Here is a 57,671-nt window from a genome sequence, read left to right as displayed (position 1 = left end):
CATGCTCATCTTCGCGGCTTTCGCTCATGGCCAGTCGCAGTGCAGCAGCGGCCACCCGTTTGCTTCCCGGATTGCCTCCCATGCTCCGTCCTCCCGTCCTACCTTGTGTTCCTTCGGGCATGCTCATTATACCCCTCCTGCCGGCAGATTGACAAGTTTTGCAGCGGCCCGCCCAGCCACATACCCCATGGACCAAGCCGCTTGTAAGTTAAATCCGCCTGTATAGCCGTCTACATCGACCACTTCGCCGGCAAAAAAGAGACCGGGCACCCGTTTACTTGCCATCGTCTTCGGGTCGATTTCCTTGATGTCAACACCGCCAGCTGTTACGATCGCCTCACTCATGGGACGATGACCGATGACGGTGACAGTCATACCTGTGAGCGTCTCCAGCAGCTGATGCCGTTCCTGGCGGGTGATCTGGTGGACAAACTTATCCTCATCGATTTTGGAAAGCCGGATCACCACCGGGATCAACGATTTCGGCAGCAAGTCTCCCAAGGCATTTTTATATTGCTTCCGCAGGTACTCATGAAAATCCCGCTGAATCCGTGCGTCCAACTGTTCCGGCGTCAATGCCGGCTTTAAGTTGATTTTTATGGTCAGGGGCTCTCGCTCTTTGCCGCTTTTCTCCCAGTAATTGGTCGCTTTTTTACTCAAGCTTAACACAATCGGGCCGGAGAGGCCAAAGTGGGTGAACAGCATTTCCCCAAACTCTTCGCCTAGTTTCTTCCCTCTCGGATCCCACAAGGTCACCCGGACATTTTTGAGCGCCAGCCCTTGCAGCTCCTTTACCCAATCTTCCTGGGCGATCAAGGGAACCAAAGAAGGTCGAAGCGTCGTCACATGAAGGCCCAAATCAGCAGCCATCCGGTAGCCGTCACCGGTGCTCCCTGTCCCCGGGTAGGTGCTTCCCCCGGTGGCGATGATGACGGCCCGGCCGGGAATCTTCGTTCCCTGTCCCGTCCGTACCCCTGCCACCTGTCCGTCCTCATCCAGCTCGACGGCAGTAACAGAAACACCGGTCTGCACATCCACCTTGAGCCGTTTCATCTCCCGGGCCATGGCGTCAACCACATCGGCGGCCCGGTCACTTTCGGGAAAGACCCGATTGCCCCGCTCCACCTTCAGCGGCAGCCTCAGTTCCTCTTCAAAAAAACGCATCGTCTGCCGGTGGTCAAATGCTCGCAAGGCGCCATAGAGGAAACGGCCGTTGCCGGGGAGATTGGCGATGATCTCTTCCACATCATTGGCGGCGTTCGTCACATTGCAGCGTCCCTTGCCGGTGATCATCAGCTTTCTGCCAAGCTGATCTTTTTTCTCCAAAAGCAAAACGGGAGCCCCGGCTCTGGCCCCCATGATGGCTGCCGTCAACCCGGCAGCCCCTCCCCCAACAACAATGATCCGCGACTTGTCCAGGATCGTCACACTCCAATTACCAGGGTTGTTCCTTATTACCGTGCCGTCATGCGCCGTTCCAACTGCTGTTGAATGCGACGCTGTTCCTCATTGATTCGATAAATAAACCGTTCCACTTCAAAAGGATGCAAAAAGAGTTGGTCCGGTTCCAGTATTTCCACTTTACGAAATTCTTCACGCATGGAAAAGCGCGTTAAATCTTCAAGGCTGTCCGCACCGACCGTCAAAATCACCGGTGCAAAGGCCACTTCCCGGCCTGTTTCCTCATCTAGTAACACGTATACATCGGCGCCTAGATCGATATCTTCCACCTGGATCCCTTGAATGGGCACATTGCGAAGCAGGGATACATACTGATCACGAATTTCTTCGGCCTGTTTCTCCAGATCCGGTGAACCAAAAAAAAGTCTATTTTTTCGAAAGGGAGTGCGAAAATCTAGACGGACTCGAGCCCGGATGGCCGAGCGTCTCCAATCGTCTCCCATTAGTCCGTTCCCCAACGTTGTCTCCTCCAACCTCCAGCAGGATTTTCTACAATATTCGAGGCGAAGGATCATTATTCCTTTTTTTCGGCCATTTCCCCATATCGCGTAGCACACAGGTAGCCAGATAAGCCTGGTGAAGGGCCAGTACCGCACCCACCCCTTCTCCGTACTGCAGATCAAAGGCGAGGAGCGGCTTGAGTTGCAGAAAGTCGACGATCTTCTGCTGGCCCCTTTCTTTCGACCAGTGGCTGAGCAACAGATAATCACGAATGCCGGGATCGAGAAAAAAAGCGCACAAGGCAGCCGTACAGGTGACAAAACCATCTAATATAGCTGGAAGGCGCAGGCGAGCCGCTTCTAAAATCGCACCGGTCAGGGCAGCGATCTCTAATCCTCCCACCATCGACAGGACTTCCACCGCATCACCGGTCGGGGGATCGTGCCGACACAAGGCCTGCGCGACGACGCGCCTTTTTCGCTCCATAGCGTTGTCGGAGACGCCGGAACCGTGCCCAACGACCTCTTCGGGAGGCAATTGCAACAAAGCCGCTGTGATAGCGCTGCAGGAGGTGGTGTTGCCGATACCGATTTCCCCCAGTGCTAAGGCTTGGACCCCTTCTTCTGCCGCCTGTCTCACCAGGTTCGCCCCTGTTTGTAGGGCTAAAAGGACCTCTTCCCGCTTCATGGCCCGGCCTTTGAGAAAATTCTTCGTCCCCGCTGCAATCTTCAAAGAGATCCATTGGGCCGCCGCTTTTCCCAGTTGGTAACCGGGAACAGTCGTTCCAGCAGCGTGGCAATCGCGATGACAGTTTTCCTTCAGGCCCACATCGATCAAATAAACTTCGGTGGCTGTTTCCCGCCCCAATACGGATGTACCAGACTGGCCGTGTAAAAAGGCTTCCACGATAGACCGGGTCATCCCTTCGGGATAGGCACTGACCCCTTCTTCGGCAACGCCGTGCTCAGCTACCATGATCAGCACCCGGCGGCGATTTAAGCAAGGAACTTCCTGGCTCGTTATCCCCGCCAAGTGGACCACAAAACTCTCTAAAGACCCCAGCCCTCTGGACGGCTTGATCAAACCATCCCAGCGCCGCTGGGCCGCTTCCATGGCCTCTTGGTCCAGAGGACCGATGGGATCAGTATTCAATGCCTCTCCGGCTGGCGACACCGATTTGGTAGGGGTGCTTAATCTCCTTCATTTCGGTGACCAAGTGGGCCCGTTCTACGATTTCCGGCGGCACATTGCGGCCGGTGACGATCAGTTCTACCTTTTCCGGTTTGAGATCGAGAAGTTCCAATGCTTGCTCAATCGTCACCAGTTCGAAGTATAGCGCGTTCGATAGTTCATCAAGGATGACCAGATCATAGTCAGCGCTCGTGATGACTTGCCGCGATTTTTCGAGAGCCATGGCTGCCATCTTTTTGTCTTGCTCGGTGGCTGCCCCTTTGCGCACGAAGCAATGGCCGCAACCGACGCACTGCATTTCTCCTTGGCGGATGAGGGGATCATGGGTGCAATTGCGTCCGTACTGGGCCAACTGGATATCGGGGGACAGACGCTGGATCGTAGCCAGTTCACCGTAATAGGAACTGCCCTTCATAAATTGAACGATAAACACCTTAAACCCATGCCCGATAGCCCGTAAGGCTAAGCCGAGGGAAGCCGTTGTTTTACCCTTTGCGTTTCCTGTGTACACCTGAATGAGGCCTTTTTCCAAAACCGGTCTTGTCACCTTCATTCCCTCCGTCCATTTTCCTGCCCGGAACTGAACTCAGACCCTTTGCAGCAGGCCCGGCAGGTTTGGAAAGCTTATTTTTTTCAGCCGCTTTTCCCGGCGCTTTTATCGCTTCTTTTCTTTTGATTTCTGCTTGCTTTTTGTTCCCTTTTGCGATTCCGGCTGCCCCTTGCAGTGCCCGTACTTCCTGCGGTTTCAACGGGCGGTAGGCACCGGGCTTCAGCCCGCTGATCGTCAAGGGACCAAAAGAAACACGAGTCAAGTGAACAACCGGATAACCGACGGCGTCTCCCATGCGCCGGACTTGCCGGTTCCGTCCTTCATGGATGGTCAGTTCGATCCAGGTGGCGCCACCCTCCCGATCGAGCACCTTCACCTTCGCCGGTGCCGTCAAACCATCTTCTAACATAACCCCTTCGGCAAAGGCTTTGATCACCGGATCGGGAACGTTCCCCCGCATCCGGGCATGATAGGTCTTTTCCACACCGTACTTCGGATGAGTCAGCCGATAAGCCAACTCTCCGTCGTTCGTCAATAAGAGCAGTCCCTCTGTATCCTGATCCAGCCGCCCCACCGGATAAATGCGGGCAGGAACATCTTTTAACAAGTCGATGACGGTCGGCCGGCCCTCAGGATCTTTCCGGGTCGTCACGAAACCCCTCGGTTTATACAAGAGAAAATATTGGTGCCGCTCCCGAACGGTCAGGGGCTTTCCATCCACTTGAATCACATCTTTGCCCTCTTCCACACGAAGGCCTAACTCCGTGACGACGGTACCATTGACTTGCACCCGGCCTGCCCGGATCCAGTCTTCCGCTTCCCGCCGAGAGGCTAAACCGTGAGCAGCCAGCACTTTTTGCAATCGTTCTGCGGTCGTTGTCGATAACACCTCTTTCATGAATCTCTACCGCAATAGTTTTTCCTTTCCAATCTCACTATACCATGTTCGCCTCAATCCGCAAACAAAAGGACCTGCCGGCGTCATCTGCTCGACAGATCCACGAATGTATATTGAATACAATCAAACATAGATGTACTCCTTTTTGGTAAAGAAAGTGTACAGTCTATGGAATTTACGCGTAGTAGCGTTTTTTCATTTTAATGTCGCTCAGGGGATCGGTCTTGTACGCTTTGTATTTGGCACCACCGTCAGCAGGAATGACTTCCATCATATCGTAAGCATACTCACCAGGCATATTGTCAATCTTGATCAACAGTATCTTGCTGCCGTCATCCTCAAAGATAACATCGGAGACGGTCCCCGACTTAGCATTATAGGTCATCACGCGATCACCTGTCTGAAACGCAGGGGACGTAGCCATCGTTTACTGCACCCCTTTTTCAAAAAATGGTTTTTTTCAGAATTGACAGTCAACTCTCTTGAAACGTATGATACCACAATCCTGTTGTGAGGAAAAGCACTTTTTGACACTTTATTAAAATCAGCCGAAAAAAAGTCTGCAAAAATAGACAGATGCCAGAAAACTTGTCACGTCCGCTAACAACCCGGTAAACAGACTGTACCGGTACTGGCGCACGCCGACAGCCCCAAAATAGATCGTCAACACAAAAAAGGTCGTATCTGTCGTCCCTTGCATGACGGACGCCAGACGACCTAGAAAAGAATCCGGTCCATGCGTTTGAATGAGTTCGGTGGCCACCCCTAAAGCACCGCTGCCCGACAAGGGGCGCATCACCGCCAGCGGTAAGATTTCCCCAGGAATGCCTAAAAAATCGGTGAGCGGACTGATGGCGTTCATGACCATGTCCATGGCGCCTGTTTCCCGGAATATACCGATAGCCACCAGCATCGCCACCAGGTAGGGAATCAGCTTTACAGCAATCGTGAAGCCTTCCTCCGCCCCAGCGACAAAGGCGTCATAGACTTTTACCCTCTTCAACGCACCAGCGATCAAGATAACGGCAAAGAGCATGGGAACGGTCCACTGGGACAATGTATTGAAGATTGACATCGTCAACCCCTCCGTCGTTGAAAATAGGTCCGCAGCAGCCAATCGGCAGTCAAAGCCACCGACATGCCTACCGTTGTCGCCAAGATCGTCGGCACGACGATCTCTGTTGGATTGGCCGAGTTTGCAGCCACCCGGACGCTGATGATCGTCGCCGGAACGATGGTGATGCAAGATGTATTCATCGCCAAAAAGGTGCACATGGCGGCGGAGGCTTCGGGACGGTTACGGTTCAACTCCTGCATCGCCTGCATCGCTTTCATCCCAAATGGGGTCGCCGCACTGCCAAGACCTAAAACATTGGCGCTTAAGTTCATCAAAATGTGTCCCAAGGCCGGGTGATTCGCCGGAATGGAGGGAAAAAGCCGCTCCATGAAGGGACGGGCAAGGCGGGCGACGACACGAATCAATCCGGCTTCCTGGGCGATGCGCATGATGCCCAGCCACAGAGACATGGCCCCGATAAGACCGAGGGCGACTTCGACAGCCATTTCCGCTCCTTTGAGAGCGCCGTCGGTCACTTTCTGAATATCACCATGGGACGCCGCGATACCGATACCTCCCAGCAAGAAGAAAAGCCAGATCACATTCATCGACGAATCCCCCCTAAACGGTACAACTTATGAGGGGGGAAAGATAGGCTAGACCAAATCACGCTCAGGAAAAAATGTTAATAATTGGCAGGAAAATGAATATTCACTGAGAATAAGTACACTATATGGGGGAAAATCCTCGAGGTACATCATGCCGTGGAGGTACACATAGAATGTTTCAAACACCTGATCGAAAAGAAGGCCCTAGCCGCGATTCTCCTTCCACTGATAAGGGCAAGCCGTCCAAATTTCGCCGTTGGCTCCAGGTCGTCGCCGTCATCACCTTATTCATTTTGCTCGTAGGAATCGGAACTCTTACCTATTTCTTAAATGACTGTCCAGAATTGAATGCCGAAACGCTTGGCTCTCTCGAAGCGACTTCCTTTGTCTACGACAAAGACGGTGAGCTCATTACGGTACTCCATGGAGAACAAAACCGTATCCCCATATCCCTTGATTCCATACCTCTAATGATGCAAAATGCCATGCTGGCGGCAGAAGACCTTCGATTTTACGATCACCAAGGGGTGGACTTTCGCGCTATTTTGCGGGCCCTGGTGACCAACTTTCAAGACGGGCGCTATTCCCAAGGGGCCAGCACGATCACCCAGCAGCTCGTCAAGAACACCTTCTTGTCCACGGAAAAAACGATTAAACGTAAAATCCAGGAAGCTTTTTTGGCCTACCGGTTGGAATCGCGCTTCAGCAAACATCAGATATTGGAGTTATATCTCAACCGCATCTATTTCGGCCACAGCGCCTATGGTGTGCAAGCAGCAGCCCAGACCTATTTCGGAAAAGACGCATCCATGCTTAACCTAGCCGAGGCAGCCATGATCGCCTCGATCCCTCGGCGGCCGGGCTACTACTCGCCGATCACGAATCCTGACGCCGTGTTGGAACGACGCAATCTTATCTTAAGCATCATGAGCAAAAACAATATGATATCGACAGCCCAAGCGGAAGAGGCGAAGAAAGAGGCCCTCCCCCATCAGATTCACGGTGTCACCCAAGGCCGGTACCCTTATGGCGCTTTTGTCGACTACGTCATCAATGAGCTCTCAAACCACGGCTACAGCGAAGATCAGGTCTTCCGAGGCGGTTTGAAGATATACACCTCTCTCGATCGGAAGGTCCAACAGCGCATTGAAGATGTCATGAACGACGATTCCAATTATCCGCCGGGACCTTCTGACCAGCCCGTTCAGGCCAGTGTGGCCATCATCGACCATAAGACCGGCGAGATCAAGGGACTCGGTGGAGGACGCAACTACGACGGAAGGCGCAGTTTTAACCGAGCGACACAACTTCGCCGCCAACCCGGTTCTGCCCTAAAACCGATCGTCGTCTATGGACCGGCTATGGAGGCAGGCTATACGCCTGACGATATTCTCGTCGATGCCCCCATCGACTTTGATGGTTACTCTCCGGGGAACTATGATAACCGCTACCGAGGTCCTGTGACCATCCGGGAGGCCGTCGCCTATTCCTTAAACGTGCCGGCAGTCTATCTCTTTAAGTTGATGGGGATGGAAAAAGGAATCCAGTTCGCCAAGAATGTGGGCCTGCCGCTGACAGATCAAGATCGTTACCTTTCCCTCGCTCTAGGTGGAATGACCCAAGGCGTTTCCCCCTTGCAGATGGCTGGGGCCTACACACCCTTATCCAATATGGGTACTTATGTAGAGCCTCACGCCGTCACCCTAGTGATCGACGCTCAAGGAAAGGAACTCCCCATCGAGTACAAGACCAGTCAAGTAATGAGCAGCAGCGCCGCCTATCGAACGACTCAGATGCTCGTATCGACGGTTCAATCGGGAACCGGTTACCGCGCTCAGATGCGCCATCCCGTCGCCGGAAAGACCGGTACGACAGAACTTCCGCCGACCCCCGAATTTAAGAACCTAAAAGGGAATAAAGACGCCTGGTTCGTCGGCTATACGCCGAAGTACACTTGTGCCGTCTGGATGGGATACGACAAGACGGACAATAGCCACTATTTAAAACAAATCTATGGAGGCTCTTATCCAGCGCAGATGTTCCGCGAGATCATGAACGATGCCTTGCAGAACGAAGCGGTCGAAGCGTTCCATCAACCAGAGGACTATGAGGTGGCCCGGGCGGCAAAGTTCATCGGTCCGAAAAATTATGATTGGTCGCCCAGACATCGAGAGTCTCCCGGACCTCCATCGATGGAACCGGCTCATCCGGAAGGAGCTACCGAGGTCATCACGCCCTCTACCGGTGATGAGCCTGATCGCCAGACGCCTTTGGTCGATTCAGAGAAATCGGCGAAAGATAAACCAGTCAAAAAGGTGCCCGAGACGACGATCGATGTTCCTCCCGTCGTGACGACACCCTCTCAAGACGGGAACAGCCGATCCATCAAGGAACCCGATACGTCGGGAAAGGCACAGACGACGAACCACCCACCCGTCACACCGGAACCGGATACCGGACCAAAAGGGTAAGCGAAAGCCCCCTGAGAAACATCTCGGGGGGCTCATTTATGTGGGGGATAATTCAACTCAATAAGGTATCAGAAAAGTAGTTGTTCAAGGAACACGTTCGCTCAATGCCTTTTTCGCTCGTGGAGTTTTTCTTCAACTTTCTCCTCGTCACATTCACTTGTCTCTTCCGACATATCGCCTCTGTCGGCAACCAAATCACGAATCTTATCCATCACCTGAGGGGCCAAATCGATCAGACGTTCCGCTACGGCATTGCCGTCAACAGGCAGCAAGCGAACATTTCCCTCATGGACGACTAAGAATGCAACCGGTTGAACGGAAACACCGGCGCCGCTGCCGCCGCCAAAAGGAAGCCCTGTATCAGAAGCACTTTGCGGTTGACCTTTACTTTCGGAAAACTCGGAACCGCCCACGGCGAAGCCGCAGGCTACGCGGCTGACGGGGATGATCAGGCTGCCGTCGGGTGCCTGGACGGCGTCGCCCACCACCGTATTGACGTCGACCATCTCTTTGAGACTCTCCATGGCCGTCCGCATCAGCGCCTCGATAGGATGATTCATTCCGACCTTCACCTTCTTTTGTGAACATTCCTGGTATGATCCCAGCACGCCATAGTCCAACAATGATAATATGACCGGGGCGCATTGTGACTATGCAATCGAGGAATACATCGATACGCTTGCCTCCGTAGAAAGGAACTACATTCACTCTCGGCAAGGCGTCAGGATCTTTCACAAAACGGTAAAGGCGAGCAAGCAGCGTGTATTTTAACGACCATAAACCACCAGACAATAATGCCGTTTCAAGCGCATCTGCTGCACCGACCCGCGTCACCCATTGGAGTTTATGGATTTGAAAATTATCTAAATTTACATCGATGACTCGTAAAAAACGACGGAATTTAGGAAAGAGGGATTTTGCTTGGGCGATAAGTTTTATCAGGCTTTCGCGGCGGGTCTGCTCTTTTTTTTGATATTTGAATCTGTATAACAATTTTGGTTTGAGCTTTTTCGTCGATAGAGAAACCTTGGGAAGGCGAAAAAGAGTCCACCAGTGTCCGAGAAATAACCAGGACAAGGTGAATTCATCTTTTTCGCCTTCTCTTTTATAGGTAACCTGCAAGGTAAAGGGCATGCGTACCAAAAGATACGCCAGCATAAGTAGGATTCCCCCGACTGGGAGGATCCATTTCAAAAGATTCATCATGGTGGAGGCTATCCCTCACTTCGGAAGGATAGCATACCCAGGGTTAGCCTAAATTATCCATAGAACCCTGCTGTCGGCTGTAAGCCTTGACGGTCATACGTCTGATAGTGGGCTGTACACTGTTAAAAAATTATCCCTGTTACTGAAATGGAAGTAATCAGCCCCTAATCCGCTTTAACACTTCAGCTACGGCTGTATCCCGCAGCGCTAGGGCTTGTTCGATAAGTCGATCTCGACGAGCCGCTGATTCGGCGACAAAGGTTTCGTCTTTAATCGCAGGAAGGTTGATGTCTACATTCAGCAAAGCGCCTTTTAAAGCAGCCTCCGCTAAATAAGCGCCAACACCCACATCGGAGATGGCCATTTTGTTGCCGACAACGGCCAGTTCCACTGCCGACGCCAACGCTTCCAAACAGGTTTCACCAATAGTCAAAGGCACATTGGTGGCATTTTTAGCCGCTACTTGCATCGCTTGGGCACGGGCAGCCTTCTGTTCTTCCGTATCTTTAGGCATCTTGAACACGGCCATATAGGCGTCAAAAGCTTCTATGTCCGCACGGACTAAACTCTCCAGGCGGCTTAAAATCCCTTGCAGCTTTTGAAGCTGCTCTTGTACCTGCGGTTCTACCTCTTTGAACTTCTCTTTTCCTGTCGTCAGGTTACCCACCATAGCGACCATGGCTGCCCCGAAAGACGCGGCGATGGCCGAAACGGAGCCGCCTCCCGGCGTCGGCGATGACGATGCCGATTGGGTTATGACTTCTCGCAAGGAAAGATCGAAAATATCACTCATGTTTTTCATCCCTCGTTCATTATTGTTAGCTATAAAAAAGGGCGGGCCTGCTTAGGCCAACCCTTTTTGCATCTTAAGTCCTTGAATCACGTTCCGGAAGAGCAACACTGTCGTGCAAGCGCCGACTCCGCCGGGTACCGGCGAAATGAACGACGCCACTTCTGCTACGTCGGCGGTGCAAACGTCTCCGACAATGGAACCGTCGGGCCCTTCATTGATGCCCGCGTCGATGACGATCGCTCCCGGAGCGACCATATCTCTTGTGACTAGGCCAGCTTTACCGGCTGCTGCGATGATGATCTCGGCACGCCTCGTCTCTCCGGCAAGATCCTTCGTGCGGGTATGGCAAACGGTCACTGTGGCGTTGCGGCGAAGCAGCAAGAAGATGAGCGGTTTGCCAACGGTCTCGCCCCGTCCGACGATGGCCACTCGCTTGCCGCTGATTTCCACACCGGACCGCTCCAACAGCTCAATACAGCTCAAGGGAGTAGCCGGAACAAGTCCCCGTTGACCGGCCATGACGTAACCCCGGTTGAGCGGATGAACCCCATCGACATCCTTTAAGGGATGAACTGCCTCCATGACTTTCTCTTTCGAGATGTGCTTGGGAAGGGGCAGTTCCACCAAGATGCCGTGGATCTGCTCATCGCCATTTAACCGCTCAATCAACTGGAGCACTTCCGCCTCAGCCGTATCGCTGGGAAGGGTAAATAACTCAAATTCGATGCCCACATTGGCTGCGGCTTTCTCTTTGGAACGGGCGTAGACGACCGATGCCGGATCGTCTCCGACCAACACCACGGCCAGTTTTGGCTGAAAGCCTCTATCCCGCAACGATTGGACTTCTGTTTTTAGTTCGGCTCGAAGCTGGGCGGCAATGGACTTGCCGTCGATATACTGAGCTCCCATGTGTCTGGTTTTGCCACCCTTCTTAAAATCGATAGTGTCTATAACCTAACCTGTTTCATCAAATATTCCTCGACAGCCCGCTCAAAAGCTTCCGGCTCCACGTACATGGGCCAGTGGTTGCCGGGGACCCGGCGAACCTCCAGATTTTTCAGATACCTTATGTACGGCTTCATCTGAAACTCGGCCCGGTTGACGCCTTTTTCCGGCTGGACAAATAAAGTGGGCACATGAATCGGCTCAGTCAAACCGGCCACTCGCATGACGTCGTCGAAAATCTGATTCCGTGCCGGCACGACGAATTTACTGCCCCAGCGCCCGTCAGGCTTTTGTTCCATTCCCGCCTTGAAGACCATCTCTTGGAAAGGACTCCAGCCTTCGTACTGCCGCAAGGTCCGTGCTTTTGCCTCGGCCTCGGCATAATCGGCAAAAGGCCCCATCCCCTTCAGGCTGTCAAGGACCCGGAAAAGGATCGGAAAGCTCAACTTCATGACGGCAGGCATCTTGATGATAAAAATAGGATCGACCAGAATCATGCTCCGGAAGCGCTGAGGATTTTCCCGTGCCCAGATCGGCGCCAGTTTTCCCGTCCAGGAGTGACCGAGGATATGGGCCGTTGACCATCCCAGATGGTCCATGAGCCGTTCCAGATCGAGAATCACCTCAGCAAAGGTGTAGCCTTGCTTCGGCTTATCGCTTTCGCCGTGTCCGCGCATATCGGGGGCCACAATGTGAAAGCGATCGGCTAGACGATCGGCTAGGCGACTCCACATCAAGGCATGATCGCCAAGACCATGCATCAATAATAATGGCTCCTGACCTTGTCCTTTCCATTCTAGATAAGAAAGGCGAATTCCAGGCAGCGATACCGATTGACGTACTGGCTGCATCGACATCAAGCCTCCGGTTCAGATTCGGACAAGGCGGCAGTCCCGGCAGATTCGTGGCTGTCACCGTCCGGCTCAGGTTCCCGCTCCACCAGCGGCAGCAGATCTTGTACAAAAACCTCTTCGAGTCGAGGCAGTTCTTCCATGCCGCGCAGGCCAAAATGGCGTAAAAAATGTTCCGTAGTCCCATAGAGGATAGGACGGCCTAGCGCGTCTTTTCGCCCGACCTCCTGTATGAGACCTTTACCGAGCAGCGTCGCCAACGAGCGTTCCGATTTGACGCCGCGTATCTGCTCCACCTCCAGCCGAGTGACCGGCTGGTTGTAAGCGATAATGGCGAGCGTCTCCAGGGCCGCTGTCGACAGGCCTTGCTGGGGAGCACGCAACAACCGCTCGATATAAGGTGCAAAATCCGGTCGAGTGGAAAGGCGAAAACCTCCGGCTACCTCTTCCAACTGCCAGCCCCGGCCTTGTTCAGTATATTCCACGGTCAGGTCGTTCAGCAGCGTTCGGACCTCCTCTGCGGACAAACCCGTCACTTCTGCCAGGGTATCTAGGGGAACGGGATCGCTGGAGACAAAGAGCAATGCTTCTAAGACCCGATCCATCTGCCCGGTAAAGAGAGCTGTTTGCGTCACAAAACTGGCACCTCAATCAGATAAATCTCACCCAAGGGGGATCGTTGAATAGCCCGGATCTTTTTCATGCGCACCAGTTCCAGTACAGCCAGAAAGGTGACGATGACCTCGCCTGTACGCCGTCGTTCGTCGAAGATCGATGAAAAGACGACAGGATCATCTTTGGGACGGGTGATGATGAATTCGAGCAGTTCCTGCATGCGCGCTTGAATCGAAATCTCTTCCCGGGGGATATCGGCGACGGGCTCTTCCTTCTCCTGCCGATTCAGCACCTTCCGGAGCGCAGCCAAGATATCGCCCAGCATAACCCCCTCAAGGGGATTTTCCTCCTGAAAGAGGTGAGCCATGGTGGAAGGATCGACGACTCGGCCGTAGACAGCGATCTGTTCCACTTCCCGGCTCCGCAGCAGTTCCGCTACCGCTTTATACTTGCGGTACTCTAGCAGCTTGTCCACCAGTTCTTGCCGCGGATCCTCCCCTGCCTCTTCTCCATCATCATCGACAGGCGCTTTCGGCGGTTTAGGCAGGAGCATTCTCGCCTTGATGGCGAGCAGTTGAGCAGCCATCAATAAAAAGGAACTGGTCACTTCCAGATCGATCTCTTCCATCTGTCTCAAATAGGCCAGGTATTCAGCCGTAATTTGAGCGATGGGGATATCATAGATGTTCACCTTGTTCTTTTCGATCAGGTGAACCAACAAATCAAAGGGCCCCTCAAAGACGGGGAGATTTACCTGATAGGCCGTCACCGCTGACCCAGCCTTAGTCATATCCGATGACATGGCGGGCTAGTCCAGAACCCCTTTAACGCCCATGGCCTCCCGGACGAGGCTCATCGTCTCAGAAGCGCGGGCACGGGCTTTGCGAGAACCTTCAGCCAAAACCTCATCGACGATGCCGGGCTTGGCCAGCAGTTGGTCCCGGCGCTCCCGAATGGGGCCTAATACAGCTTCCAACTTAGCAGCCAGCCGCTGCTTACAGGCGACACAACCGATATCGGCCTTGCGGCAATCGCTGGCGATGCCTTCCACTTCCACGTCGTTGTAGATCTTGTGGTAGGTATGGACGACACAGACATCGGGATTGCCCAGATCGGTCTTGCGTACCCGGCCCGGATCGGTGATCATGAGCCGTACTTTTTCCTTGATCTCTTCTGGCGACGCCGTCAAGGAGATATCGTTCCCATAGGATTTGCTCATCTTGCGGTTATCGACACCGGGAAGCAGGGGAACTTCCGATAAGAGCACTTGCGGTTCCGGGAAGACTTCCTTCTGATACATGAAGTTGAACCGGCGAGCCACTTCCCGGCTGATTTCCACGTGGGGGATCTGGTCTTGCCCTACCGGCACATGGGTAGCCAGGTAGAGCAGGATATCGGCCGACATCAGCAAGGGGTAGCCGAGGAAACCGTACATATTGATCTCTTTGCCCTGCAGGCCGAACTGCTGGATTTGATCCTTATATGTCGGGCACCGCTCTAACCAGCTGACCGGGGTCATCATGGAAAAGAGCAGATGCAATTCGGCATGTTCCTTTACCTGCGACTGCACCATGATATCGCATTTTTCCGGATCTAAACCGGCCGACAGCCAGTCTAAGGCAATCTCCCGGATCCGCTGCTGCAGGGACTGCACATCCTCAAAGGAGGTTGTCAAGGCATGCCAGTCGACGACACCGAAGACACAGTCATATTCCTCTTGCAAGCGGACCCAGTTTTCTAACACACTCAGATGACCGATGTGCAACCGCCCCGTCGGGCGCATGCCGCTAAAGATTTTCCCTTTCTTCATGGTGAAACTCCTCTCTCTTCTCCTCAGCTTTGAACGTTAAAAAATCAGCTTTCCGATGGCGCTTCCCACCGGCAGGATAATCGCATAAAGCGTGTCATATATCGGCATAAGCAAAAACCGGGACAGCGATGGGAAAAAGACGATCAGTAACAGGATGAGCGAACCATACTGCTCTAAGGAATAAAGCCACCCGGAGTAGCGATAGGGAAGCAATCCGTAGAGAATCTTCGAACCGTCGAGCGGCGGAATGGGCAGGATGTTGAACGCCGCTAACCCTACATTGATCATCAGCAGACTCTGCAGGATCGGCCGCAATTCCGGTTGGTTCCAGAAACCGATGAGCAAGATGACCGACAGGATAGCCAGTAAAACATTCATCAGCGGTCCGGCGAGGGATACGAGCATCATGCCCCGCTTGCGGTCCCCCTTAAAATTGGCAGGGTTTACATGGACCGGTTTGGCCCAGCCAAAAGGGCCGAAGACAAGCATAATCGTCCCCAAAATGTCCAGGTGGGCCAAGGGGTTGATCGTCAACCGGCCCTCCCAGCGGGGCGTCGGATCGCCCAGCCAAACAGCTACACGGGCGTGAGCGTACTCGTGAAGGGCCAGGGCGATGAGAATCGCCGGCGCCCTGGCTATCAAGTCGGTGAGACTGAAGTCGAACATCGCTACCTCCTTTATTCTCGCCAAACCGGCTCTTCCTGGGCGATCAGCTTCTGGACAAAAGCTTTCTCCGCCTCCCTATCGGGTAACCGGCCATCTAAAGAGGCTTCGCGAAGGCGCGTTAAAATTTGCGCGTACTTCGGCCCCGGCGGTATCCCCATCGCTTTCAAGTCATTGCCGTTTAAGATGGGCTTTGACTGCTCAATCGTCTGCCAAGCTTCGGCTAGACGCAGCGTTTCCTCCACCGAGTAACCGGCCCGAAGCGCAAGCAGCGACTCCCAGGACCAGCCTTGCAGGATTGATTCCAAGTTGCTTAAGGAAGAACTGCCGCGTAACCAGGCCTGCAGTTCTTGGGATGTAGACGACCCCGATTGTTGAATGCGCAGGAGCAATTCCCGCATGGATGCTTTCAGCGGATAATGGTCCACTACAAATCGGACGCCATCGGCGGACAAACGCCGGTTAAGGGCGAAGAAAAAGACGATCCACCGTTCTTTCGGACTAGGCAGACCCTGGGCTGCTAATGACTTCAGCAAAGTGGGGATCGCTGACACTTCCACTTCTAGCCAAGCCGTCCACTCAAGCCCCGGTAGTAGATATTCCCAGATTCCCAACTCGGTCATCCGTCGTAGTGCCGGAGCCGGATTTTCTTCACTCAGGATTAAAATGAGTTCATCAAACATACGTTCATAGGAGACTTCGCGGATCATGTGCCGGGCGATCGCTTCCCGGGCAAAACCCAAGGTCTGCGGTTCAATCGAGAACCGGTACCGCTGTTCAAAGCGAATCGCCCGCAGAATACGTGTCGGGTCTTCGACAAAGCTGAGGTTGTATAAGACTCGGATCAGACCTTGCTCCAAATCCTTGCGACCCATGAAAAAGTCGACCAGCTCGCCGAAGCGGTCGCGGTTTAAGCATAGGGCCAGCGCGTTGACGGTGAAGTCCCGCCGGTAAAGATCCTGCCGTAGGTCTGACGCTTCCACCTGAGGCAAAGCTGCCGGGTACTGATAAAATTCCCGACGGGCTGTAGCCACATCGATTTTATGATCGCCGAAACGGATGTTGGCCGTGCCGAACTTCTCGTGAACCCGGAGCCGGCCTTTTAAAAACCGGGCTAAGGTTGTGGCGAAGCGGATGCCATCGCCTTCGACGACCAGATCGATATCGAGGTTGCTGACTCCGAGGAGCAGGTCCCGAACGAACCCACCGACGACGTAAATCTGAATACCTTCATCGTCTGCCAGACGGCCGATGTCTTCAAAAAGATTGAGGAGCACTGCTGGCAGGCGTTGACGCATCAAACCGGTCAGTTGGCGCTGTTGCGGTGCTGTCAAAGCCTCGCCAGAGCGTTGAAAATTCGTCCAATAGCGAAGCGGAGCCTCCCCGTGCAAGGTACGGAGCACGTCAGTACGGGAGACGATGCCGACGAGCTTCCCCTCTTCCATCACCGGCAAACGGCCGATATTGTGTTCGATGAGCAGACGTTGAATCTCCCGCATCGGCGTATCGGGCGACACCGTGATCACATTGCGAGACATGAATCCCTTAACGGGCGCATGGCGCAGTCCGTGGATGAATGCCTTATCCAAGTCTCGCCGGCTGACGACGCCGACCAGTTGAGCTCCATCCACGACAGGCAGCCCCGTATGACCGTAGCGCAGCATGACTTTGCCCGCATCTTCGATGACCGTGTTCGAAGTCACCGTCTTCACAGGGGAACTCATGATTTCCCGTGCCCCGGGCTGGGGACGGATTGAACTATACAAGGTATCGACGATTTTCCCCATAATGGACTCAGCGTTGCCGCCTTTGACTGTCGCTGCCGCAGCGGCGCCGTGACCGCCGCCGCCAAAAGGATGGAGGAGCCGGTTGACCTGGACCGCGTCGACTCGGCTGCGGGCGACGATGTGGACCCGGTCATGCATGTGCACGATAGCGATCATCACATCGGGGCTTTCAATGTCCCCCAGCTTATGGACGAGATGGGACAAGCCTTCCACATAATCATCGATGACAGCGGAAGTCACCAAAATCTTCAGTCCATGGATCATGTGGACTGTCGAACGATCCGTGATCAACCAGAGCAAGTTTTTTTGGTCTGTTGAGAGCGGTCGATCGATAAACTCATTGATCACGGCCAAGTTGGCTCCATTTTGCAGTAAAAAGGCCACCGCCGCCGCATCCCGATCGGTAGTGGTCGAAAACATGAGGCTTCCCGTATCTTCATAAATGCCAAGCGCGAGCAGAGTCGCTTCAAAGGAGGTCAGTTTACTGTGCCGGCGCCGAAGGATCTCGACGAGGATGGTAGTTACGGCACCCACATCTTCCCGGACCATCAATGTGCTCGGCGTATCGTCAGCCCCCAGTGGGTGGTGATCGTAAATGTGCACATCGACAGTGGGATTCTGGGCCAGTTGCCCCAGAGGACCGACGCGGGAGGCCATCTTGGTATCGACCAAAATCAGTCGTTTGACCACAGCCGGAGGAATATCCTTCGCCGGCTTGAATCCCAAAGTATCTTTATGCAGGGCCATGAATTCCTGTACATTGGCGCTCAGTTTGCTGGGCAGGACGGGGACTGCCCGTGGATACAGCTTGGATGCGGCATAGGCAGCAGCCAAACCGTCAAAATCAGTATTATTATGGGTCAAAATAATCTCCACGTGAGCCCGCCTCTCACAAATTATCATAGGGAATATTATACCACAGCCGCTTTGCCTTTTACCATCTTCCATCCAGGAAGAGGACTTCTTTTCACCTTTTTCGCGGAGAGGAGACTTTTTTCATAAAAAAATGCGGTGATTTACTCACCGCATTTTTACCAATTATAATGCTTTTTTATCATACTTTTTGTGGTTACTCTTGTCCTTCAGCATTTTCCAATTGCTCAGCCGTATCTTGGGAGGCTTGCCGGCTGTTGATCTCTTCCATCATCATTTCATAGTATTTTTCCGACATGTGCTCACCACCCTTCCGATCCTGTTTCACGTTTCCTCAGTATGGCTTATATTGCCATGCTTCTATTCACTGCTTCTTACCAACGGGCAGGTTTGCATCGGGTTCAACTCTGTCAGTCCGTCATTTTCAAATCAAAATTTCTTCATGACATGCAGAAAAGCCGCCGAGAATTCTCGGCGGCTGTACAGACAGGCCTGAGAATACCCCTCCCCTTTTCCCATAACCGTAAGATAGCGCTCCACCAGCAAGCCGGGAATAACCCGCCGGTGACAGTCCTGCAATTCTTCACTGCAGACCCAGCCCAAGTGTGGCCGTACTTGGACTTCGGCGGCCATCCCTTTTCCTCCAGTGCTCTGTCCATGCCGTTGGACCTTCCTGAAGGTACTCTTGATGAGACCGCGCCTCTACCTCACTCCGCAAGGAGATGAGGTATCATCTATGCAATTGACCAGGTTCAAAGTAATTCTAGCATTCTAGACAGCAGGATGTCAATGATTCTTGACGATTATAATCTGGAAAAGTCCAGTGTGGCGAAGTAGTCTTCCACTGTTTCAGCCCGGCGGATCATTTCTACACTGCCGTCTGGTTTGAGCAGCAATTCAGCAGAACGAAGTTTGCCGTTGTAGTTGAAGCCCATGGCGTGACCATGAGCACCGGCGTCATGGATAACCAGAATATCTCCGTCTTCAATGCAAGGCAGTTTGCGGTCGACAGCAAACTTGTCGTTGTTTTCGCAGAGGGAGCCGACTACATCGTAGACTTCATCATGAGGTTCATTTTCCTTGCCCACGACGGTGATGTGATGGTAGGCGCCATAGAGGGCCGGACGCATCAAGTTGGCCATGCAAGCATCGACGCCGATGTAGCGCTTATAAATATTCTTCTTATGGATTGCTTGGGTCACCAGGTACCCGTATGGGCCAGTGATCATGCGGCCGCACTCCATGGCGATGCGAACCGGTTCAAGACCGTTGGCCAGGATCTTTTCTTCATAGACCTTGCGGACGCCTTCGCCTACATAATCCAAATCGACCGGCTTTTGTTCGGGACGATAGGGAATGCCGATACCGCCGCCAAAGTTGACAAACTCGATACGGATGTCCAGTTTTTTATAGATGTCGACGACTAAGTCGAGCATCATATTGGCCGTTTCGATGAAGGAATCGGGGTTCAGTTCATTAGAGATGACCATCGTATGCAGGCCAAAACGCTTGACCCCTTTTTCCTTCAGGATCTGATAGCCTTCGAAGAGTTGGTCCCGGGTGAGGCCATACTTGGCTTCTTCGGGCATACCGATGATCACATTGCCGCCTTTGAGGAGCGGACCGGGGTTATAACGGAAAGAGACGAACTCAGGCAGACCGACATGCTTTTCCAGATACTCAATATGGGTGATGTCGTCTAAGTTGATGACAGCGCCCATGTCAAAAGCCTTCTGGTACTCAAAAGCAGGTGTGTTGTTGGAAGAGAACATGATCTCTTCCCCGGAGAGGCCCACTTTCTCAGCGAGCATCAGTTCGGCGATGGAACTGCAGTCAGCACCGACGCCCTCTTCCTTGAGAATTTTCATCAGATAGGGGTTAGGAGCCGCTTTGACAGCAAAGTATTCTTTAAAACCGGGCGCCCAAGCAAAGGCGGCCAGCAGGTTGCGTACGTTTTTTCGAATCGCTTTCTCATCATAAATGTGAAAAGGCGTCGGGTATTGGGCAATCATGTCTTCCAGTTGCTCTTTGGTGAAAGGAAGTGTTTTCGCAGGCAATGGAATTCCTCCTATTCTCGTTGTCCGATCCAGCGATGCAAAATAAAAACCGCCGAGCCATTCTCGACGGTTGTATACACAAGTACACCGGCGGAATACCTCACTCTTTTCCCCTAGGTACGTAAGATAGTGCTCCACCGAGGGCGGGAAAGGTCCTCAGTGACAGTCCTGCAATTCTTCATTGCAGACCCAGCCCAAACCTGGCAAAGCTTGGACTTCGGCGGCGATCCCTTTCCCACCGGTGCTCTGTTCATGCCTTTGAACCTTCCCGACGGTACTGATAATCAACCGCGCCTCTACCTCACCCCAAAAGAGATGAGGTATCCTATAGATTTTTAAGATGCAGATAGTTTAACATGCGATAAAAATGCTGTCAATCAGCCTGTTTAGCATTTCTTTCACAGTGTAATCTCCATGCCTTCCCAGGCCGCCGTACAGTTAGGGAGGATATCCTGAGCCATTGCTTCGATTTGTTTTAATTCGTCGTCACTGCGATGAATAGCATGGTGAAATAGGATCAGGCGCTTTGCACCCGCCGCCTGCACAAGTTTGAGCCCTTCCTGCCAAGTCGAATGACCCCAGCCGATCTTCGGCGTTCCAATCCGTCCGGCATACTCATCATCGGTATAATTGGAGTCGTAAATGACCAGATCGGCACCAGCCACCAATCGGGTCAATTCTGGATCGACCTGGTGAAAATGCTCCGTGTCTGTGACATAACAGGCAGAGCGTCCGCCATGCTCGATGCGAAAAGCGAGACATTCATCGGGATGGTTCGTCCGTGCCGTCTTTATCGTGATCTCGTCGCCCAAGTCGAGCACATCTCCTGGGTCGATCTCCTGAAAATCGATCTGGGCACCCATTTCATGCAAGGGAACCGGAAAATGGGGCGGCATCATCTGCCGCTTCATCAGATCGTGGAAGGTTCGGTTGAGCTTGCTCTGCCCATATAAGATAAAGCGATTGGCCGGAATAAAGGCCGGCGCAAAAAAAGGAAATCCCTGAATATGATCCCAGTGAGTATGACTAATTAAGATATCACCCCGTAGAGGGCTGCCGTTCGCGACAAGTTTCTGGCCCAGATTATAGAGCCCCGAACCGGCATCGATAATTAACAGGCGTGATCCAATCTGAATCTGAATACAGGGAGTGTTGCCGCCAAAGTGCAACGTTTGGGAACCGGGTACAGGAAGTGAACCGCGTACCCCCCAAAAGGTTACTGTATAAGTTGCCTTATTCAATGCGAAATCCCTCCCGACAGGCTTCTCTATCTTATTGGCTTTTTCAAGGCCAATTCCTGCCCGCCGGTACTATCATTCTATTTTTTTTGTAATTCTCTAGTGATTGTCGTAAAAAAAGCCTATCCTAAACATGTCACAGGTGTTATGCGGTCATGGGATGATCACGTATTAAAGTTGAATAAAGCAGAATATAATTAAAGATAGGCCTTTCCCCAATGAGGTTTTAAGCTGTTTTAAAACGAAAGTTGAGGTAGTATTAATGAATATTCATCTGGAGAAAAAGCTTATTGAAAACATACGGTCTATTGGGCAAAAATATGCGATAGATAAAATCGTTTTGTTCGGTTCTCGGGCAAGAGGAGAGTCCCATCGAACGAGTGATATCGATCTAGCCGTTTACCCACTCCCTGAATTTAACCTTACGGGGCATTTGTCTAGTGATTTGGACGACCTTGATACGCTCTTAAAAATTGATGTGGTGTTTATCGGTGTACAGACAAATCGGGATTTGATAGAAATCATCGAGAAAGAAGGAGTGCTTCTTTATGATCGGACATAAATCAAAATTTGAAAACTATCAACGAGCCCTTTCGAGACTGACAGAGGGTATAGCCAAATATGATGAAAGCAATGATTTAGCCAGGGACGGAATCATTCAGCGTTTTGAATTCACTTTTGAACTAGCTTGGAAAACCTTAAAATCCCTTTTTGAGGATGAAGGACTCACCGGACTGAACTCGCCGAAAACTGTGCTAAGGGAGGCTTTTTCCGCAGGCATCGTTGAAGACGACGAGTTGTGGCTGTCCATGTTACGTGACCGAAACACTACAGCCCATATTTACGACGAACACTTATCGATTGAAATATGTAATAATATCAGAGATAAGTATGTGAGCGCCTTTACCGAACTGGTCCTACGAATATCACTTCGAATTGGAGGTGAAGAAAAGCTATGACGACAGCACCATTTCCCCCGAGCCATGTAACGATCGATCGCTTTGAGGAGAATTGGGCTGTGATTGAGACAGAAGACGGCTCCACCTTCTCCCTACCCCGCTCCCTATTGCCTGCGGAAGCTCGTGAGGGTGATTTTTTGCTCCTACATATCGAAGTAGATAACGAAGCTACGGCCCGTCGAAGAGAAGCGATGGCTCGTACAATGGAGGATTTTTTCAATGCCTAGTCGCCGTTCACTTCCCTCTATTCTCGTCTTAATGCTGGCTCTTCTTACCTTCCTTTCCTTTGCCCTTGCTGGCTGCTCTGGCAGCAAACCGACAGCGAAACCAACGAACGTAACGGACTTGACCGTCCATTTTATCGACGTCGGCCAAGCCGACAGCATCCTCATCCAGACCCCTGCAGGGCAGGCGGTTCTCGTCGATGGCGGCAACCGTGACGATGGACCTTCGGTGGTGAAGTATCTAAGGTCACAAGGAATAAGTCGTCTGGATGCCATCATCGCTACCCACCCCCACGAAGATCATATCGGCGGCCTCCCAGATGTGCTGAAACAAATACCCGTCAATACAGTCTATTTGCCTAAGGCTGCTCATACATCCAAAACGTATGAGGACCTACTGAACGCGATCAAAGCAAGCGGCGCCCAGCGCGTACAGGCTAAAGGCGGAGTCAATCTAAACCTAAACGGTATGGAAGCCAAAATGCTGGCCCCCAACAGCGACAGTTATGAAGACTTAAATGACTACTCGGCGGTGCTAAAGCTGACCTATGGGAGCACATCCTTTTTGTTGATGGGCGATGCCGAAGCATTGTCGGAATCAGAAATCCTGAAAAAAGGCTATGATGTGCGAGCCGATGTGCTGAAGCTCGGTCACCACGGCAGTTCCAGTTCCACCTCAGACGCCTTTTTAAAAGCCGTCTCTCCCAAATACGCCATCATCTCCTGCGGCAAAGATAACAGCTACGGTCACCCCCATCGAGAGACGATGGCAAAATTGACTAAAGCGAAGATCGGCGTCTACCGGACCGATCAACAAGGCACGGTTGTCGCAAGAAGCGATGGTAAGACGATCAATATGACAACAAGCAGATAAACAGCATTTCACACCGGATTGCCTATTCTATAGTTTCAAATTAAAAGAGCCAATTCGATAATTTAATATCATTCAAAACCCCTCAGTTTTTCCCTATTGGAAAGACTGAGGGGTTTTTCATTTACAATTTTTACTCTTAATTCAAGTATTTTAATATAGATTTATCCGTTTATATGTATTAGTATAGTCAGCATCGCCTTCGACATGCACTCTTTTTCACTATTGCAATGAATTTTTACTCGGAAAGGTGGATTGGGTATGCGTATTAAAACTACAACATGGATTCTTACAGGTGTTTTATCATTCGGTCTCCTCACCGCTCCCCTGTCCATGATTCCGAATTCTGTGAATATTGTTGGGGAAGCGGCCGCAGCAACGAATTCGCCGGTGACCACCAAGGTACTCGGCAAAGGAACATCTTGGGAAACGACTATGTATATCATTAAAGGGGACAAGCCTGGCCCGACAGTGTGGGTCTCTGGCGGCGTCCACGGGAATGAACCTGCCGGCTATAAAGCAGCCGGACAGGTGAAAAACTGGAAAATCGACAAAGGTACTCTCATTGTTCTTCCCGAAGCCAATAAGGTAGGTATTAAAAAATTCCGCCGTGACTCTGGTTTCGGTGACTTAAACCGGGCCTTCCCGCAGTCGAAAAAAGAAGGTGCCGATAATGCATTGGCAAAGGCAATTTGGAGTGAGTACTTGAAGTACAAGCCGGACTACCTGCTAGACCTGCATGAGGGATTTGATTACCATGTGCAAAACAAAGATTCTGTCGGTCAGTCGATCATTTACTATCCTACTGGCAACATGGATGATTACGCTTCCAAGCTCGTCTCCAAACTAAACAAGACTACAGCCTATTCGAAACGTTTCTCGAAACTTAAATATCCTGTTGGCGGTAGTTTAGCCCGCGCCGCTGGTATTTTTGGTTCAAAATCGGCAATTTTTGAAACTGGTGACGATGATCCGATCAATACCCGCGTGAAAAATCATCTGACTGCTGTTGAAATGTTTCTGAACCACGCTGGTGTGAAGGTTACGGCGAAGTAAGTTCATTCTTTGCATAAGTTTCATCATTCGATTCTTCAAGGGCTGTAGCGTTATACCCGTTAGAGAAGGAGTTGCCAACCAATGCAACTCCTTTTCTTCATGTTTACGGTTAGCCACAATAGTAATATTGCCCATTTATATCCACCGATGGTGCCGCATTAGGGCATGGTGGTCTATTATGTAAACTATTTTCCAACTGCCTTGAGGATCATGGCCGCATGTTGAGCTTGGTAAGCGTCCGTGGTGGTACCATGGGGGCAGCTGTTTTTCAGATACAAATCGAAGTGCCCATCTACTCCATTCGTCGGGGTCGTATCATAGCTGTGGGGCATCCCCGAGAGCGATGCGGCGATGTTCATACCGTCTTTCCAGACCACGACGGCCCGTGGGTTCCACGTCCAGGTGGCAAAAAGTTCTTTCATCGTTTGGGTGTCCGTTGTAGTCAGAGGTTCCACGTCAGAGTGATTGTATCCGCCTAACATCTTCACTTGAACGGTTTTGCCGGTATCAACATCGGTTAGTTGAAATTGATCATTCCGGTTTAATACATACTGTCCGTCGAAAAACCAATCGGCTATGACCCCATACTTTGAGGGAGCTACATGCATTCCAGGGAATACATCATAGTTGCGGGGAGCAAAACCGTTGATGGCGATTTTTTGACCAGCATCGAACCACTCATCGGTCTTCATATAATTGTATCGGTAAAGGTCACTGAGCGGCACGCCGAACTTCTGCGATAAGGACCAGCCAGAATCTCCAGCTTGGACCACATAGGTGATGCTCGGCCATTGGGTAACGGCTGTCGGCCGGACAGCTCCTGATGTAGGTATAGGTTCCGAGGAAGGTGTCGTCGTAGGCGTGGGCGAAGGTTCAGAAGTTGGGGGCGTCGTTGTGGTTGGTTCAGTTGTCGGAGCCGGTTGGGTCGTTTGGGTCGGTGTAGTAGTACCGGTTGTTGTCGTAGATGTCGGCGTTGTTGTCGTGGTAGACGTCGGTGTCGACGTGGTAGATGTTGGCGTGGTGGTCGTGGTCGTCGGTGTTGTCGTGGTAGATGTTGGCGTGGTGGTCGTGGTCGTCGGCGTTGTCACACCGGATACCTTTGGCAAGGCACCGTCGGTGATCTTCAATTGTTGTCCCACATACAACATATCGCTCGTCAACTTATTGAGTTGCCTAATTTGGTCCACCGTTACGCCAAAGTTTTTCGAAATCAGCCAAAGGGTATCGCCCGCTTTGACAGTGTAGACTTTTGCTTCCACCATATAGAGTTTTTGACCGACGTAAATCACATCGCTGGTAAGTCCGTTCAGGGTCTTAATTCGATCAACAGAAACACCTTGTTTTACAGAAATGATCCATAGTGTATCGCCGGACTGGACGACATAGGACACGTCGGTTGCATAGGCCGCAGTAGTACTGAAAAGAGCGGTAGAAACGGTGAGGGCGCCGATGAGAGTTTTGACGTAAGGCTTCATAGGTTGCTCCTTTCGGCTGCTACTAAAATAGAAATTACTGGTACCACTTGTGCATTTGATAACTTGCCACATCCTCATTATAGGGGATAATGTCTCTCCGGTTGTATAGATTCTTAAAGGAAACAAAGTGACAATTAGCAATCAATATAATGGAAAAGACTCTTGGACTGTCCGTAAAGAACGCCCAAAAGTCATCACTGGTCACTTTTATTACAACGAGTTGTCTTCATAGTTTTAGATGCTTTGTTTTCATTCGCCCATATCCCGCAGCGCTTCAGCATTGATGATTCGGACCGTCTCCAGATGAAAGTCAATCAAACCCTCCTCGCGCATGCGAGCCATTTCCCTGGACATGGATGGCCGGGAGACATTCAGAAAGTCAGCAAGTTCATTCCGCTTCATAGGAAGGCGGAATGTCGTTGTACCCGCTTTTCGATGCTGTTCCAAGAAAAAGGTGCTCAGTTTCCCCCGCATGCTCTTAATCGTCAAGTACTCCACCTTTTTATTCAGCATCATGGCCTTTTCAGAAATGATCCTGAGCATGTTTTCGATGATCGTCCGGTGCCAAGTACAACTCTGTTCACATTGACCGGTCAGCTTTCGCCGAGATATGAACAGAGCCTGGCTCTCTTCCTGGGCGATGACAGTGGCTGGCCAGGCCGAGTTCTTAGAAAAGACGACGATTTCTCCAAAAAGATCTCCTGGACGGAGCAGCGCCATCATAGATCGGTGGCCTGCGGCCGTTTCCTTGATCACCAAGGCCTCCCCCTTGAGCAAGACACCAATACTCTCAAAAGGTTCCCCCGCCAAGGCGATAGTATCGTTCTTTTTATAGCGGCAGCTCTTCGGCTCAAGGCAATTCAGCATTTCATTGATAACCACCGGTTCAATTCCTTGAAAGAGCGAGCATTGGGATAAAAGACGAGACTTTTCCGTAAGCTTCTTTAGCCCATCCTGTTTGATTTGCTTCATTTGTTCAATCTGTTCCATTTTGTTCTTTTGCTCCCTTAGCTTTCGCTGCTTACCTCTTATCTTCTTTACCGACGGGCTCTTCTTTTGCTTCTACAGGTAATCATTATCTGAATCAAGACGTTTCGGTAGCCATGGCTACCGATTTTTTCATTCAATTTTATTATAGTGTAGATGTAAAGGCAAACAATCCGAAGGAGGATAACCTATATGAAACGAAAAATCGTCACGATTAATGAGGAAAAATGCAACGGTTGCGGGCTCTGCATTACCGCCTGCCACGAAGGTGCCCTTCAACTGATTAACGGAAAAGCGAAGCTGGTTTCTGATGCATACTGCGACGGTCTCGGCGACTGTCTTCCCGAGTGCCCTACCAACGCTATCACTTTAGAGGAGCGGGATGCCAATCCTTTCGATGAGGTTGCTGTGAAACAGCGCATGGAAGAAGCGAAAAAAGCCAACGCGGAAGCTCCCATCCCCTGCGGCTGCCCTGGCACGCATGCTCGAGTTTTTGAAAGATTGCCAATGAAAGAAACCAAGATCCCGCAAGGAACCGCGGTGATATCTAACGTCAGCGCTAGCGCAAATGCGGGAGATGGCTTCAACGCTGAATCGCAACTGCGCCAATGGCCCTGTCAGTTAAAACTGGTCTCCCCGCGAGCTCCCTTTTTCGACAATTGCCATCTACTGATTGCCGCCGATTGCACCGCATTCGCCTATGTTGGGATTCATCAAGATTTCATGCAAAACAAAATTACCCTGATCGGCTGCCCGAAACTGGATGCCGTCGAATATGCCGAAAAGCTGACAGAAATCTTAAACGCCCACGACATCCAAAGCTTGACTGTGCTGCGGATGGAAGTGCCCTGTTGCGGCGGAATCGTGAACTCCGTGAAAAAGGCCCTCACTGTTAGCGGTAAAGTCCTCCCCTGGCAAGTCGTCACGATCGGCACAGATGGACGCATCGTCAATAGAATCTAATTCAAACCAATCAAAGTAACCCTGGGAAAAAGCAACTAAACAGCAAGTAAAAAAAGACACAGTAAAAGCAAAGCTAGCTTATGACTTTTACTGTGTCTTGCATTTTTATCACGTTTTTCACCGAGAATTACTTCATGATTTCCCTAAGTATTTAAGTACATCCCTTTTCATCCTTGACGAGGAGAGTTGGAATCCGTAAAATGGATACAAAGCTACAAAAATGGCATCTAAACTATTCCATCTCAAAGCCGAGAACAAGTGTTTTTCACTTGTTCTTTTGTTTATCCGCCGAAAAAACGAACTACTCTGAAACTTCAAACGAAGGAGGATACCGATGACCCTTAAGTCCAAGCTTACCATCAGTCTAGCCTTGTTCTCCCTGTTGCCGCTTTTGCTTCTCGGTTATATCTTTTACAACTCAGCCAGCACATCCTTGGAAGTGCAAATTCGACAAAACCAATCCCTTTGGGCAAATAGCCTGCTGCGGGATCTAAACAAATCTATCGAGGAGCGCCGGAATCTGCTCAACCAGTTGTCGAGTCTACCGAAGATTAAAAGCATGGACCCAGAGCAGCAAAAATCTCTCCTGGAATCCTTCGCTAACGTCTTTCCGGACATGGATTCTCTTGTCATCATAGATCCTTCAGGAATGCAGATCGTTCGTTCCAACAACGACGGGAAGGTCAATGTTTTTGAACGAGATTATGTACAAGGGATAATCAAAGAAAAAAAATCCTTTGTTGTCGGGCTCCCCGTCATCAGTAAAGTTACACAGAAGCCTATCTTGGCTATATCCGTACCGATCACCGATGGGGATAAGCTGGTTGGTGTCCTTGCCGGATATATTCGTATCGACGATGTCATCCTTTCCTTTATTGAACGGATGAAAGAATTAGATCCCTCTGCTGACAATAAAATCATCGTCGTCGACAGCCAGCAGAAATTACTCTACCATCCGGATAAGAAAAACGTCGGGGCTTCCAGCACCTATGCGTTGCCTCCTGCCAATGCCGCTGGTGAGGTAAACTATACAGAAGCGGGCACACAATATGTGGCCACCCTCCTGTCTTCTGAAAATACACACTTAACCGTATTAATGCGTGACGATGAGCGAATCCTATTCGCCCCCATCCGACATTTGCTGTACATTCTCCTCGGCCTGTCGCTGGGAATCGCGGTTCTTTCCCTCATAACTTCAACCTTTTTCGCTCGGCGAGTCGCCTCTCCCCTGGAGTCTATGGGTGCACAAGCCCGGAGGTTGGCCTCAGGAGACTTGACGGCCGATCTCAACGTAGCCGATTACCATGAACCTGAAATGCGCCAACTGGCTGATGCCTTTCAAGAAATGTCTCTAGGACTTCGACAATTGATCGGAGAAATCCGGAAGTCTTCGCAGTCGTTACATACAGAATCGATGAATCTAAACGGCTCCTGCCAACAGACCGCTAAAGCGGCCGATCACTTAGCCCGTTGCAACGAAGACGTGGCGAACACCCTGCTTTTTCAAACTCGCCAATTATCGGAAACAGTGGAGCAAGTGGAACTGCTGTCGAAACTGTCACAAGACATCGTCGCGGATGGAAGAGCTGCATCGAGAGAGGGCCTTCATTTGAGCCAATTGTCAGAGGCCATCTCCAACTCCATTCAAGAAGCACAGGCCCTGTCTGAGTCGACGGCGAAAACCATGCTTCATGGCTCGAAAACAACGAACGAACTTCACGAAAAGAGCCGCGGGATTGAAGAAATCCTGAATGTGATCACGGAAATCACGGGCCAAACGAACTTGTTGGCCTTTAATGCTGCCATTGAAGCAGCTCGAGCGGGCGAATATGGACTCGGCTTCGGCGTGGTCGCCGAAGAAATTCGAAAACTGGCCGAAGAATCTCGCCAAGCAGCCTTAAGAATTCAAAAGATCATCGCCGATATCGGCACCGATATCAACGCCACTGTTCACGCCATTGACGAAGGCTATCGATTGGCCGACGCCGAGTATCATAAATCACAAGAAAATACAGAAAGACTTCGTCAAATGGTGATTTTGCTGAAAGGTCAGATGGAACGCTTTGACAGCGTCATCCAACGGGCTGATAGTCAGATGGGTATGGCAGTCAACGCTTCGGCTTCCTTGCAGCAACTATTTAAAGAGTCTACCGAAGCCGCTTCTTCCACCCAAGCCGTTACCTCTATCGCTCAAGAGGTGGCCGCCTCCTCAGAAGAAGTGGCTGCATCGGCAGACAAACTGACACAGATATCTCATTCATCTCAATCAGTGGTAGAGCGATTTCGACTCGAATAAACAGCCCGATAACAACGGGTAATAAAGAGAAACAGGCTATAGATATTCAAAAAAAGAATATCTATAGCCTGTTCTTTTCCATTCCGATTCCAAGCGCTTGAGAAGGTGAGACGACGAATAAATTTTCGATCTATGTCGGATTACAGTTCAGTTTAACTGATAGCTTCATTTTTGGACTTTTTTAACAAATACTATCTATAGGATTTAATTGGTTTTGTAGGTTCTTGTGTAAATTTATGTATTGTGATGACAAGGAGCAAGAGCTATAATTATTTTATCGGTTACAAATTCCCTATGCAAAGCTTTAGTTATTTATACATAACTTCTGGCTTGATAATATGAATAACTTGAGAGAAGGTAATATGTATGAAAAACTACTCAATTAAAAAGAAAATCCTGTTAGCTACCATTATCTCGATCTTTATCAGTACATCTGCTGTCGGAGCATTAATCCTTAAATCCTATAACGATGAAGCATCAACTTATAGTCGAGAACAAATTACGATTTCTAGAAAGAATTTCGAACATCTTGTGAGCAGCGACGTGTCCATGATGTCAGCGACGATGAATGCCTTAATGGATAATCCACAGATTGCCCAGATTTTTATACAACGTGACCGAGATATGCTTTATAAGACTATATCACCGCTCTTTAATCAACTTAAAGAACGATATCGAATCACCCATTGGTATTTTCATAATGCGGAACCGGATAAAACTGCCTTTTTACGGGTTCATCAGCCAGATAATTTTGGCGACGTGATCAACCGAGTTACATATCGTAAAGCGATCGAGCAACAGGGCTTCAGTTCCGGATTAGAACTAGGTAAAACTGCTTTTGCCTTGAGAGTGGTTGCTCCTTACCGATATCAGGGACAGTTAATTGGCTACATGGAATTGGGAGAAGAAGTAGACCATTTTCTTGGTATTTTGAAGAACCAAACTGGATACGACTATGGCATGATTATTAAAAAAGAATATTTGGATGAAAAAGAATGGGCTAAAAATAGAAAAAACCATGGGTTGGATAACAATTGGAATAATTCATCATCGTCAGTTTTAGTTGATAAGACGAGGGACAGTGAAGATATATTTGCTTATGCGGAGGCTATCGATAATCTGCCTGATGACGGACTGGTCCTCGATCAAATTAGCCGTGAAGGGTCGGTCTTCGCAAAAGCAATTTTCCCCATTTTCGATGCGGGAAATCAAAAAGTTGGCGGTGTAGTGGTCTTACGAGATATCACTTCCGCATACCAAGCTATGCAAAAGAAATTGGCTCTTCAAATCACAATCGTTCTTCTGATTAATATCGCCGTTACTCTTGTCTTAACGAGGTTAACATATCAACCGATTGTTCGTTTATCTCGATTAGCGAAAGAAATAGCAGCCGGGAATTTAGATGTTCTCCAAAATGAAACCCAGAATAAGGACGACGAAATTGGAGATTTACAATCCGCAATCAACACGAATATTAACGACATTAAGGCCATCATAAGACAAATTCGCAAACAGTCTGATGACGTCGTAATAATATCTCAACATTTAGCAAAAGCATTTACGGAAATCAGCGATGCATCAGAAGAAGTCTCCCATAGCATTCAAGAGTTAGCTGATGGTGCCTCAAAACAAGCTCAAGATGTTTTTGAGGCGAGAAACCTTGCATCAGAAATGATCGAAATAAGTCAAGTCGTAGATTCTGAACGTGAAAGACTAGTAAATATCGTACGGGAAACTAGCTCTTTAACCGATAACGGCAATATTTTGATTCAAAATGCCGTAAACAGAATGAATCAAATCGCAGAAACCAATCAACATAACGTGGAACAAATTAAAGCGCTTGAAAATAGCTCTCGAGAAATTAGTACTATCGTAGATATGATTACAACTATTGCAGGCCAAACAAACATGCTTGCCTTGAACGCTGCGATTGAGGCTGCCCGAGCTGGAGAAATGGGCCGTGGATTCGGTGTTGTAGCGAGCGAGGTAAGTAAACTAGCAGATGAATCCAATCAAGCGGCCCAACAAATCGCCGACCGCATTAAGACGGTTCAATCCGCCGTGAAACATATTGCGAATAATATTAATGAAGGTACACGACAAATTGTCGATGGAGTAGAGATAGCAAATGCTGCTGGTAACGGGTATACAAAGATATCTCAATCGATCACTGCCTTTTTGGGCGAAATTGGTAAGTTGAATGCGTCCACCGAGAAACTAATAGTAAAAGCACAATCTGTAATGCAGGTTATTGATCAAGTCGCATCCGTTACGGAAGAGTCATCACAAGTTGTATTAAATATATCCGCTTCTACAGAAGAACAAGCAGCCACTATGCACGATATCAGTTCTACCTCACAACGAATGGCTCAACTGTCCACTGATTTAACAGATATAATTAAAAAGTTTACCATCTAGAGATAGACGGTCAAAATAATCGAATCAAAGAGACACAACAAAACCGTACCGAATAGGTAGGTTCTGTTGTGTCTCTTTGCTCAATTGTAATAATACCTGCAAGTCCTGTTGTACGGCAGAGCATCCCACGAACGCATGATTAGGATTGACCCCTTTTTCTTATTGACGCAACATCGGATCCATCGTAAAATTAGATAACTAAGAATTATATAGAACTATCTCGAAGGCGAGAACAGGTATCCTCTTTGATACTTGTTCTTTTTTTTATGAGAAAGCCATTTTCATGATAGCCTGTGGCCCAATGGGCCATGAACGTTTTATTTGCCATGAAAGCTAACGACTGTTTCCGTGGATCTCAAAAAAAGGAGGTATTCCAGATGTCCCTCAAGTCTAAGCTCATTCTCATCTTAGTCCTGTTCTCGCTAGTGCCACTTCTCCTCCTCGGTTATATCTCCTATCAAAATGTCAGTACGTCCTTAGAACATGAGATTCGTCGCAACCAAGCCCAATGGGCAAACAGCATGCATCAAGATTTAAACAAATCCATCGAAGAGCGACGGAGTTTGCTCAAACAGCTTTCCAGTCTACCTAAAATCAAGAGTATGAATGCAGAAGAACAAAAGTCGCTTCTTGAATCTTTCGGCAATGTCTTTCCCGATATGGATTCCATTGCCGTCATCGACCTAACGGGAATGCAGATCGCCCGTTCGAATAATGGAACTAAGGTGAACGTAGCCGATCGAGATTATGTACAGGGCATATTAAAGGAAGGAAAGACTTTTGTCGTCGGTCTTCCGTCGATCAGCAAAGTTACCGGTAGACCTATCTTGACCGTCGCGGTACCCATCACTGACGGAGGATTGGTCGTGGGCGTTCTGGCCGGCTACCTTCGTGTCGATGATGTGATCCGTTCTTTTATTACAAGGATGCAAGAATTGGATTCTGCTGCCGATAAAAAGATCATCATCGTCGACAATCAGCAAAAACTGCTCTACCATCCAGATAAGAAAAACGCCGCCTCTTCCGACAGCTATCCCTTGCCCCTCTCCGATACAACAGGTATCGCTGATTACGAAGAAAACGGCACCCACTATGTAGCCACTCTCATGCAGTCTGACTTCACCCATTTGACCATCTTGATCCGTGAAGATGCCAAAGAGCTTTTTGCACCCATCCAACATTTACTATACGTACTGCTCGGTTTACTCGCTGGGATGGTCCTACTTTCCCTCGTCACATCGTTCTTTTTAGCTCGTCGCATCGCTTCACCCCTTGAGTACATAGGAGCGCAAGCCCGGAGACTCGCTTCCGGCGACCTGACTATTCAACTCACGAACACAGAGTTTAATGAGCCGGAAATTCGCCAGCTCGCCGAGGCCTTCAATGAAATGTCCCAAGGATTGCGCCAATTGATCGGGGAGATCCTGCAGTCTTCACGGATATTGAACTCCGAGTCGATGAATTTAACAGGCACTTGCCAGCAGACCGCTAAAGCCGCCGATCACCTGGCTCGCTGCAATGAAGCCGTAGCCAGCACCTTGCTTACGCAAACTCGCCAATTATCAGCAACGGTGGAGCAAGTGGAACTGCTGTCAAAACTGTCCCAAGACATCGTCGCCGATGGAAAAGCCGCTTCAAAGGAAGGTCTTCACTTGACCCAATTATCGGAGACCATCTCCAACTCCATTCAAGAAGCACAGGCCCTGTCCGAATCGACGGCGGAAAAGATGCTTCAAGGTTCGAAAACCACGAAGGAACTTCACGAAAAAAGCCGGGGGATTAAAGAAATCCTGAACGTGATCACAGAGATCACAGACCAAACGAACCTATTGGCCTTCAACGCCGCCATAGAAGCTGCTCGGGCGGGTGAATACGGTCTCGGCTTTGGCGTCGTCGCCGAAGAAATTCGAAAACTGGCTGAGGAATCTCGTCAAGCAGCTTTCCGCATTCAAAAGATCATCGCCGATGTCGAAGCGGATATCGATGCTACCGTTCATGCCATTGATGAAGGATACCATTTAGCTGACGCCGAGTACCACAAATCTCAAGAAAATGCGAAGCGACTGCGTCAAATGGTCTTATTGCTAAAAGGCCAGATGGATCGCTTTGACAGCGTCATTCAGCGAGCCGATAGTCAGGTTGACATGGCAGTTACTGCTTCAGCTTCACTGCAACAACTATATAAAGAGTCCACCGAAGCCGCTTCGTCCACTCAATCGGTGACCGCCACCGCTCAAGAAGTGGCCGCGTCCTCAGAGGAAGTCGCCTCCTCGGCGAGCAAACTGACGCAGATATCTCATTCATCTCAAGCGGTGGTAGAGCGATTTAAACTTGACTAAAGCCAAAAAGCTAAGGACGTTTCTTAAAAAGAAGCTCCTTAGCTTTTCTTTTCTATATATCTGATTACTTCATGGGTGCAACGATGCTTTCAACCCAAAGAACAAACTACTCTATGGGGTTTTGACAGAGCCTACAGTCGGATACCACTTCTGGAACCAAATCGTAAAGAAAATGGCAGGAATATTAATCAGAAGCCGAACTGACGTCCAAAGACCTGCATGTTCCAGGGCGAAATGTCCAGCTAATATGGCCGTCGCTTGAATCATAAACACTCCCGCCCATACGGCTGTGATGATGGCATTGGTCTTAATAAAGACCGGGTGACTCCATAACGCCGAAGGCCAGTACCACTTTGAATACTCTCCTGTAAGCGGCATTGAGGTTGCCAATGTAGCTGCCCACACCCCCCCAAGGAAAAATAACCCGAAAACCTCAACATAGGTAGTCGAGAAGCTACCAGTTATAAGAAATACCCAAGATAGTGCAAAGAAAACTGGTGATACGGTCTCCATCCAGCTTGGTTTGCTGTAGGCTTTTCGATACCCCCACAGGAGTACTCCGAGGAGCAAAGGAATACCCATCTGAACGAGATTGCTCAATGCAGGAAAATTAATGGTAGACCAATGGACGATCCAAGGAACGAAGGCCAGTGACAGCCATGCCATCCCCGGTAACCGAATAGGCCCTCGCTCGATAGTCTCTCCCGCCGTAGTGGTTTGGTCATTGGTAAACGGAGGCTTATTCGGCTTCGAACCCTCCTTTTTTGAGAACAGCCTGTTCATACGAAGCAGAATCTCCATATCCCCTTCAATCCGGTAAAGCCCCTTGATGAACGCGGTTTGTCCACTTAATTCGTTTCGGGCGATCTTTATCCAGACATCGGAGGGGGTATGGATAGTAAGGGTAGGCGATGGAACGAGCCCTCGGTGAGCTGTACATTGACCGTCTTTAATTCGCAATACATACTCCCCAGATTCGCCGCCGGAAACGATAAACTGAATATCCGCCCTCAGGCTCTTCGCAGCCTCCGGGTTAAAGAGCGCTGCTTGTCCGGTGATAACATCGAGAAACGTTTCCGGTATTTTATTTTGATTTTCCGGCAAGGGTAAGGCGGGCGAAAGAGCCTCCATAGAAGTAGGGGTGGTCATATGTTCAGATACTTGTTGCCCTACGATGACACTGTCCCAGTAGAGGTTGGCCATGCGGGCATAATCCTCCGGTTCTGCTAGGCTTTGGTCCAATACCGCCTGGGTCTCCCGTGAAACACGGCTGTCTTTCCCAAATTCCACCCCCGCACGGTGAACGGCCTTCGTATACCACTGGTTACTCTCTTGCAAGTCCGGTACTTTTAACAGTTCACCACAAGAGCACAAAATGGTAGCGGCGAGTTCATAATGATAGAACAAACGAAATGTTTCGACTAACCCGGAGAAGTGATGTCGTTCTGGAAATCCACAATTGGAGATAAGCACGATCTTTTTGGGTGGATCATCTTCATGGAGCGTTGGATGGGTATAATGATCCCCCTGTTTGACGATATAGGGCTTATTCAGGGGAAGGACCATCCGGTCCATAAAATCTTTCATCAGTCCGCTAACCGTGAAAACATATAACGGGGTCGCAAAAACAAGGACATGGGCAGCGCGAACCTTCTCTAGCAGTTCAGGCATACTATCATTGTGAATACAAAAACCTGGTGTTTTTGTCCAACAACTAAAACATCCAGAACAACGATGGATCTTCTTCTCTACAAGATAGATAGTTTCTGTTTCCGCTCCCGTTTCTCTTATCCCTTCTAAGAATGGTTGTAAAAGGCACTCCGTGTTGCCATACTTACCCCTTGGACTTCCGTTGATCGCTAATACCTTCACGTTTATTCCCCTCCTTTTCCTAGTTGATTTCCTTAAACCACCATTCTTTCAGTCAGTAGCGTATTTTTTAATTTTTTCAATAGACTCTTCCAGCCACTCTATCCATGCTTTTTCTAGGTTGATTCCCGCCTCTAGAGTTAAGGCCCAGAAAAAGCTGTCCCGCTCGAGATTTGCTGCTTCTTGCTGCATCTTTTCCAGAACTGGCCCTTGATACATCGCCAATAAGTCCCGATGAAGTTTCAAATATTGATTCATCTGAGACAAGATATCTTCTTTTTCCATCGTTCCGCCAAAAAATACTTTGATGAGAAAGGCCTCTCGTACCGATGGTAGATTCGTCGGTTCACGTAACCAGCGCTGTAATTCTTGGCGTCCTGCATCGGTAATATGGTAAATCTTGCGATTGGGTTTCTCCTCTTGGTACTCCACCTCCATCGTCAACAAACCCTCTTTTTCCATTTGACTTAGCGTCGGATAAATTTGACTCAGACTCGCGTTCCAGAAGTGTTGGACAGACTCATCAACATACTGTTTTAACTGGTAGCCAGTCATGCTGTTGTAACTCAAAAAACCGAGCAAAGCATGTTTGAGCGACATCTGTTGCACCTGCCATTTCAAATTTCAATCATCAGATCATTCCGTTACTTCTCATACACTGCCGATCACATAAGCAATCATTGGCCCATGACCACATCAGACGCTAAGTTAGCGGCTATATATAAGTCCTTATATATATAAGACCATAAATACTAATTTATGTCAAGGATTCAATTCCATTTTTGGATTTCAGAAAAATAATCTGCCGATATTCCCGAACCGCGATTAATATCAAAGGAAAATAAAAAAGCGAATCCGCAGTGAATGGTTCACCGCGTTTCGCTTTTTACGGGCCTTATCCTCTCTCAGTTAAACAAAAGGCCCTTAACATATAGAGGAAACCGTCATGTGTAATATCGTTAAATTGCGTCGGCTTTTTGGATAGATGCAAAAACTTTTTAGCTAAGGGCTCCGAAGAGATCTTGTCATTCAACGATTGAATACATCGCTCTATCCAATCCAAATACTTTTTACTCTTAAAAAAGTTATCCGATAGCTTTAGCTTGAGCATCTCGTACTTAAACTCTTCTCCCTCTCTAAGTAACTCAGCCAGAGACATCGCTATCGTCCCCCTTTGAATCTACAGCAATCTTATAGGAATTATACCTCATCACTAATAGCTTTACACTATATCGATATAGATAATCTACGCAATAACCAATTAAGTGTTACCCGAATAGGTTCATCCACAGGTCATGAGATAACAAGAAAGCCGCCCTCCCTCGGCGGCTTTTCACCTTTATGCTATTGTTAACTTGCATTCTAACATTAATGCCGTTACTCATTCATGCGTTCGGTACTTGCCTTACTCAGCAATCGATGTGGCCCATTCAATCAACGGAATGGTAAACCAAAACTTCGATCCTTTGCCGCTCTGACTATGTACTCCAATCGTTCCGCCCATCAGCTCGACTAAACGCTTTGAGATGGATAACCCTAAACCGGTACCACCGTATCTTCGCGAAAAGGAACTGTCCACTTGGCTAAAGGGCTGGAAGATGCGTTCGATATCTTTAGCCTCAATACCGCTCCCTGTATCAATGACCTCAAAGAGGGCTTCCTTCTTACTATGGATTTCTTGAGTGGACACTCGTAAGGTTACTTCCCCACGTTGCGTAAATTTAACGGCATTGTCTAGTAAGTTCAATAATACCTGACGAAGGCGAACCGGATCGGACTGTATCGTCAGGGCACTCTCGAGATCAATCAAACTAATTAAGGATAGTCCCTTTGCTTGAGCCGTAACCTTTACCAGATCGATAACATCCGTAATCGTTTTTTGAAGATGTACCTCCACCTTCTCGATCATCATCGATCCCGAATCGATCTTAGAGTAATCCAACACGTCACTGATGACGTTTAAGAGAGCATGGGTAGAATCCTTGATCATCTTGGCGAATTCCTTTTGCTCTTCAGACATGGGCGTATCCAAAAGAAGTTCAGACATTCCTAAAATTCCGTTCATGGGCGTGCGGATTTCATGACTCATCGTCGACAAGAATTGGCTTTTGGCATGATTCGCCGCTTCAGCTTGTTCCTTAGCGACTTCTAACTCCTTAAGGCCTCGTTTTTTCTCAGTGATGTCCCGTTGAACGCCGAAATAGCCGAGCACTCTCCCGTCGTCAGCATAAAAAAGTTGATAATCTCCTTCGACATACATAGCTGTGCCATCGAACTTTTCTCGAGACATTTCTATACGAAGTTTCCCTGAATCCAACAGTTCTTTTAACATTTTCTTGCATTGTGCTGTGTCTTTGCCCCAAAAATCATTCATAGGTAGATGGATTAATTGTTCTCTTTGAGCTCTGTAGAGGCTGCACAAAGCGTCATTACACTTCGTAATTCGTAGGTGCTGCATGGCATAATTCAGCACTTCTTCTTTGTCGATCGTATCATCCCAGCGAATCGGTTCGTCGGTCATTATGTAAAAGAAGGCGTTTATCGACTGAGAGAAGAACATCTCCAACTTTTTTTCACTTTCCTGTAATGCCGTCAGTGTTTGTTTATGTTGCGTAATATCTCTAGAGATACCAATGATGCCAACCACTTGATCATATTGATCGAAAATGGGTTCTTTGATCGTCTCAACCAGCACTTTTTTCCCATCGGGATAAAGGATCCATTCCTCAATTTTTTGGGTTCTTTTTTCTCGCATTACTTTAGAATCCAACAGTCGGTAAAGTTCAGCATCTTCTTTGGAAAACAACTCATAGTCGGTCTTTCCGATGATTCTTTTACTATCCATACCAAAAAAGTCACAGAGGGCCTTGTTACAATTTAACATGACGCCATTGGAATCTTTCACAAAAATAATATCGGGGATTACATTTAAGAGATTATCGATGACGGTCTGATTTTTTACCATCAGACGGGTATTATTTTGATATTTATAGAAAAGCTCCGTATATTCTTGTTTTAATTCAGTCAACTTATCGATAAATTGATCTATTTCCTTCGGAAGACTATCCAAGATTAACAGCCCCTATCAGCGAGTTATCATAGATGTATTAACTAATTATAATCCACCTAATGACAAATATAAACGTACTTTACCAAAAAAACCGAAGCGTGATGCTCCGGCAGGTATACATGTCCCCATATAATTCCTTATTGTAACAAGTATAAAGAGTGAAACATTTAGCCAACGCTTTCGGTCTGTAAAAAGTCAAGGCTTATTTGGTCCCGCGGAATTGGCTTTTCCGCAGGTCTAGCAAAGAAGTACCCCTGAACAAAATCGGCCCCTCGTTCTTTTAACCAGGACCACTCTCCTTGGGATTCTACTCCTTCTGCGACAGAATGTATGCCTAGTTCTCTACAAAGCTCAAGAATCTTTGAGACGACCATCGCCTTGTATGGGTCTTCATGGACATTGCGAGTTAGTTCCGACGACTGCACTCATGAATGACTTGTTCACAGCGCGTCGCTTACGGATAGTCAACAGTATTTACATTATATTATAGGCTCAGTATTGCTACAATATAAAAAAAGATACATAGTAATCTTCATTGACCCTTAATGAAATCGTTGTTAGGTTCACTACGACAAGGCGTAATGATCTTTACTATCAATGAAAAACTCTAACCGACCTTTAACCAGTAAAAAAGCCCAGCGATAATCTTGTATCGTTAGGTTTCTTTTGTTTATGAATCTCTCGTTACGACTCAGTCTTCCCATAAGGGACCCTTCGAATAAAGAAAGACATCACCCAGGCCAACAGGATAATTCCCGTCGCCACCAAAAAAGCGTCGTTAATCCCAGCGATCGCCGAATATTTGGCCGATAAGCCATAGACAACAGTGGTCGCTAACCCTTGAGCTTGGGCTGCCGTCACGCCTGTGCCTAATGCCAAAGCGTGTGTAATTCCACCGAATTGCTGATTGACTGACGGATTGCTGGAGACCATCGCACTCATATAATCTCCCAGATGTACACTGGTGCGGTTGGTCATGATCGTCACCAACAACGCGGTGCCTAACGATCCAGCCACTTGTCGTATCGTATTGGACATGGCTGTTCCATGGCTGTTTAGATAGCCGGGGAGTTGATTGAGGCCTGCCGTCATTACAGTCATCATCAATAAGGACATTCCAAAGCTTCGCAAGCAGTAGATCAAGACGATATTGTGGTAGGTGGTCGTCGCCGTCAGTTTCGCGAACTCATAATTAGCTGCTGCTGTGATCAGCAACCCAACGATAGCGAGTGGACGAACACCGATGCGATCGAAAAGGGCTCCTGAAATCGGTGACATGACCCCCATGATCAATGCTCCCGGCAGCAACAATAAGCCGGACTGCAGGGGCGTAAAGCCACGGATATTCTGTAGGTATATCGGTAAAAGGAGCATGGCTGCAAACATGGCCATGTTTGTGATCGAACTGATCGCCGTCGTCAGAGAGAAAATACCGTAGCGAAAAACACGGAACTCCAGCATCGGGTTTTCTACGGTCAATTCACGCCAGATAAACAAGGCGACACCGATAACGCCAAGTGTTACAAAGAGGATCACTTCTGCCGAACCCCACCCGACAGTCCCGGCTCGACTAAACCCGTAAAGGAGCCCTCCGAAACCAACGGTGGAAAAGACCACTCCCCAGATATCGAACTCGGGATAAGTCAGTTTAGCCACATTGGACAACCACTTGATTGCGATGACGATGTCGATAATGCCGATGGGAACCATGATGAAAAAGAGGATGCGCCAGGTATAGTTTTGCACAATCCACCCGGCCAAGGTCGGTCCTACAGCAGGGGCGAAAATCATGGCCACACCCATGGTTCCCATCGCCGTGCCCCGCTTTTCCGGTGGAAACACCGTCAGGAATACGTTCATCACTTGCGGCATAAGGATCCCAGCTCCTACCGCTTGGACCACACGACCAATCATCATCACGGCGAAGGAGTTGGCGAAACCACAGATCACCGAACCTATGGTAAAGGAAATCATCGCCGCGATGAACAATTGTCTCGTACTAAAAGTCTCCATTAAAAAGGCGCTGATCGGAATGAGGATGCCGTTGACGAGCATAAATCCGGTAATGAGCCATTGGATGGTACTGGCTGAGACATTGAAGTCATTCATCATGTGGGGAATCGCTACGTTAATCAACGTTTGGTTGAGGATGGATACAAAGGCCCCCAACATCATGACCGTGACGATTCGTCCGACAGGAAGTTCCTGTAGCGGTTCGTTGACCTCCTGCGGAGATGGGTTGACTTGCCTTACTTCACCTTCGCTGCGGGCAAGTTCGTGATGGGGAGTCTCAAAGGGCTCCGTCACGGGTCCGGAGATCATTCCCGTGAAGGTAGGGTCTATGACAGGAGGTTCATTTTCGGGCAGATTCTCATTGGTTCTATAGATATACAACGCATAGGCCGCTGCGATGACAATGAGGGCGAAGATGAGATAGCCTATCAAATACTCAAGAACCATGACCCCACTCCTAACGGTGGATTCTTACGTTGGCACTCAACCCTGGTTTAATGTCGAGCCCTTTCGTTCCATCCAACGCGATGGATATGGGAACCAGCTGAGCGACCTTCGTATAATTGGCGTTGGTGTTTTGTTCCGGTAACAAGGTAAATGTCCCTGCCGTCGTCATTCCGATGCGGTTAACCTTACCGCTGAGGAGTGTTCCGGGGAAAGCATCGACAGTGATGTCAACGTTCTGTCCGACTGCGACCTTGCTTAAGTCGTTTTCATTGATGTTCGCCGTCACGTAAAGATTATCCATATCGTAGGCGTAAGCCAATGGTGTGCCGGCGGCGACAAAGGAGTTTTTCACGGCCGATTGCTGTACGATCGTCGCACTCATCGGAAATGTCACATCTACAGGCGGGGCACCCGGGACGGCGGGTTGAATCATGCCGACACGCTCACCGGGGGCATACTTTTTTCCGATGTCCCCATTCCAACCGATCAATTGACCTGAAGCGGATGGTGTAATGGTGACACGAGTCGCATCAATACGTGCATTGTTTGTCGTCACATAATTGATCGCTCGATTATAAAAGTATACAGCGGCTATCGCCCCACCGGCGAGTAAGGCTAAGACGAGTATGTTTACAGTCAACATTCTTCGAAAGTTGTTCACGCAAGGTCCTCCTCTGAAGTGCGGTACTGTGGTGAAGTTGCAAAAACTCGAAATCATTTTCCCCACTTTAGTTTCGCCTATACCTTTTACAGCGAAGCGTTCTCACCTGGGAGCAGAGAAAACACTTTGGATTTTTTCACAATATCTTTTCGCTATTATCTTGTCGTTCCGTTCAAAAAGAAAAACCGCCAGACCATGGCGGTTTTTCAATGAATCCAATCAAACATTATGGTTCCACTTGAACTAGGAGTATACAGGCTCATCTCTTCCCCGGTAAGGGCGTCATATGTAATCCCCACCATTTCATCAGAAATGGTATAGCAGAGATTGGCTTTCGGCGCTCCTTGTCCGCAAAAATCAGGCCATTCGTAGACTAATCGGGGCGTCCACTTTTTCAGATAAGCCGCCTTAACCCTGTCTACCGAGACCGCTTTAGACGGATCCGGGTAGTTCCTCATTTGAGGGTATTTCAACTGCTCCAAGTTTATATCGCCAGTATTACTGTTGACCAGACAAGATGCACCAATCTCCCCGTCCGGTATGCCATAATGCCTGAAGCGGAAATGGAAATTATAAAGTCCATCGGGAATAAACTCGCCCTTTAAAAACCGGCTGTGATCGACCCATTCAGGGATGTGGACCGTACGGTCCAGCATTTCCATCTCTACATCGTACTCACCGTTGCCCAGCATATTTTCCAGGCATCGGCGGGCTTTTTCCTTCACCTGATCTTCCGGTAAGGACAGTTGTGGGATGTCCTCACCGCTTTGAATCACGCTATAACGGATAAACTTTCCCGTCGTTGGTTCCACGGCGATATTGTATTCCCTGACCCATCCCTGCTCGGAGCCATTTCCTGAATCGGTCGTTCCTGACTTGACGGCTACACCTCCCTTAAAGGGCACTCGACAACGATATAATACCTCGGCAGGCTCATGACCAGGCATAGGAACCTTTATCTGTTCCATGGTCTGGACATCGACTCCCCAGGTTCGCTTCAACCACTGAACCGCCTCTGCTTCATTGCCTATGATGTTGCGATCATCGCCCTTGAAGCGGAAAACCTCGCTTTCCGACTTGTGGGATGGCGGCGCCTCTCCTGTCACGGCGTCTGCCAATACGATTCCGGTCACCACGGGTGTGTAAACGAGGCCGGCTTTAGGAGGGCCTTGTTTCGAATCGTCCGATGTCATTGGTCTATAGGACAACTGAAATGGTAACCACTTATCGACCTTTGCCTTGAGTTCTTCGACCGGTAACAGGCCGGTCGGTTTCGGAAAAGAGGCATCGGAAAAATTATGAGGACCCTCTAACCTCGCGTCATTGATGCGTCCGTATGCGTCAACAACGACATACCAGCCACAATTCAACAGGGGGATGCCGTTTATCAAACGTTCGAATCGAACGGTTCGTTGAAAAGCAAACTCTCCATTTTCGATTAGGCTTTCTTCCTTGATGCGATATACGGAAAATTGTTCACCGGCAACAGTCTTTAGAAAGGACGAAGCCACTTCTCTGGCTCGCTCTTCCGTCAAATTCTTTTCTTTCGAAGCTACATAGTTGTTCCAACAAAAGCGGATCGCTTCTCCCGACTGCCCATCCACCGTTAGCTGTGCCCATTCATCTGCATTCTCACTACCTAAGGTGATGTTCCAGGTAGATGTACAGCCGGAATAAAGGGCTTGCGTGGCTGTACCTTCAACGAATTCTTTCGATTTGCCTTGCAGCTTCAACCTACCTAATGCGGGGTTGGATTCGATCAGCGCCTGTAAGAGCTCATCAGCGCGTGCTATCACCTCTGAGGAAGGTTCAGGAGTCTCCCCCGTGTCCGCCTGTGCAACTGTCTCGCCTTTGTTTTCCGGAAAGGAGGCTTCCGCTGTTCGAATGGACGCTTCCGGTATCCAAATCGGCTGCCCAAGCAGCAACGCCATTGTCAACGTCATCGTTAAGGCGGCCATTTTCTTGGCAGGAGTGTTTGGACAGTTCATCGGTCGACCTACCCCCGATTTCCCCTTCGTCTCGTCAACACACCGATTGCGTAACGCCCAGTATGCAACACCGGCGATGTCGTTCATATATGTATATTCTTGTATGCTTATTCCACGAGATTAAATTCCACACAAATCAAGGAACTCCTCCAGATAGATTCTAACTAAACCTAATTCTTTATGGCTTGTTTCCATTGTATAATTTTAAGGAGAGCCCTATACTTCGCTAAACTTTATAAAAAACAAGGAGGCCGTCTTTGAAACCGATCATTCTTGGTATCTTCGCATCGGCTTTCTTCGGAATCACCTTTGTTCTAAACAGGCTGATGGAACTTTCCGGGGGAAGTTGGGTTTGGAGTGCCAGCTTACGCTATTTTTTCACGCTGCCCTTTTTCCTCATCATCGTCTATCTGCGAGGCAATCTCGCAGAGCTCTTGTCTGTGATGAAAGGACATCTCAGTTGGTGGATCTTGTGGAGCACCGTCGGCTTTGGACTTTTTTACACTCCACTCTGTTACGCCGCTACCTATGGCCCTTCTTGGTTAATCGCGGGGATGTGGCAAGTCACCATCGTAGCCGGCACGTTATTGATCCCCTTGATTTATCGTGGCCAAAAAATCCCCAGGAAAAGCGTGCTCTATTCTATGGTCATATTGTTCGGCATTTTGATCATGCAAAAAGTACAATTCGATACACTTTCTCTCCAAGAGATCTTGATCGGCTCCTTCCCAGTCCTCGTCGGGGCTATCGCTTATCCTTTGGGGAACCGAAAGATGATCCTCCTCTGTGCGGGAAAATTAGATACCTACCAGCGTATCTTAGGGATGACCCTAGCGAGTATGCCCTTTTGGCTTCTCTTATCCCTATACGGTTTGTTCGCAACCGCTCTGCCGAGCCTGGGTCAAATCGAACAGTCCTTTAACGTCGCCGTCAGTTCTGGCGTGATCGCGACCACCTTATTTTTCATGGCCACAGACATAGCCAAAAATCATCCCCACCAGTTGGCGGCCGTCGAGGCAACACAAGCTGGTGAAATCATCTTTTCGCTGTTGGGCGATATGTTCTTTTTAGGCGGCGCCTTACCATCGACGAGCGGTTTCGCAGGCATGATGCTTGTCATCGCCGGCATGATATTACATAGCCGCCCCAGCGAATCGGCCGAGGAAGGTCCGGCCTAAAACACCCACCATCCGTCTCTAAGCCCAGAAAAAGCTCACCGTGACGAGCGTCTTTTCTGGGCCTTTTTATCTCATCGATGGGTTATCTTGGGGAAGTTTACAGACCTCAGGTGCCTTTGGTGCTACAATGGAAGGAAGGGCTCCTGAGAAAGGTAGGTTATGCCAGTTGGCTGAACAGAGTGAAAAACGCCGCCATGCACTGCTGCTGCGAGCTGGCTGGGCTGGCAGCTCCTTTTACCCTGTCCCGAATAATGCGGATGTACCGGAGTCGTGGTTGCGCGAAGATCCTCATCCTCTTTCTATGAGTACATACATCAACGACGACGGTAATCAACCACTGAAAGACGAAGAAGAGCGAAAAGCCCGCCGTCAGCGGGAACAAAACAACTATAAAGCGATGCCGGCCGCCTGGATCAAACGCATCACCGAAGGCACTTTTCCGCTTCAGGAAAAGATGGCCCTTTTTTGGCACAACCACTTCGCCACTTCTCTCGTCAAAGTAAACCGCAGCCTTTATATGGCACAGCAATATGACCTCTTTTACCGGTTCGGTCTAGGTAAATTTGGCGACCTACTAAAAGCGATTACCAAGAATACGGCCATGCTGATCTGGCTTGACGGCTACCGCAACACTTCCCGAGCACCTAATGAGAACTATGCCCGCGAAGTGATGGAACTCTTTACCTTGGGAGTAGGGAGTTACAACGAAGACGACATAAAAGCGGCCGCCCGAGCGTTCACCGGCTGGCAACTGGATAAAACAGGTGCAAGCGTCTTCCGCCAGGAGCTTCACGACCAAAGTGTGAAGACTATCTTCGGAAAAAGCGATAACTTCGATGCTGATGGTATCGTTGAGTTGTTACTGGAACATCCCCGAACAGCCGAGTTTATCACCACAAAAGTATGCCGTCATTTTTACCGGGAAAATCCCGAGCCGGAACTGGTCCGGGAATTAGCAGACCTTTATCGTAACAGCCAATATGATATGAAAACGCTTCTGGGAGTTCTCTTCACCCGTGAGGAATTTTATCAAGCCGCTGAAAAACATAGCCTAGTCAAAAATCCCACACAGTTTCTTGCGGAAACTGTCCGCCTCACTGGTATCCATCTGACGGCAGATCAAATTTCCCACTGGCTAAACGAAATGGGACAACTGCTTTTTCAGCCCCCCAATGTGGCCGGTTGGCCCAGTGGTGAGATCTGGCTGAACAGTGCCACATTGCGCTCGCGCTTTCACTTTGCCCAGGAGGCTGCTCGATTGGCCAAAGAAGGCCCCCTGGGACAAAATATGCCCCCCTCGGCAGAAGCCGCTATCGAAGAGTGGTCAAGTATCTTATGTCTTACCTTGACAGCGAACACTCGCGAAGCTCTGCTGCATTTCTCAAAGGGCGACTGGTCCCTGACGAAAGCTCAGGGACTTCTGGCGCTGTTACTCATCTCACCTGAAAATCAGAAGATGTAGGGGGCGGACGTCATAAATTCCTTTACACGCAGACAGTTTCTTGTCGGCACCGGGATTGCGGCTGCGGGATTAGGAACGGCTGCCCTCGCCGGATGGCGCAGCGGCTTTTTCACAAACAGTTCCCCTTTGGCTCACCAAAACAAGGCACCCCGTAGTGATAGGACCCTGGTCGTCGTCCAATTGGCCGGTGGGAATGACGGGCTGAACACCGTAGTTCCTTATCGGGATGAAGCCTATTACAAGAACCGTCCCACCATCGCGATCAAAGCGGATACAGTGCTGCCCCTCGAAAACGGGCTGGGGTTGGCGCCGTCCCTCGCCGGTATACATAAACTCTACGGTGCCGGCCGCGTCGCCATCGTGCAAGGGGTAGGTTATCCGAATCCGGACCGCTCCCACTTCCGTTCGATGGATATCTGGAATCTGGCCGACCCCGATGTGCAAGCTCGAAAAGGATGGCTGGCAAGATACATGGAGTCTACACCCGATATAAATCACCCCTTGCGTGCCGTCGTCATAAGTAATCAAATGCTGCTGGCACTGTCAGGGGATTTATCCGTACCGGTCATTCCTTCCCTATCAAGTTACTCCTTGTCCAAGGACACAGCCATGGTTGACGCTTTCAAACAGATGTATACCCCAGATTCCCCGAACAGCTCCTCTTCCACCGCTCCCTACCGCTTGGTAAGACAAAAAGGGAATAGCCTAGTCGTATCTGTAGAAAAAGTACACCGTCTCAAACCTACGAGAGAAGGCTACCTCAGTACCGTTCCGGGTCTGGCACTGGCCGACGCAGCCGCGTTGATCAAAGGCGAGCCACCACAGCCTCAAATCCTTTATACACAGTTCGCTGGTTTTGACTCGCACGCGGGACAGGTACAGGCACAGGCGAGTCAACTGAAGCAGGTCGACGATGCGGTCAGCCGATTCTGTCAGGATATGGATGAATCAGGGAAAGCTGATCAGGTGCTGCTGATGATCTTTTCCGAGTTCGGCCGGCGCGTGAATGAAAACGCTTCGGGCGGCACCGATCACGGAACGGCAGGACCGGTCTTTTTCATTGGTGCGCCAGTGAAGGGAGGGCTTTATGGGGAATACCCGTCGTTGACCGACCTGGATCAAGGAGATTTGAAGTATACCACCGATTTCCGGTGCCTCTATGCTACATTAATCGATCGGTTCCTGGGAGGGTCTTCGGAAACCGTGTTGGGGGCGCGATATGCACCCGTCGGTTTTTTGTAGGTCGCGAAGTGGTCCATCTGGTCCATCTCAAAAAGTTCAACGTAGTTATCCTGAATGCAGGTAAAGGAGAAGTTTGCTTGACTACGTATGTCGCCCTTTTACGAGGAATTAATGTTGGCGGAAAAAACGTCATTAAAATGACCGAGTTAAAGAAATCACTGGAAGCAGTCGGGCTTGGTGATGTACGAACGTACATTCAAAGCGGCAATCTTCTATTAAAATCTGACGAACCGGAAAGTGCACTCTGTAAAAAAATCGAGTCTCAAATCGAGCTACGCTTTGGATTTTCAGTCGCCGTGATTTTAAGAACTCTAGCAGAGTTTGAACAAATTATAGTCCGTTGCCCTTTTCCGGAGAAAAAGGTGTCGGAGATCGAATCGTTATCGAACAGCGAGTGCCTGTACGTCGCCTTGCTAACAGATATCCTTTCACAGGATAGCGTAAAATCCTTATTAAAGTACAACAGTGAATATGAAGAGTTCTTCATCGAGGGCCGGGATATTTATCTATTATTTCATCAGAGTATTCGAAATTCAAAACTTGCCAGTCAACTTGCGAAACTAGAGGTGCCTGCCACGGTACGCAATTGGAAAACGATGAATAAGCTATTGCTCCTGGGACAAGAGATGGACGAAAATCGCCCTCTTTAAAGGGCTCAAGATAACATGTAAAAAAAGCCCGTCCTAACTAGCCTCCTCTGAACGTAGTTCATTGAGGCCGTGAAGACGGGCGTTGCTTTTTTAGCTTTTTCCACAAGTCTCGAAAGAACCCTACGAAGTCGATGCCAAACCGAGCTAACACTTCCATGATGATTCTGATCACGAGCATGTTTATCAATAGGGCGAATACAAGGCTCAAACTGTAATCCATACATTCACCTCACTTTGGGAACACACTGTACAGCCTGAATAAAGGGTTCGCGTGGCTGTTGCTTCGTTCCTTCAACTAATTCCTAGTCGTCTTGTCAACCGACCTCTGAAGGTTCGGTCCATTTACAACCCGTCTCTAAAATGATAGGCCCCCTCAGTGATGTATTCATAAGAAGTGGCACCATCAAAGAATCTTGACTTCAGCGATAGATCTACCGTAGGGTCTTTACCGTTTCTACATATGGCGATGCCATCGATCGATTGGAGATTGGCCCCGAAGCTAAAATAGATGACGTCTTGGTCGGCGACAATATAACTATTGACGCCAGCCGACTTATGTAAAGTACCCATCTTATGTACCACTTCCTCGGAAAATCGACTCTTCTGCTTATCTACACCTGAAATACTGTACGGCGGTGATGTGAATTCCTCTCCCAGGGACAGTTTCCCCTGATCGTATGCTAGGAATATAGCGTCGGAAACGGCGAGATATTCTTTTTGATAGAGTTTGAACTTATCCATTTGGTCTAGTGCGGGAGTTGCCATAATTACAGCCGTCACAACAAAGCCGAGGGCAACGGCCAGTATCTTACGCTGATTGGCCCTGTCTCTTCTACATTTTACCCAAATAATCAACGACCATATACCGGAGATTGCGATCAGTACCAGTGAAGGTACGTATAGAATGAACGTCAGAAAACCGTCAGAGACAACATATTTTCCGTAGAGAAGTAAAAAATCAGCGATTAACAAAATCGCCAGAGGAGCAATTACCCCTTTGATCTGCTCCTTTCCGAAAATCACTACTACTGTGATTCCGAGTAACAATATGACGAAAAAGACCATCGCTAACTCCATAAGCGTTACCTCGAAACTTTTTTCATGCTTTCATTCGTCTATGTCCGTACATTCATCTCTCTTTGAAAGCACAGCGTATACTCTACGTATTTCGCGGAAGATATGCCAAAATCCTTCTTTTTGTATATTTTGGTGATTGATTCAAAATACATGACATCACTTTAGAACAAGCGAACAGCGACCCTGCACATGTTGGCAAGATCGCTGTTCGTGGTTTCAAAAACGTGCCTATATACATGTGTGCAAACTACAGTTTTTGTCCCAAACAGAAGTCGCTTATTTGAATTCCTCGTAGCAGACCATTTCTTGAAGCGGTCTACGGGTTTTTTCGTGGCGGTCTGGAGATTGAGCTTCTTCGGCAGAATAGCCGATAGCCAGGATGTTAATGGCTTCGTATCCTGCAGGGATATTGAATTCTTCGCGTAGCACTATCGGGTTAAAATAACAGATCCAAACAGAATCTAAACCAAGCTCGGTGGCCTGAAGCATCATATGATCCGTTACAATGCTGGCATCGATATCGAGAATGTTCTTTTGATCAAAAGGCCGAACCCAAACTTTGCTATGATCTCCGCAAACGATAATGGACAAGGGAGCGCCATACGTTTTGGCAGCCTTTTTTAATTTTTCTTGTCCTTCCGTTTCTTGAACGACCAGCAGTTTATAAGGTTGTTTGTTGGCACCTGTCGGAGCCACCCTGGCCGCCTCTAATATTTGGTTTAACTTTTCCTTTTCCACCGGATTAGGGAGGAAGTTACGGCAGGAATACCTCTTTTTGGCAATTTCTAAAAATCCCATGCTTATCATCCTTTCCTTACGAAACCTTCTAATGGATATGTTCCCCTGATGTCTTATGCAGTATAATAGTACTGACTACAATGCATCTAAACAAGTACGCACTATTTAGTAATATAGTACCCATTTAGATACTTACTACCCGCTCAGGAGGATAAGGATGATCAAATACAAAAATACTGTGTTTAACTGCACCATGGAGTTGGCGATAGAGCTCATCGGCGGTCGCTATAAGGCCTTGATTCTATGGTACTTATTGGATAGAACGTTACGGTTTAGCGAAATAAAACGGTTAATCCCGCAAGCCACACAAAAAATGCTTACGCAGCAGCTGCGAAGCCTGGAAGAGGATGGGTTGATTATAAGGAAGGTTTACCCTGAGGTCCCTCCGAAAGTGGAGTACTCTTTATCGGAATCAGGTAAAAATCTAAAACCAGTCCTTGATGCCATGTGTCAATTTGGGAAGACCTATGTGGAGGAGCATTCGATTTATTCACCTTCTCTTCTCCAATCATAAGTATCTTCCCGAACATTTTGAACGGATTATTCTTTAAAACCATATGGATGCAGTTATAAAGCTCATTTGTAACCTTCTTCTATAACTCCTTTATTGTCAAGATAACACAACAAGCGAAAATCCCTATAGTGATGTCGGAGCAACTTTACTCTGTCGACTAAATGAAAAACAGCCCGGTGAATTGAATTCCGGGCTGCACTAGACTAAATAAATGTTGCAATTTTTTCGATTTGATCAGCTGCTACAACCAGTTGCTCCATGGAGGCCGAAATTTCTTCCGTAGCAGCAGCTTGTCTTTCTCCTATCCCCGAAGTTTCAGATAACACTTGAACCATCTCTTTAACATCCCTTTGTATTTGAATAAGTATCTGATTGATGTCCTTAACTGCCTTTCCACTATTATCAGCCATTTTTCGAATCTCTTCTGCAACAACAGCGAAGCCACGTCCATGTTCGCCTGCTCTAGCTGCTTCTATCGCAGCATTTAGCCCGAGCAAGTTTGAATTAGATGCAACATCACTAACGAAATGTAATATATCGTCAGTCTTTTTCACTTGGTCAAGAATGCGTTCTCCATTCTTTGTTAGGTTGACAAGGTTATTTGCTAACTCTGTAGCTGTTCCTGCTAGCTCTTCTGTAGTAGCACTAATTTGCTCAGAGGTAGCAGCTATAGCATGAGCCGAGTGTTCTAACGCTTCTTGGTTGGTCAAACTTGTTGCGGTAGCTATCGCCCCAACGAGTCTACCTTCTTCAATAATTGGCAGGCAAATTGATTTTATAGGTACTCCATAAAGCTCTTTAGAAAGAGACATTCGAACTTCACTTCTGGTCTTTAATGCTTTAGCAATTGAACCTTCAGAAGCAGCTTTAGAACCGACTGACACATTCATTTTAAACGTTTTAGCTTGAACAAAGTGGACTATAGTTCCTTCATCATCAGTGATCATAACGCATGAATCTAGGGGATTTAAAAGTTGATAAAATTCCGCCTGTAAAACAGCATTGTCCAATACTGACATAAATAATCCTCCCTAGAAATAGCCTTATCTTGCTATAACCTCTCTCGCATTGGATTTCGACAGAATCCTACTTTTTCCTCCAGGACATTTCTAAATTTACTGCAATTTATGCCTTGCTTAATTTTTCAGCGTTTTCACCCTGCTGGTTTAGAAAATTTATTACTGGCGACTTCGATTACAGAGTGTACATGCAAATTTAATGTTAATCCTTCATAAGATTTATTATCTGAAGTTTCAGATAATTCTTATGTAAGGAGGGGGCATTTTGTCTGTCAAAGAAACGGTCTGTCAGTTATGTCATCAACAAACCGCTGTCGAGCTTATCTGCACGTTGGTAACTAAGTTTTGGGGTTCACAGATAAAAGAGAAAGCTTGCTGGCATGTATGTGCCGACTGTTATCCAAACTTTGAAAGAAATGTTCTCTCTTTTTATCGGGCCTTTGATTAGGTCTGGTTAAAATCGTTTCAACTAATAAGCAAGCTCGCCTTCATAGCGGGCTTATAATACTGCGTTCCCCTTTAAGTTCTCCATAGAAAATACTCATTAATAAAGATACAAACGGTATTAAACAAACGATAGAGAAAAGAATCGATGACGATAATTTCTGATAGTATATATCCTCTTTGTTTAATATCTTAACTAATAAATCTATAAGAGTTCGTAGAAATATAAAGCATATCGCGGCGTAGGCGATGATTAATAAAATAAACAATGGAACTCCTCTCTTTCTGACTATTGTTTTAAACATCTAAACCGAAGACAGGAAAGACGTTTAGAGAATTATGACTCGATTCCTCAAGGCTTTCCTTCAAAAAATTATTCGAATCGGGTTACCTTTATTGTCAGCGTCGATAAATTCTTTTTTCCTTGTTCTACCCATGAAATTGTTAATTTGTAATTCGCTTCGTTTTCTTTTAACGGACAATCTAAAACACCCAATTTACTATTCGGCATAACATCAACAGCAGCAGCTCCGTTGATTGTTCCACTTCTCTCCCCATTTAATGATATTGAAACTACATCAACAGTTTCGTTGCTAATATTCGTTAGTGCAATATCAAATAAATATTTATTATCAACATTTCTGGTATTGGTATCAACTTGCCATTGATGTTCAAGGTTTTCGTCGAATCCTTCAACCCATACCTGAATTGCCCCTACATTTTGAGAATTAGTTATATTCTGATTCCCTTTTGAAAGACACCCAGTTATAGACAAAAGTGAACTAACAATACACAAAAGAACTAATAATTTTTTCATGTACTTCTATCGTCGCCTCCGCCACTGTTGCCTCTGAGGTCACTATCGTTCCCGCCGAAATCTATAATTCCATCACTACCGCTGTAATCATCAGATAGAACTACCAAATCAACGTCACCACTTCCATGGTCACAACTGGAACGGCTACCACGTACGGCTTTAATCACGATCGCTATTAATATCAGGAATGCCGCAAAAATCGTTGCAGTTAGCGCTTTAAAGATAAAGGACCTCATGCTACCCCCTCCATTATGCGCCCTCTGTGTCTACTCCTCACATTTTTTGCTCTTTCTGAAGTTCGTCAATTTTCCTGCAGTCTCCTGGCCCTAATACTTGTTGATATATTTTATCAACAACTAAAATGCTTGGAATTATAAACCCTATTATTGTAAATATAATCACAAACATTGTGCCTAGAAGCTGACCAATGGCAAACCCCAGTAACGCCGATATGGTTGAAAAAAATATTAACGGCACTTTTCTCACCTTTTGTCCTATATTTAACAACCTGGGTGCCTTCGTTCATTATATCCACGGCCAATAGAGTCCCTTGCTCGGTTTTCTTTGAAGACTTAGCTGCGACTGGGACCAACCTCATCGCGGTCACCGCTATATCTCTTTCCAATTTCGGTATAGCTCCCTGGACTGACGGGTTAGCTGGGCTAATCATTAGATTATTGCTTTGGGTTATTGCTAACGGCAAATGTGAACAGCAAGAAAGCCAATACTTTTAGCTGAATTTTTCCATTCGTCCATAAAAGGATAGCGATTAATATATTTGAAAGCAGCTCAACACGTTCTTTCATTAGAGAGCTTTCAAATTGGGACATATCCCGCTTTACATCCCATAAATTGTATTTACATTCATATTAATACATCCTTGTCATTCTGTAAACCGCACCCTCTTGAACGAAAAAAAACGCCCATTCACGCTGCTCCCGACAACGAGTGGTACTTGGGAGGTCGATGTAACTGGGCGATTGTGTGAAGTTGTTATGGACGACTGAACCAGAACGATTATTTTAACGATATCTTCGAAAATCAAATCTATCATTCGGCACATTTAGTTCATGCCCATTGATCACTACGGTATCATCGTCGAGCCAAATAATATTCGCTTGATCCTCCCGATAATTCCAGTAAATGTTCTTAGGTGCCCTTTTTTGCTTATTGAATACCAGTTCTCCTCGTATTGCATAAGAGGTGGTAGCCCCTCCATCCGAACGGTATCCTTTTACAGTATAGTTCCCACCAGGCGAAGTAACTTCATTTATTAATTCACCTGTAGGGAGAGAATCCATGCTGAAAAAAAACCAATAAACTCCCCAAGATATAAAACAGACGAATAGTAGAATAATTATACCTACAATTTTTAGCAATCTTATAATTACTTTGCCTTTTTGAAGATTACTTTTTTCTTGGTTCATAAATGGTCGCCTCAGTCGTTATTTGATATTGATGATTATTTACTGACCGAATGCAAGATGTCAGTTTATAGACTCAACTGTGGCAATGCGGGAGCGCAACTGAGCGGTGAATGAGGTTCTGCTGGGAATAACACGGGGGATGTCTCCCCCTATGATTTTCTACTATTCAAATCGTTCGAGCGTATTTGTCACTGCCGTTCCCATGCTTTCTTAAGATGATCCACCATCATATTGACGATAGCGTCATTCTCGCCGAGCCCTTGCATGTGGGCGCTCACCACAAACCCCTTAGCTTCCAACTGGCTTTTCCAGGATTGGGGCTCATCACCGGCCATGTCCTTTTGAGCATGGCCGCCGGCCACGACCAGAAACGGCGCAAGCTTTACCTTTTTCACACCGCTAGCGACCAGGTCGCCCAGGGCATGTTGCAGTTCCGGGTAGCCCTCGACGGTGGCGAGCATCACGTTCTTGCCCCGGTACTGGTGGCGCAGGAGATCATTCAGGCAGCCAAAGGCGCTCAAGGCCCGGTGGTCGGTCCCATGGCCCATGAGCAGCAGCGCTTCCTCATCGCTGTTTGCCGGAATCAGGCCGGTGATGGCTTCACAAGCCCGCTGGTAATCGTTGAATTCATGAAGGAGCGAGTCGCTGAGGACCAGCCTGTCAAAGACAGGGCCGTCGCTCGTCTTCATCCCTTGTAGGCTTTTGACGATTTCCTCAAGGTCGCAGTACTCTCGGCCAGGAAAGACATGTAAGGAGTGAACGACCACCTGGTTGTAGCCGTCATCTCTCAGTTTCGACAGCGCCGTCAGCGGGCTGTCGATGATCACCTGTTGTTCCCGAGCGATTTTTTTGCGGATTATCGAAGAGGTATAGGACCATCGCACCTCCACGCCGGGAAAGGCCGCCTTGACGTTGGCTTCGATATGATCCAGGGCCGCCCGCCCTTCGGGCACGCTCGTGCCGAAGGCGACGAGGAGGATGGCTGGTTTCCCGGATTTCACTCTTTCATTTGCCATAGCAACAGACGCTCCTATCATTAAATAATGACATCGTTCCGTAGTCTTCCTCAACAGTCTTATTCTTCTGTCTCTCCCCACCCCTCTCCTGCCGACCGATGTGGTAACACATAGGTCGTTTTTGCTGACCGAAAATGCCCCCTTGCCTGTGATTGCCATGCAGGCCGCTTGGCTACGACAGATGACCGGAGGGTCTTTTCCCCTCCAGGAAAAGCTGGCCCTCTTGTGGCACAACCATTTTGCCACTTCCTCGGTCAAGGTGACACGCTGTCTTTACAGACCCCCACCGTCCTAGAAAAAAGGCAGTCCAACCGCGATGGTTAAACTGCCTGTCTATTCAATAGATGGGCTGTGGGGTTGAGTTACAATAAGTTTTTACTGAGTACTTGTTGCTTACCCATAAAATCAAGAGGCAACTTTTGTACCATCGACTCTGGATACTTTATAAACGAAGAAATAATCCAATAATTTTCCGATATGAATTTCTTCAAATTAAATCTCCTTTCTCGACTTATTGTTTCTTTATCTTTTCTTCGGTTAACCATTGATTCTCTTCCAACATTAGGCTTCTGTGGGCGAGTTTCTTCTTATCTGCTTTAGTATCCTAAGCAGATGAGTTCAAAACATTATCCACTTAGATTTCATTTTCTTCATGAAAAAACCGTATGTATTGAAGAACCATTCTCTTTGAAAAAGTCTCCATATTATTGTTATTACGTACACAGCTTAGCAAACACATTATCCTTTTAGTCATTGAGTCCACATCTGGAGGCTTTAAATCACTTCTCTGAAATGTACACTCCCTCAATAAATTAATCTTTTCTCCGTAATACTCGCTTTTTCACAGTTTTTCGATACAACCTGAAGCTAACCCCG

The 57,671-nt window shown here is 48.4% G+C and carries 53 protein-coding genes, 1 pseudogene and 2 riboswitches (1 of these 56 running past the window's edge); of the genes and pseudogenes, 16 read left to right on the top strand and 38 right to left on the bottom strand.

The window, feature by feature from the left end; genetic code table 11:
* The 9 genes from GJ688_RS00290 to GJ688_RS00250 form a co-directional block, all read right to left on the bottom strand.
* Positions 1-82 carry the 5' portion of a HutP family protein gene (locus tag GJ688_RS00290; protein WP_155474541.1) on the bottom strand. It extends 338 nt beyond the left edge of the window, so the window shows 82 of its 420 coding nt (coding positions 1-82); the start codon lies at positions 80-82; its stop codon lies beyond the left edge, outside the window.
* 44 nt (positions 83-126) lie between these two features.
* Positions 127-1,428 carry a BaiN/RdsA family NAD(P)/FAD-dependent oxidoreductase gene (locus GJ688_RS00285; protein ID WP_328597279.1) on the bottom strand — a complete coding sequence of 434 codons (1,302 nt, stop codon included), beginning with the start codon at positions 1,426-1,428 and terminating at the stop codon, positions 127-129.
* Positions 1,429-1,454: 26 nt separating this feature from the next.
* Positions 1,455-1,919: a hypothetical protein gene (locus tag GJ688_RS00280; protein ID WP_155474540.1), complete on the bottom strand. Its 465-nt coding sequence runs from the start codon at positions 1,917-1,919 to the stop codon at positions 1,455-1,457.
* Positions 1,920-1,950: 31 nt separating this feature from the next.
* Positions 1,951-3,054 (bottom strand): nicotinate-nucleotide--dimethylbenzimidazole phosphoribosyltransferase, encoded by a 1,104-nt coding sequence (gene cobT, locus GJ688_RS00275; protein ID WP_170291510.1) that lies wholly within the window; start codon positions 3,052-3,054, stop codon positions 1,951-1,953.
* On the bottom strand, positions 3,044-3,646 hold the full coding sequence (gene cobO, locus GJ688_RS00270) for a cob(I)yrinic acid a,c-diamide adenosyltransferase (protein ID WP_155474538.1): 603 nt from the start codon (positions 3,644-3,646) through the stop codon (positions 3,044-3,046). Before cobO ends, cobT begins: the two co-directional genes overlap by 11 nt.
* The gene (locus GJ688_RS00265; protein WP_155474537.1) at positions 3,579-4,541 is read right to left on the bottom strand and encodes a pseudouridine synthase; all 963 of its coding nucleotides are present in this window, start codon (positions 4,539-4,541) and stop codon (positions 3,579-3,581) included. The genes cobO and GJ688_RS00265 overlap by 68 nt, the downstream gene beginning before the upstream one ends.
* Positions 4,542-4,716: 175 nt before the next feature.
* On the bottom strand, positions 4,717-4,926 hold the full coding sequence (locus GJ688_RS00260; RefSeq protein ID WP_170291509.1) for a hypothetical protein: 210 nt from the start codon (positions 4,924-4,926) through the stop codon (positions 4,717-4,719).
* A 159-nt stretch (positions 4,927-5,085) separates the two neighbouring features.
* Positions 5,086-5,616, bottom strand: coding sequence for a spore maturation protein (locus GJ688_RS00255; protein ID WP_155474535.1), 531 nt, complete (start codon positions 5,614-5,616; stop codon positions 5,086-5,088).
* Positions 5,617-5,618: 2 nt separating this feature from the next.
* Entirely contained in the window at positions 5,619-6,206 is a 588-nt protein-coding gene (locus GJ688_RS00250; RefSeq protein ID WP_155474534.1) for a nucleoside recognition domain-containing protein, read from the bottom strand.
* A gap of 173 nt (positions 6,207-6,379) precedes the next feature.
* Between GJ688_RS00250 and GJ688_RS00245 the strand changes: the two genes are divergently transcribed.
* Complete coding sequence (locus GJ688_RS00245) at positions 6,380-8,677, top strand: transglycosylase domain-containing protein (protein ID WP_170291508.1); 2,298 nt, start codon at positions 6,380-6,382, stop codon at positions 8,675-8,677.
* 101 nt (positions 8,678-8,778) lie between these two features.
* Here GJ688_RS00245 and ytfJ read toward each other — a convergent pair whose 3' ends face one another.
* The 12 genes and pseudogenes from ytfJ to GJ688_RS00175 form a co-directional block, all read right to left on the bottom strand.
* Positions 8,779-9,237: a GerW family sporulation protein gene (ytfJ, locus tag GJ688_RS00240; RefSeq protein WP_155474532.1), complete on the bottom strand. Its 459-nt coding sequence runs from the start codon at positions 9,235-9,237 to the stop codon at positions 8,779-8,781.
* 124 nt (positions 9,238-9,361) lie between these two features.
* Positions 9,362-9,811, bottom strand: a pseudogene (locus tag GJ688_RS21490) (DUF2953 domain-containing protein); the annotation flags it as partial.
* Between the two features lie 229 nt (positions 9,812-10,040).
* Complete coding sequence (locus tag GJ688_RS00230) at positions 10,041-10,676, bottom strand: cyclodeaminase/cyclohydrolase family protein (protein WP_155474530.1); 636 nt, start codon at positions 10,674-10,676, stop codon at positions 10,041-10,043.
* 51 nt (positions 10,677-10,727) lie between these two features.
* Positions 10,728-11,585, bottom strand: coding sequence for a bifunctional 5,10-methylenetetrahydrofolate dehydrogenase/5,10-methenyltetrahydrofolate cyclohydrolase (locus tag GJ688_RS00225; protein WP_155474529.1), 858 nt, complete (start codon positions 11,583-11,585; stop codon positions 10,728-10,730).
* Between the two features lie 38 nt (positions 11,586-11,623).
* Positions 11,624-12,472 carry an alpha/beta fold hydrolase gene (locus tag GJ688_RS00220; protein WP_155474528.1) on the bottom strand — a complete coding sequence of 283 codons (849 nt, stop codon included), beginning with the start codon at positions 12,470-12,472 and terminating at the stop codon, positions 11,624-11,626.
* Positions 12,473-12,477: 5 nt separating this feature from the next.
* On the bottom strand, positions 12,478-13,107 hold the full coding sequence (gene scpB, locus GJ688_RS00215) for an SMC-Scp complex subunit ScpB (RefSeq protein WP_328597278.1): 630 nt from the start codon (positions 13,105-13,107) through the stop codon (positions 12,478-12,480).
* Positions 13,104-13,889 carry a segregation and condensation protein A gene (locus tag GJ688_RS00210; protein WP_235910636.1) on the bottom strand — a complete coding sequence of 262 codons (786 nt, stop codon included), beginning with the start codon at positions 13,887-13,889 and terminating at the stop codon, positions 13,104-13,106. Before GJ688_RS00210 ends, scpB begins: the two co-directional genes overlap by 4 nt.
* Positions 13,890-13,895: 6 nt before the next feature.
* The gene (gene trpS / locus GJ688_RS00205; RefSeq protein ID WP_155474527.1) at positions 13,896-14,897 is read right to left on the bottom strand and encodes a tryptophan--tRNA ligase; all 1,002 of its coding nucleotides are present in this window, start codon (positions 14,895-14,897) and stop codon (positions 13,896-13,898) included.
* Between the two features lie 36 nt (positions 14,898-14,933).
* On the bottom strand, positions 14,934-15,563 hold the full coding sequence (locus tag GJ688_RS00200; protein WP_155474526.1) for a site-2 protease family protein: 630 nt from the start codon (positions 15,561-15,563) through the stop codon (positions 14,934-14,936).
* Between the two features lie 11 nt (positions 15,564-15,574).
* The gene (locus GJ688_RS00195) at positions 15,575-18,223 is read right to left on the bottom strand and encodes a CBS domain-containing protein (RefSeq protein ID WP_170291507.1); all 2,649 of its coding nucleotides are present in this window, start codon (positions 18,221-18,223) and stop codon (positions 15,575-15,577) included.
* Between the two features lie 518 nt (positions 18,224-18,741).
* Positions 18,742-18,933, bottom strand: a riboswitch (Lysine riboswitch).
* Positions 18,934-19,023: 90 nt separating this feature from the next.
* Positions 19,024-20,277: a diaminopimelate decarboxylase gene (lysA, locus tag GJ688_RS00185; RefSeq protein ID WP_155474523.1), complete on the bottom strand. Its 1,254-nt coding sequence runs from the start codon at positions 20,275-20,277 to the stop codon at positions 19,024-19,026.
* A gap of 119 nt (positions 20,278-20,396) precedes the next feature.
* Positions 20,397-20,584: riboswitch (Lysine riboswitch) on the bottom strand.
* Between the two features lie 91 nt (positions 20,585-20,675).
* On the bottom strand, positions 20,676-21,518 hold the full coding sequence (locus GJ688_RS00175) for an MBL fold metallo-hydrolase (protein ID WP_155474521.1): 843 nt from the start codon (positions 21,516-21,518) through the stop codon (positions 20,676-20,678).
* Between the two features lie 259 nt (positions 21,519-21,777).
* Here GJ688_RS00175 and GJ688_RS00170 point away from each other — a divergent pair, with 259 nt between their 5' ends.
* The 5 genes from GJ688_RS00170 to GJ688_RS00150 all read left to right on the top strand — a co-directional run bounded on the left by GJ688_RS00170 (position 21,778) and on the right by GJ688_RS00150 (position 24,625).
* Positions 21,778-22,077 carry a nucleotidyltransferase family protein gene (locus tag GJ688_RS00170; protein WP_155474520.1) on the top strand — a complete coding sequence of 100 codons (300 nt, stop codon included), beginning with the start codon at positions 21,778-21,780 and terminating at the stop codon, positions 22,075-22,077.
* Entirely contained in the window at positions 22,064-22,474 is a 411-nt protein-coding gene (locus GJ688_RS00165) for a nucleotidyltransferase substrate binding protein (RefSeq protein ID WP_155474519.1), read from the top strand. Before GJ688_RS00170 ends, GJ688_RS00165 begins: the two co-directional genes overlap by 14 nt.
* Complete coding sequence (locus GJ688_RS00160; protein ID WP_155474518.1) at positions 22,471-22,701, top strand: DUF3006 domain-containing protein; 231 nt, start codon at positions 22,471-22,473, stop codon at positions 22,699-22,701. Before GJ688_RS00165 ends, GJ688_RS00160 begins: the two co-directional genes overlap by 4 nt.
* Entirely contained in the window at positions 22,694-23,572 is an 879-nt protein-coding gene (locus GJ688_RS00155) for a ComEC/Rec2 family competence protein (RefSeq protein WP_155474517.1), read from the top strand. Before GJ688_RS00160 ends, GJ688_RS00155 begins: the two co-directional genes overlap by 8 nt.
* 258 nt (positions 23,573-23,830) lie before the next feature.
* Positions 23,831-24,625: a M99 family carboxypeptidase catalytic domain-containing protein gene (locus GJ688_RS00150; RefSeq protein WP_155474516.1), complete on the top strand. Its 795-nt coding sequence runs from the start codon at positions 23,831-23,833 to the stop codon at positions 24,623-24,625.
* Positions 24,626-24,810: 185 nt separating this feature from the next.
* Here GJ688_RS00150 and GJ688_RS20395 read toward each other — a convergent pair whose 3' ends face one another.
* Positions 24,811-26,100, bottom strand: a complete 1,290-nt coding sequence (locus tag GJ688_RS20395) for a LysM peptidoglycan-binding domain-containing protein (protein WP_235910631.1) — start codon at positions 26,098-26,100, stop codon at positions 24,811-24,813.
* A gap of 249 nt (positions 26,101-26,349) precedes the next feature.
* Positions 26,350-27,090: a Crp/Fnr family transcriptional regulator gene (locus GJ688_RS00130; RefSeq protein WP_235910628.1), complete on the bottom strand. Its 741-nt coding sequence runs from the start codon at positions 27,088-27,090 to the stop codon at positions 26,350-26,352.
* Positions 27,091-27,279: 189 nt separating this feature from the next.
* Here GJ688_RS00130 and GJ688_RS00125 point away from each other — a divergent pair, with 189 nt between their 5' ends.
* From GJ688_RS00125 to GJ688_RS00110, 4 genes are all read left to right on the top strand, one after another.
* Positions 27,280-28,050, top strand: a complete 771-nt coding sequence (locus tag GJ688_RS00125) for an ATP-binding protein (RefSeq protein WP_155474515.1) — start codon at positions 27,280-27,282, stop codon at positions 28,048-28,050.
* 334 nt (positions 28,051-28,384) lie between these two features.
* Complete coding sequence (locus GJ688_RS00120) at positions 28,385-30,346, top strand: methyl-accepting chemotaxis protein (RefSeq protein ID WP_155474514.1); 1,962 nt, start codon at positions 28,385-28,387, stop codon at positions 30,344-30,346.
* A 366-nt stretch (positions 30,347-30,712) separates the two neighbouring features.
* The gene (locus tag GJ688_RS00115; RefSeq protein WP_155474513.1) at positions 30,713-32,764 is read left to right on the top strand and encodes a methyl-accepting chemotaxis protein; all 2,052 of its coding nucleotides are present in this window, start codon (positions 30,713-30,715) and stop codon (positions 32,762-32,764) included.
* Between the two features lie 377 nt (positions 32,765-33,141).
* On the top strand, positions 33,142-35,103 hold the full coding sequence (locus GJ688_RS00110) for a methyl-accepting chemotaxis protein (RefSeq protein ID WP_170291506.1): 1,962 nt from the start codon (positions 33,142-33,144) through the stop codon (positions 35,101-35,103).
* A 111-nt stretch (positions 35,104-35,214) separates the two neighbouring features.
* On the opposite strand, the gene GJ688_RS21235 is transcribed toward GJ688_RS00110, so the two are convergent.
* From GJ688_RS21235 to GJ688_RS00075, 7 genes are all read right to left on the bottom strand, one after another.
* Positions 35,215-36,975, bottom strand: coding sequence for an NAD(P)H-dependent oxidoreductase (locus tag GJ688_RS21235; protein WP_170291505.1), 1,761 nt, complete (start codon positions 36,973-36,975; stop codon positions 35,215-35,217).
* Between the two features lie 48 nt (positions 36,976-37,023).
* Positions 37,024-37,572 (bottom strand): PadR family transcriptional regulator, encoded by a 549-nt coding sequence (locus tag GJ688_RS00100; protein WP_155474511.1) that lies wholly within the window; start codon positions 37,570-37,572, stop codon positions 37,024-37,026.
* An 805-nt stretch (positions 37,573-38,377) separates the two neighbouring features.
* On the bottom strand, positions 38,378-40,042 hold the full coding sequence (locus GJ688_RS00095) for a PAS domain-containing sensor histidine kinase (RefSeq protein WP_155474510.1): 1,665 nt from the start codon (positions 40,040-40,042) through the stop codon (positions 38,378-38,380).
* Between the two features lie 167 nt (positions 40,043-40,209).
* A complete protein-coding gene (locus GJ688_RS21485; protein WP_155474509.1) occupies positions 40,210-40,467 on the bottom strand; it encodes an EAL domain-containing protein in 258 nt (85 codons plus the stop codon).
* A 259-nt stretch (positions 40,468-40,726) separates the two neighbouring features.
* Positions 40,727-42,502, bottom strand: coding sequence for a DHA2 family efflux MFS transporter permease subunit (locus GJ688_RS00085; protein WP_155474508.1), 1,776 nt, complete (start codon positions 42,500-42,502; stop codon positions 40,727-40,729).
* 10 nt (positions 42,503-42,512) lie between these two features.
* Positions 42,513-43,163, bottom strand: a complete 651-nt coding sequence (locus GJ688_RS00080) for an HlyD family secretion protein (RefSeq protein ID WP_170291504.1) — start codon at positions 43,161-43,163, stop codon at positions 42,513-42,515.
* Between the two features lie 206 nt (positions 43,164-43,369).
* Positions 43,370-45,238: a YcdB/YcdC domain-containing protein gene (locus GJ688_RS00075; RefSeq protein ID WP_170291503.1), complete on the bottom strand. Its 1,869-nt coding sequence runs from the start codon at positions 45,236-45,238 to the stop codon at positions 43,370-43,372.
* A gap of 170 nt (positions 45,239-45,408) precedes the next feature.
* On the opposite strand from GJ688_RS00075, the gene GJ688_RS00070 reads away from it, so the two are divergent.
* The 4 genes from GJ688_RS00070 (at position 45,409) to GJ688_RS00055 (ending at position 49,683) form a co-directional block, all read left to right on the top strand.
* On the top strand, positions 45,409-46,329 hold the full coding sequence (locus GJ688_RS00070) for a DMT family transporter (RefSeq protein ID WP_155474506.1): 921 nt from the start codon (positions 45,409-45,411) through the stop codon (positions 46,327-46,329).
* Between the two features lie 40 nt (positions 46,330-46,369).
* Positions 46,370-47,791 (top strand): DUF1800 domain-containing protein, encoded by a 1,422-nt coding sequence (locus GJ688_RS00065; protein WP_155474505.1) that lies wholly within the window; start codon positions 46,370-46,372, stop codon positions 47,789-47,791.
* A gap of 126 nt (positions 47,792-47,917) precedes the next feature.
* Complete coding sequence (locus GJ688_RS00060) at positions 47,918-49,033, top strand: DUF1501 domain-containing protein (RefSeq protein WP_155474504.1); 1,116 nt, start codon at positions 47,918-47,920, stop codon at positions 49,031-49,033.
* A 77-nt stretch (positions 49,034-49,110) separates the two neighbouring features.
* The gene (locus tag GJ688_RS00055) at positions 49,111-49,683 is read left to right on the top strand and encodes a DUF1697 domain-containing protein (protein ID WP_155474503.1); all 573 of its coding nucleotides are present in this window, start codon (positions 49,111-49,113) and stop codon (positions 49,681-49,683) included.
* 342 nt (positions 49,684-50,025) lie between these two features.
* On the opposite strand, the gene GJ688_RS00050 is transcribed toward GJ688_RS00055, so the two are convergent.
* Complete coding sequence (locus tag GJ688_RS00050; protein WP_155474502.1) at positions 50,026-50,760, bottom strand: hypothetical protein; 735 nt, start codon at positions 50,758-50,760, stop codon at positions 50,026-50,028.
* Between the two features lie 276 nt (positions 50,761-51,036).
* Positions 51,037-51,558: a nitroreductase family protein gene (locus tag GJ688_RS00045; RefSeq protein ID WP_155474501.1), complete on the bottom strand. Its 522-nt coding sequence runs from the start codon at positions 51,556-51,558 to the stop codon at positions 51,037-51,039.
* A gap of 157 nt (positions 51,559-51,715) precedes the next feature.
* On the opposite strand from GJ688_RS00045, the gene GJ688_RS00040 reads away from it, so the two are divergent.
* Complete coding sequence (locus tag GJ688_RS00040) at positions 51,716-52,072, top strand: winged helix-turn-helix transcriptional regulator (protein ID WP_155474500.1); 357 nt, start codon at positions 51,716-51,718, stop codon at positions 52,070-52,072.
* A 203-nt stretch (positions 52,073-52,275) separates the two neighbouring features.
* Here GJ688_RS00040 and GJ688_RS00035 read toward each other — a convergent pair whose 3' ends face one another.
* The 6 genes from GJ688_RS00035 to GJ688_RS00010 all read right to left on the bottom strand — a co-directional run bounded on the left by GJ688_RS00035 (position 52,276) and on the right by GJ688_RS00010 (position 56,795).
* Entirely contained in the window at positions 52,276-53,091 is an 816-nt protein-coding gene (locus tag GJ688_RS00035) for a methyl-accepting chemotaxis protein (protein ID WP_155474499.1), read from the bottom strand.
* 817 nt (positions 53,092-53,908) lie between these two features.
* Positions 53,909-54,352, bottom strand: coding sequence for a hypothetical protein (locus tag GJ688_RS00030; RefSeq protein ID WP_155474498.1), 444 nt, complete (start codon positions 54,350-54,352; stop codon positions 53,909-53,911).
* Positions 54,349-54,588 (bottom strand): hypothetical protein, encoded by a 240-nt coding sequence (locus tag GJ688_RS00025; protein ID WP_155474497.1) that lies wholly within the window; start codon positions 54,586-54,588, stop codon positions 54,349-54,351. Before GJ688_RS00025 ends, GJ688_RS00030 begins: the two co-directional genes overlap by 4 nt.
* Before the next feature lie 37 nt (positions 54,589-54,625).
* Positions 54,626-54,859 carry a hypothetical protein gene (locus GJ688_RS00020; RefSeq protein ID WP_170291502.1) on the bottom strand — a complete coding sequence of 78 codons (234 nt, stop codon included), beginning with the start codon at positions 54,857-54,859 and terminating at the stop codon, positions 54,626-54,628.
* Between the two features lie 515 nt (positions 54,860-55,374).
* A complete protein-coding gene (locus GJ688_RS00015) occupies positions 55,375-55,779 on the bottom strand; it encodes a DUF5412 domain-containing protein (protein ID WP_155474495.1) in 405 nt (134 codons plus the stop codon).
* Between the two features lie 188 nt (positions 55,780-55,967).
* On the bottom strand, positions 55,968-56,795 hold the full coding sequence (locus tag GJ688_RS00010; protein ID WP_170291501.1) for a sirohydrochlorin cobaltochelatase: 828 nt from the start codon (positions 56,793-56,795) through the stop codon (positions 55,968-55,970).
* 157 nt (positions 56,796-56,952) lie between these two features.
* Here GJ688_RS00010 and GJ688_RS21480 point away from each other — a divergent pair, with 157 nt between their 5' ends.
* Complete coding sequence (locus tag GJ688_RS21480; protein WP_155474493.1) at positions 56,953-57,090, top strand: DUF1800 family protein; 138 nt, start codon at positions 56,953-56,955, stop codon at positions 57,088-57,090.
* Positions 57,091-57,671: the final 581 nt, after the last annotated feature.

The sequence above is a fragment of the Heliobacterium mobile genome, from assembly GCF_009720735.1.
In the GTDB taxonomy this organism is placed as follows: Bacteria; Bacillota; Desulfitobacteriia; order Heliobacteriales; family Heliobacteriaceae; genus Heliobacterium; species Heliobacterium mobile.
Note: the sequence above shows the minus strand (reverse complement) of the source record. Positions and strands in the feature narration are given on the sequence as shown.

Coding starts and splice junctions, on each gene's coding strand:
- GJ688_RS00110 (WP_170291506.1), top strand. CDS start 33,142: ATGTCCCTCAAGTCTAAGCTCATTCTCATCTTAGTCCTGTTCTCGCTA.
- GJ688_RS00075 (WP_170291503.1), bottom strand. CDS start 45,238: ATGAACGACATCGCCGGTGTTGCATACTGGGCGTTACGCAATCGGTGT.
- GJ688_RS00155 (WP_155474517.1), top strand. CDS start 22,694: ATGCCTAGTCGCCGTTCACTTCCCTCTATTCTCGTCTTAATGCTGGCT.
- trpS (WP_155474527.1), bottom strand. CDS start 14,897: ATGAAGAAAGGGAAAATCTTTAGCGGCATGCGCCCGACGGGGCGGTTG.
- GJ688_RS00050 (WP_155474502.1), bottom strand. CDS start 50,760: ATGGAGTTAGCGATGGTCTTTTTCGTCATATTGTTACTCGGAATCACA.
- ytfJ (WP_155474532.1), bottom strand. CDS start 9,237: ATGAATCATCCTATCGAGGCGCTGATGCGGACGGCCATGGAGAGTCTC.
- GJ688_RS00150 (WP_155474516.1), top strand. CDS start 23,831: ATGCGTATTAAAACTACAACATGGATTCTTACAGGTGTTTTATCATTC.
- GJ688_RS20395 (WP_235910631.1), bottom strand. CDS start 26,100: ATGAAGCCTTACGTCAAAACTCTCATCGGCGCCCTCACCGTTTCTACC.
- GJ688_RS00225 (WP_155474529.1), bottom strand. CDS start 11,585: ATGGGAGCTCAGTATATCGACGGCAAGTCCATTGCCGCCCAGCTTCGA.
- GJ688_RS00245 (WP_170291508.1), top strand. CDS start 6,380: ATGTTTCAAACACCTGATCGAAAAGAAGGCCCTAGCCGCGATTCTCCT.
- GJ688_RS00040 (WP_155474500.1), top strand. CDS start 51,716: ATGATCAAATACAAAAATACTGTGTTTAACTGCACCATGGAGTTGGCG.
- GJ688_RS00250 (WP_155474534.1), bottom strand. CDS start 6,206: ATGAATGTGATCTGGCTTTTCTTCTTGCTGGGAGGTATCGGTATCGCG.
- GJ688_RS00015 (WP_155474495.1), bottom strand. CDS start 55,779: ATGAACCAAGAAAAAAGTAATCTTCAAAAAGGCAAAGTAATTATAAGA.
- GJ688_RS00260 (WP_170291509.1), bottom strand. CDS start 4,926: ATGACCTATAATGCTAAGTCGGGGACCGTCTCCGATGTTATCTTTGAG.
- GJ688_RS00265 (WP_155474537.1), bottom strand. CDS start 4,541: ATGAAAGAGGTGTTATCGACAACGACCGCAGAACGATTGCAAAAAGTG.
- GJ688_RS00100 (WP_155474511.1), bottom strand. CDS start 37,572: ATGTCGCTCAAACATGCTTTGCTCGGTTTTTTGAGTTACAACAGCATG.
- GJ688_RS00030 (WP_155474498.1), bottom strand. CDS start 54,352: ATGAAAAAATTATTAGTTCTTTTGTGTATTGTTAGTTCACTTTTGTCT.
- GJ688_RS00255 (WP_155474535.1), bottom strand. CDS start 5,616: ATGTCAATCTTCAATACATTGTCCCAGTGGACCGTTCCCATGCTCTTT.
- GJ688_RS00230 (WP_155474530.1), bottom strand. CDS start 10,676: ATGAGTGATATTTTCGATCTTTCCTTGCGAGAAGTCATAACCCAATCG.
- GJ688_RS00210 (WP_235910636.1), bottom strand. CDS start 13,889: ATGTCATCGGATATGACTAAGGCTGGGTCAGCGGTGACGGCCTATCAG.
- GJ688_RS00025 (WP_155474497.1), bottom strand. CDS start 54,588: ATGAGGTCCTTTATCTTTAAAGCGCTAACTGCAACGATTTTTGCGGCA.
- GJ688_RS00010 (WP_170291501.1), bottom strand. CDS start 56,795: ATGGCAAATGAAAGAGTGAAATCCGGGAAACCAGCCATCCTCCTCGTC.
- GJ688_RS00035 (WP_155474499.1), bottom strand. CDS start 53,091: ATGTCAGTATTGGACAATGCTGTTTTACAGGCGGAATTTTATCAACTT.
- GJ688_RS00045 (WP_155474501.1), bottom strand. CDS start 51,558: ATGGGATTTTTAGAAATTGCCAAAAAGAGGTATTCCTGCCGTAACTTC.
- GJ688_RS00125 (WP_155474515.1), top strand. CDS start 27,280: ATGAAACGAAAAATCGTCACGATTAATGAGGAAAAATGCAACGGTTGC.
- GJ688_RS00085 (WP_155474508.1), bottom strand. CDS start 42,502: ATGGTTCTTGAGTATTTGATAGGCTATCTCATCTTCGCCCTCATTGTC.
- GJ688_RS00115 (WP_155474513.1), top strand. CDS start 30,713: ATGAAAAACTACTCAATTAAAAAGAAAATCCTGTTAGCTACCATTATC.
- GJ688_RS00170 (WP_155474520.1), top strand. CDS start 21,778: ATGAATATTCATCTGGAGAAAAAGCTTATTGAAAACATACGGTCTATT.
- GJ688_RS00165 (WP_155474519.1), top strand. CDS start 22,064: ATGATCGGACATAAATCAAAATTTGAAAACTATCAACGAGCCCTTTCG.
- GJ688_RS00130 (WP_235910628.1), bottom strand. CDS start 27,090: ATGGAACAGATTGAACAAATGAAGCAAATCAAACAGGATGGGCTAAAG.
- GJ688_RS00200 (WP_155474526.1), bottom strand. CDS start 15,563: ATGTTCGACTTCAGTCTCACCGACTTGATAGCCAGGGCGCCGGCGATT.
- GJ688_RS00160 (WP_155474518.1), top strand. CDS start 22,471: ATGACGACAGCACCATTTCCCCCGAGCCATGTAACGATCGATCGCTTT.
- cobO (WP_155474538.1), bottom strand. CDS start 3,646: ATGAAGGTGACAAGACCGGTTTTGGAAAAAGGCCTCATTCAGGTGTAC.
- GJ688_RS00220 (WP_155474528.1), bottom strand. CDS start 12,472: ATGCAGCCAGTACGTCAATCGGTATCGCTGCCTGGAATTCGCCTTTCT.
- GJ688_RS00120 (WP_155474514.1), top strand. CDS start 28,385: ATGACCCTTAAGTCCAAGCTTACCATCAGTCTAGCCTTGTTCTCCCTG.
- GJ688_RS21480 (WP_155474493.1), top strand. CDS start 56,953: ATGCAGGCCGCTTGGCTACGACAGATGACCGGAGGGTCTTTTCCCCTC.